The 57671-nt window shown below is 66.5% G+C and carries 49 protein-coding genes (2 of these 49 cut by a window edge); 42 read left to right on the top strand and 7 right to left on the bottom strand.

Annotated features, from left to right (window positions below; genetic code table 11):
- The 4 genes in view from M9978_RS11895 to treF are tightly spaced (at most 2 nt apart) and all read left to right on the top strand, a layout consistent with a single transcriptional unit that may run on beyond the window.
- Positions 1–628, top strand: the final stretch of a protein-coding gene (locus tag M9978_RS11895; protein ID WP_254293427.1) for a TonB-dependent receptor. Its footprint begins 1664 nt before the window's first position; 628 of the gene's 2292 nt are visible here — the last part of the coding sequence; its start codon lies off the left edge, out of view; its stop codon occupies positions 626–628.
- A gap of 2 nt (positions 629–630) precedes the next feature.
- Positions 631–1587, top strand: coding sequence for an alpha/beta hydrolase (locus M9978_RS11890; protein ID WP_254293425.1), 957 nt, complete (start codon positions 631–633; stop codon positions 1585–1587).
- The gene (locus M9978_RS11885) at positions 1584–3215 is read left to right on the top strand and encodes an AMP-binding protein (RefSeq protein ID WP_254293423.1); all 1632 of its coding nucleotides are present in this window, start codon (positions 1584–1586) and stop codon (positions 3213–3215) included. The genes M9978_RS11890 and M9978_RS11885 overlap by 4 nt, the downstream gene beginning before the upstream one ends.
- On the top strand, positions 3193–4701 hold the full coding sequence (treF, locus tag M9978_RS11880) for an alpha,alpha-trehalase TreF (RefSeq protein WP_254293421.1): 1509 nt from the start codon (positions 3193–3195) through the stop codon (positions 4699–4701). Before M9978_RS11885 ends, treF begins: the two co-directional genes overlap by 23 nt.
- On the opposite strand, the gene M9978_RS11875 is transcribed toward treF, so the two are convergent.
- Positions 4688–6202: an aldehyde dehydrogenase family protein gene (locus tag M9978_RS11875; protein ID WP_254293418.1), complete on the bottom strand. Its 1515-nt coding sequence runs from the start codon at positions 6200–6202 to the stop codon at positions 4688–4690. The two genes, treF and M9978_RS11875, sit on opposite strands and share 14 nt — an antisense overlap.
- A 167-nt stretch (positions 6203–6369) precedes the next feature.
- Between M9978_RS11875 and M9978_RS11870 the strand changes: the two genes are divergently transcribed.
- Genes M9978_RS11870 through M9978_RS11860 form a run of 3 tightly spaced genes read left to right on the top strand, consistent with a single transcriptional unit; the run spans position 6370 to position 9431 of the window.
- A complete protein-coding gene (locus M9978_RS11870) occupies positions 6370–7287 on the top strand; it encodes a LysR family transcriptional regulator (RefSeq protein WP_254293416.1) in 918 nt (305 codons plus the stop codon).
- Positions 7284–8489, top strand: coding sequence for an MFS transporter (locus M9978_RS11865; RefSeq protein WP_254293415.1), 1206 nt, complete (start codon positions 7284–7286; stop codon positions 8487–8489). Before M9978_RS11870 ends, M9978_RS11865 begins: the two co-directional genes overlap by 4 nt.
- An 18-nt stretch (positions 8490–8507) precedes the next feature.
- On the top strand, positions 8508–9431 hold the full coding sequence (locus tag M9978_RS11860) for a LysR substrate-binding domain-containing protein (RefSeq protein ID WP_254293413.1): 924 nt from the start codon (positions 8508–8510) through the stop codon (positions 9429–9431).
- 3 nt (positions 9432–9434) lie between these two features.
- On the opposite strand, the gene M9978_RS11855 is transcribed toward M9978_RS11860, so the two are convergent.
- Positions 9435–11093 (bottom strand): FAD-dependent monooxygenase, encoded by a 1659-nt coding sequence (locus tag M9978_RS11855; protein WP_254293410.1) that lies wholly within the window; start codon positions 11091–11093, stop codon positions 9435–9437.
- A 285-nt stretch (positions 11094–11378) separates the two neighbouring features.
- Here M9978_RS11855 and M9978_RS11850 point away from each other — a divergent pair, with 285 nt between their 5' ends.
- From M9978_RS11850 to M9978_RS11720, 27 genes are all read left to right on the top strand, one after another.
- Positions 11379–13565, top strand: coding sequence for a TonB-dependent receptor (locus tag M9978_RS11850; RefSeq protein ID WP_254293408.1), 2187 nt, complete (start codon positions 11379–11381; stop codon positions 13563–13565).
- A 122-nt stretch (positions 13566–13687) separates the two neighbouring features.
- A complete protein-coding gene (locus tag M9978_RS11845) occupies positions 13688–14740 on the top strand; it encodes an alpha/beta hydrolase (RefSeq protein ID WP_254293406.1) in 1053 nt (350 codons plus the stop codon).
- An 8-nt stretch (positions 14741–14748) separates the two neighbouring features.
- Positions 14749–15870, top strand: a complete 1122-nt coding sequence (locus tag M9978_RS11840) for a zinc-binding dehydrogenase (protein ID WP_254293404.1) — start codon at positions 14749–14751, stop codon at positions 15868–15870.
- A gap of 122 nt (positions 15871–15992) precedes the next feature.
- Entirely contained in the window at positions 15993–16580 is a 588-nt protein-coding gene (locus M9978_RS11835) for a VOC family protein (RefSeq protein WP_254293402.1), read from the top strand.
- A 13-nt stretch (positions 16581–16593) separates the two neighbouring features.
- Positions 16594–16980, top strand: coding sequence for a nuclear transport factor 2 family protein (locus tag M9978_RS11830; RefSeq protein ID WP_254293400.1), 387 nt, complete (start codon positions 16594–16596; stop codon positions 16978–16980).
- 25 nt (positions 16981–17005) lie between these two features.
- Positions 17006–17875 carry a fumarylacetoacetate hydrolase family protein gene (locus M9978_RS11825; protein WP_254293398.1) on the top strand — a complete coding sequence of 290 codons (870 nt, stop codon included), beginning with the start codon at positions 17006–17008 and terminating at the stop codon, positions 17873–17875.
- A gap of 16 nt (positions 17876–17891) precedes the next feature.
- Positions 17892–18821 (top strand): 3,5-dioxohexanoate:acetyl-CoA acetone transferase, encoded by a 930-nt coding sequence (gene kce / locus M9978_RS11820; protein WP_254293396.1) that lies wholly within the window; start codon positions 17892–17894, stop codon positions 18819–18821.
- 13 nt (positions 18822–18834) lie between these two features.
- Positions 18835–19566 (top strand): SDR family NAD(P)-dependent oxidoreductase, encoded by a 732-nt coding sequence (locus tag M9978_RS11815; RefSeq protein ID WP_254293394.1) that lies wholly within the window; start codon positions 18835–18837, stop codon positions 19564–19566.
- A gap of 107 nt (positions 19567–19673) precedes the next feature.
- A complete protein-coding gene (locus M9978_RS11810; protein WP_254293392.1) occupies positions 19674–20441 on the top strand; it encodes a TorD/DmsD family molecular chaperone in 768 nt (255 codons plus the stop codon).
- 45 nt (positions 20442–20486) lie between these two features.
- Positions 20487–23108 (top strand): molybdopterin-dependent oxidoreductase, encoded by a 2622-nt coding sequence (locus M9978_RS11805; protein ID WP_254293390.1) that lies wholly within the window; start codon positions 20487–20489, stop codon positions 23106–23108.
- The gene (locus M9978_RS11800) at positions 23105–23719 is read left to right on the top strand and encodes a 4Fe-4S dicluster domain-containing protein (protein ID WP_302053950.1); all 615 of its coding nucleotides are present in this window, start codon (positions 23105–23107) and stop codon (positions 23717–23719) included. The genes M9978_RS11805 and M9978_RS11800 overlap by 4 nt, the downstream gene beginning before the upstream one ends.
- The gene (locus tag M9978_RS11795; protein WP_254293388.1) at positions 23706–24968 is read left to right on the top strand and encodes an NAD(P)/FAD-dependent oxidoreductase; all 1263 of its coding nucleotides are present in this window, start codon (positions 23706–23708) and stop codon (positions 24966–24968) included. Before M9978_RS11800 ends, M9978_RS11795 begins: the two co-directional genes overlap by 14 nt.
- Before the next feature lie 32 nt (positions 24969–25000).
- Entirely contained in the window at positions 25001–26302 is a 1302-nt protein-coding gene (locus M9978_RS11790) for a spinster family MFS transporter (RefSeq protein WP_254293386.1), read from the top strand.
- A 217-nt stretch (positions 26303–26519) separates the two neighbouring features.
- Positions 26520–27563, top strand: a complete 1044-nt coding sequence (locus tag M9978_RS11785; RefSeq protein ID WP_254293385.1) for a rod shape-determining protein — start codon at positions 26520–26522, stop codon at positions 27561–27563.
- Between the two features lie 495 nt (positions 27564–28058).
- Positions 28059–29102 carry an ABC transporter substrate-binding protein gene (locus M9978_RS11780; protein ID WP_254293383.1) on the top strand — a complete coding sequence of 348 codons (1044 nt, stop codon included), beginning with the start codon at positions 28059–28061 and terminating at the stop codon, positions 29100–29102.
- A 60-nt stretch (positions 29103–29162) separates the two neighbouring features.
- On the top strand, positions 29163–31478 hold the full coding sequence (locus M9978_RS11775) for a TonB-dependent receptor (protein WP_254293381.1): 2316 nt from the start codon (positions 29163–29165) through the stop codon (positions 31476–31478).
- Between the two features lie 12 nt (positions 31479–31490).
- Positions 31491–32531: an ABC transporter substrate-binding protein gene (locus M9978_RS11770; RefSeq protein ID WP_254293379.1), complete on the top strand. Its 1041-nt coding sequence runs from the start codon at positions 31491–31493 to the stop codon at positions 32529–32531.
- Entirely contained in the window at positions 32528–33625 is a 1098-nt protein-coding gene (locus tag M9978_RS11765) for an ABC transporter substrate-binding protein (RefSeq protein WP_254293377.1), read from the top strand. Before M9978_RS11770 ends, M9978_RS11765 begins: the two co-directional genes overlap by 4 nt.
- Positions 33622–34809 (top strand): MFS transporter, encoded by a 1188-nt coding sequence (locus tag M9978_RS11760; RefSeq protein WP_254293375.1) that lies wholly within the window; start codon positions 33622–33624, stop codon positions 34807–34809. The genes M9978_RS11765 and M9978_RS11760 overlap by 4 nt, the downstream gene beginning before the upstream one ends.
- Positions 34806–35555, top strand: coding sequence for an ABC transporter permease (locus M9978_RS11755; RefSeq protein WP_254293374.1), 750 nt, complete (start codon positions 34806–34808; stop codon positions 35553–35555). The genes M9978_RS11760 and M9978_RS11755 overlap by 4 nt, the downstream gene beginning before the upstream one ends.
- Position 35556: 1 nt before the next feature.
- Entirely contained in the window at positions 35557–36333 is a 777-nt protein-coding gene (locus M9978_RS11750) for an ABC transporter permease (RefSeq protein WP_254293372.1), read from the top strand.
- 11 nt (positions 36334–36344) lie between these two features.
- Positions 36345–37205 (top strand): ABC transporter ATP-binding protein, encoded by an 861-nt coding sequence (locus M9978_RS11745; protein ID WP_254293370.1) that lies wholly within the window; start codon positions 36345–36347, stop codon positions 37203–37205.
- Positions 37202–37507 (top strand): nitroreductase family protein, encoded by a 306-nt coding sequence (locus M9978_RS11740; RefSeq protein WP_254293368.1) that lies wholly within the window; start codon positions 37202–37204, stop codon positions 37505–37507. Before M9978_RS11745 ends, M9978_RS11740 begins: the two co-directional genes overlap by 4 nt.
- Positions 37452–37811: a nitroreductase family protein gene (locus M9978_RS11735; RefSeq protein WP_254293366.1), complete on the top strand. Its 360-nt coding sequence runs from the start codon at positions 37452–37454 to the stop codon at positions 37809–37811. Before M9978_RS11740 ends, M9978_RS11735 begins: the two co-directional genes overlap by 56 nt.
- On the top strand, positions 37808–38707 hold the full coding sequence (locus M9978_RS11730; RefSeq protein WP_254293363.1) for an LLM class flavin-dependent oxidoreductase: 900 nt from the start codon (positions 37808–37810) through the stop codon (positions 38705–38707). Before M9978_RS11735 ends, M9978_RS11730 begins: the two co-directional genes overlap by 4 nt.
- A 12-nt stretch (positions 38708–38719) precedes the next feature.
- Positions 38720–39886 (top strand): LLM class flavin-dependent oxidoreductase, encoded by a 1167-nt coding sequence (locus M9978_RS11725; protein WP_254293361.1) that lies wholly within the window; start codon positions 38720–38722, stop codon positions 39884–39886.
- Between the two features lie 11 nt (positions 39887–39897).
- Positions 39898–40602: a class II aldolase/adducin family protein gene (locus tag M9978_RS11720; RefSeq protein WP_254293359.1), complete on the top strand. Its 705-nt coding sequence runs from the start codon at positions 39898–39900 to the stop codon at positions 40600–40602.
- Positions 40603–40716: 114 nt separating this feature from the next.
- On the opposite strand, the gene M9978_RS11715 is transcribed toward M9978_RS11720, so the two are convergent.
- The 3 genes from M9978_RS11715 to M9978_RS11705 form a co-directional block, all read right to left on the bottom strand.
- Positions 40717–42771 carry an alkaline phosphatase D family protein gene (locus M9978_RS11715; protein WP_254293357.1) on the bottom strand — a complete coding sequence of 685 codons (2055 nt, stop codon included), beginning with the start codon at positions 42769–42771 and terminating at the stop codon, positions 40717–40719.
- Between the two features lie 224 nt (positions 42772–42995).
- The gene (locus M9978_RS11710) at positions 42996–44120 is read right to left on the bottom strand and encodes an enolase C-terminal domain-like protein (protein WP_254293355.1); all 1125 of its coding nucleotides are present in this window, start codon (positions 44118–44120) and stop codon (positions 42996–42998) included.
- A gap of 51 nt (positions 44121–44171) precedes the next feature.
- Positions 44172–44921 (bottom strand): FadR/GntR family transcriptional regulator, encoded by a 750-nt coding sequence (locus M9978_RS11705; protein ID WP_254293353.1) that lies wholly within the window; start codon positions 44919–44921, stop codon positions 44172–44174.
- A gap of 151 nt (positions 44922–45072) precedes the next feature.
- On the opposite strand from M9978_RS11705, the gene M9978_RS11700 reads away from it, so the two are divergent.
- From M9978_RS11700 to uxaC, 6 genes are read left to right on the top strand one after another with little or no spacing between them, the layout of a single operon-like run.
- Complete coding sequence (locus M9978_RS11700) at positions 45073–46380, top strand: MFS transporter (protein ID WP_254293351.1); 1308 nt, start codon at positions 45073–45075, stop codon at positions 46378–46380.
- Positions 46380–47033, top strand: coding sequence for an RraA family protein (locus M9978_RS11695; protein ID WP_254293350.1), 654 nt, complete (start codon positions 46380–46382; stop codon positions 47031–47033). Before M9978_RS11700 ends, M9978_RS11695 begins: the two co-directional genes overlap by 1 nt.
- 7 nt (positions 47034–47040) lie before the next feature.
- Entirely contained in the window at positions 47041–47355 is a 315-nt protein-coding gene (locus M9978_RS11690; protein WP_254293348.1) for a UxaA family hydrolase, read from the top strand.
- On the top strand, positions 47348–48583 hold the full coding sequence (locus M9978_RS11685) for a UxaA family hydrolase (protein ID WP_254293346.1): 1236 nt from the start codon (positions 47348–47350) through the stop codon (positions 48581–48583). Before M9978_RS11690 ends, M9978_RS11685 begins: the two co-directional genes overlap by 8 nt.
- Complete coding sequence (locus tag M9978_RS11680) at positions 48573–49349, top strand: SDR family NAD(P)-dependent oxidoreductase (protein WP_254293344.1); 777 nt, start codon at positions 48573–48575, stop codon at positions 49347–49349. The genes M9978_RS11685 and M9978_RS11680 overlap by 11 nt, the downstream gene beginning before the upstream one ends.
- Before the next feature lie 2 nt (positions 49350–49351).
- Positions 49352–50770 (top strand): glucuronate isomerase, encoded by a 1419-nt coding sequence (gene uxaC, locus M9978_RS11675; RefSeq protein WP_254293342.1) that lies wholly within the window; start codon positions 49352–49354, stop codon positions 50768–50770.
- Between the two features lie 15 nt (positions 50771–50785).
- Here the strand turns inward: uxaC and M9978_RS11670 are convergent, their stop codons facing one another.
- Positions 50786–52129: a glycoside hydrolase family 28 protein gene (locus M9978_RS11670; RefSeq protein WP_254293340.1), complete on the bottom strand. Its 1344-nt coding sequence runs from the start codon at positions 52127–52129 to the stop codon at positions 50786–50788.
- 177 nt (positions 52130–52306) lie between these two features.
- On the opposite strand from M9978_RS11670, the gene M9978_RS11665 reads away from it, so the two are divergent.
- Both M9978_RS11665 and M9978_RS11660 read left to right on the top strand, forming a co-directional pair.
- Positions 52307–55210 carry a TonB-dependent receptor gene (locus M9978_RS11665; RefSeq protein WP_254293337.1) on the top strand — a complete coding sequence of 968 codons (2904 nt, stop codon included), beginning with the start codon at positions 52307–52309 and terminating at the stop codon, positions 55208–55210.
- A 73-nt stretch (positions 55211–55283) separates the two neighbouring features.
- Positions 55284–56693, top strand: coding sequence for an alpha-L-fucosidase (locus M9978_RS11660; RefSeq protein WP_254293336.1), 1410 nt, complete (start codon positions 55284–55286; stop codon positions 56691–56693).
- On the opposite strand, the gene M9978_RS11655 is transcribed toward M9978_RS11660, so the two are convergent.
- Positions 56690–57671, bottom strand: the 3' portion of a protein-coding gene (locus M9978_RS11655) for an alpha/beta hydrolase family protein (protein ID WP_254293334.1). Its footprint extends 272 nt past the window's final position; 982 of the gene's 1254 nt are visible here — the last part of the coding sequence; its start codon lies beyond the right edge, outside the window; it ends in the stop codon at positions 56690–56692. The genes M9978_RS11660 and M9978_RS11655 overlap by 4 nt on opposite strands.

The raw sequence follows: 57671 nt of genomic DNA, 5'->3' as shown, positions 1-57671 counted from the left end.
CGTTGCTGCTCGCGCCAACCTCGCGGTCTATCGCGGCATCTATGACAATATCCAGCGTACCACGGTCGAATCGATCACGGTGGCGGGGGCGCCGTTGTTGCTCAACGTCACGCGCAGCGCGGCCAAGGGCAAGATTCAGGGGCTGGAGTTCAACGGCTCGATCGTCCCGGTGCGCGGGCTGACGATCAACGGCAGCTATTCGTATATCGATGCGAAATACACCAAGGTGACCGACGCCAGCGCGGGCGCGATCCTCGCCGGCTCGCCGTTCCCCTTCACGCCCGAACATAAATTCTCGATCGGCGGCATCTATGAGGCGTCGCTGGGCGGCATCGGCGAGCTCGTGCTGTCGGCGAATTACGTCCGCCAGACGGAGGTTTCGACCGCACAGACCAACGCCTCCTTCTATCGCTTCCTGCCGGCCTATGGCGTGCTCAACGCCGGCATCGACTTGCGCAATGTCGGCGGATCGCCGCTCGATATCGGCCTGTTCGTGACCAATCTGACCGATGTCGCCAAGCCGGTCGGCGTGCTCGACGGCTATAATACCGCGATCGGCGTCGTTGGCCTGACCTATTCCGAGCCGCGCATGTTCGGCGTGCGGGTCGGCTACCGCTTCGGGAACTGACCGTGGCGGCGGGTGCCCCCGTACAACCGCCCTTCGCGCTGACCGTCAGCGCGGAGGCGCGGGCGGTCATGACGCCGATGCTGACGCAGGCCCCGGCGCCAGAGATGACGGCGACGCTGATGCGCAATCCGGTCACTCGCGCCGCGATCCGCGCCGCCGCGGCCAATCATCTCAAACCGCTCAACAAGGGGCGGGCGAAGCGCTTCGGCGTCGATGTCGCCAAGGGCAAGATCGCCGGTGTGCCGGTCAAGTTCGTGCGGCGGCGCGACGCCGATATTGGCGACCAGCGCTTGCTGATCAATTTCCACGGCGGCGGCTTCATGGTCGATGCGGGCTCGCTCACTGAGACGATCCCGATCGCCGGACTCACCGGCATTCCTGTCGTGACGGTGATGTACCGCATGGCGCCCGAGCATCCCTATCCGGCGGCGGTGGACGACGCGCTCGCGGTGTACAAGGAGGCGCTGTCGCAGCGCCCGGCCAGGTCGATCGCGATCTATGGCACGTCGGCGGGCGCCGTGCTGACGCTGCAATTGCTGGCGCGGATCAAGGCCGAGGGGCTGCCGATGCCGGCGGCTGGCGGTTTCTTCTCAGGCTCGGGCGATCTTGCCCGGCCCGGCGATTGCGAAGCCTTTCTGCCGTCGATCATGGGAACGCGCACCGCGCCCGAGACCCTGGCCGATTATTGTGGAGACACGGAGCGGACCGATCCGCTGCTCTCGCCAATCTTTGGCGACCTGACCGGCCTGCCGCCGATGCTGCTGATGACCAGCACGCGCGATCAGCTGCTCAGCCAGACCGTGCTCGCCGATCTCGCGCTGCGACAGGCCGGCGTCGACGTCGACCTGCGCGTCTATGAAGGGATGGCGCACGCCTTCTGGGCGTGGATCGAATGCCCCGAAACCGAAGTCGCGCTGGCGGCGCAAGCGGCGTTCTTCGAGCGCCACGTGCAAGCATGAGCGAGGGGCTGTCCCATGCCGTCGGTCCCGCCAAGCCGCCGGTCCCGCACGGGACGATCGGCGACTGGCTCGATGCCGCCGCCGAGCGCTTCGGCGCAAACGATGCGCTGGTCCTGCCGTGGCAGAACATCCGCTGGAGCTGGGCCGAGCTGCGCGAGCGCACCGATGCGCTGGCACGCGGACTCGACAGCCTGGGGCTGAGCGCGGGCGATCGAGTCGGCATCTGCGCGCCGAACTGCGCCGAATGGGTGCTGACCCAGCTCGCCACGGCGCGGCTCGGCATCATCCTCGTCTCGATCAACCCGGCCTATCGCACGCACGAGCTCGGCCATGCGCTGCGCCTGTCGGGTATTCGCGCTTTGGTCACCGCGTCGCGCTTCAAGACCTCCGACTATCTCGGCATGCTGGCCGAGCTGGCGCCGGCAACGGCGGCAAGCGCGCCCCGCATCTTCGACCCCGCACTGCCCGACCTGCGCCACGTCATCGAGATCGGCGGCACCGGCGAAGGCGCGCGGATCGCGTTCGATTCGCTGCTGCTGCCGGGCGATCCGATCCGCGTGGCGCTCGACGCGCATCAGCCGATCAACATCCAGTTCACCAGCGGCACCACCGGCGCGCCCAAGGGCGCCACGCTCAGCCACCGCAACCTGCTGCACAATGCCGCAGCCGCGGCGGCGGGGATGCAGCTCGGCCCGGACGACCGGCTGTGCATCCCCGTGCCGCTCTACCATTGCTTCGGCATGGTGCTCGGCGTGCTGGTGTGCCTGACCAGCGGCGCGGCGATGGTCTTTCCCGGGCAAAGCTTCGAAGCGGCGACCGTGCTCGGCTGTGTCGAGGACGAGCGCTGCACCGCGCTGCACGGCGTGCCGACGATGTTCCTCGCGATGCTCGACCATCCCGACTTCGCCAAGTTCGACCTGTCGACGCTGCGCACCGGCATCGCCGCTGGCGCGCCATGCCCGCCGGCGATGATGCGGCGGATGATCGACCAGATGAACCTGCACGACATCACCATCGGCTATGGCATGACCGAGACCAGCCCGCTCAGCACGCAGACGCGGCCCGGCGCGAATCTCGAGACACGCACCGACACGGTCGGACAGATGCTCCCGCATTTCGAAGGCCGGGTGATCGATGCGCAGGGCGCGCTTCTGCCGCTGGGGCAGCCCGGCGAATATTGCTCGCGCGGGCCGGGCGTGATGCTCGGCTATTGGAACCAGCCCGATGCCACCGCGGCGGCGATCCGCGACGGCTGGATGCACAGCGGTGACCTCGCGACGATCGACGAGCAGGCGCGCGTACGCATCGTCGGGCGGATCAAGGACATGATCATCCGCGGCGGCGAGAACATCTATCCGGCGGAGATCGAGGCGTTCCTGCTCGGCCATCCCGACATCGCCGATGTCGCGGTGTTCGGCATTCCCGATGAGCGGTTGGGCGAGCGCGTCTGCGCCTGGGTCCGCGCGCGGCAGCCCATCGAACCCGATGCGATCGTCGAATGGTGCCGTGGCAGAATCGCGCACCACAAGGTGCCGGCGCTGGTCCGCATCGTCGACGAACTCCCGATGACAGTTACCGGCAAGGTCCAGAAATTCGTGATGCGTGATGCCGAAAACCAGAGGCGCTGAAACCCCCGCCGAACTGTACGGCCCGCTGCTGGCGCGCGTGCAGGAGCGCGGCATCCTCGCGGACGGCAAGACTTTCGTCGATGCCGTGCCGCTGCGGCCGATCGCCGACATCATGGCGGACTTCGCGGCGCTCCACGGCGGCGACAGCGAACTGCTGCGTTTCGTCGTCAGCAATTTCAAGCTGCCGCCCTCGATCGAGCTCGCGGCGCCCAACATGCCGGCGCAGCCGCTGCGCGCGCATATCCGCGCGATGTGGGCGATCCTCGCGCGCGACCCGGAAACCGGCGCGGTCAACTCCTCGGCGCTGCCGGTCGGGCACCGCCATGTCGTGCCGGGCGGGCGGTTCCGCGAGATCTATTATTGGGACAGCTTCTTCACGATGCTGGGGCTGGTGCGCGATGGCGAGATCGCGCTCGCGACCGGCATCGTCGATGCAATGACCGACCTGATCGAGGATCATGGCCATATCCCTAACGGCACGCGGACCTATTATCTTGGCCGGTCGCAGCCGCCCTTGTTCCACATGATGGTCGCACTGCTCGACGACCCGGACCCGCAAGTCGCCGCGCGCCGGCTCGTGGCGATGAAGCGCGAACATGCGTGGTGGATGGATGGCGCCGGCGATCTGACGCCCGGCGCGCGCGTGAATCATGTCGCGATGCTGCCCGATGGCAGCGTGCTCAACCGCTACTGGGACCCGCGCGGTACTCCGCGCGACGAGAGCTGGCGCGAGGATGTCGAGACCGCGGTCGGCAGCGGTCGTCCGCCCGAGCAAGTCTATCAGGATTTGCGCGCGGGCGCGGAGAGCGGCTGGGATTTCTCCTCACGCTGGCTGGACGACGAATTTCTGTCCTCGATCCGCACCACCGCGATCGCGCCGGTCGATCTCAACGCATTCCTCTATGGCCTCGAAACCGCCATCGCGGCGAGCGGCGATGCCGACGCCGCCCGCTATGCCGAACACGCCCGCCTTCGCCGCGACGCGATGCACAAGCATCTGTGGAACGAGCGCGAGGGTTATTTCGCGGATTACGATCTCGAGCGCGGGAGCATCCGGCCGTCCGCCAGCGCCGCGGCGCTGGCGCCGTTGTTGGCAGGACTCGCTTCGCAACATCAGGCGGACGCGACCGCGCGCTTCACACAGGACAAGCTGCTCGCGCCGGGCGGGCTGCGCACCACGTTGGTCGACAGCGGCCAGCAATGGGATAGTCCCAATGGCTGGGCGCCGCTGCAATGGATCGCCATCGCCGGGCTGCGCCGCTACGGCCATGATGCGCTGGCCGGGGACATCGCAAGCCGATGGATCGCCACGGTCGATGCGACCTATGTCCGCACCGGCATGCTCTACGAGAAATACGATGTCGAGACGTCCGCGGTCGGCCATGGCGGCGAATATGCCCCGCAGATCGGGTTTGGCTGGACCAATGGCGTGACGGCGGACCTGATCGACGAACGCGACACCCGCCCGGGCGTCACTTCCAGTTGAAGAAGCCCAGCGGCCGTTCGTCCAGATTGATCGTCACCAGCTTGGAATGCGTATAGCTTTCGAGCGCCGCCTCGCGCCCGAATTCGCGCCCGAAGCCGCTGCCGTGGAATGGCCCGGCCGATGCGCCGCCGACGAAGTTGAAATAGCGGTTCACCCACACGATCCCGGCCTCGAGGTTGCGCGTCAGGCGGTGCGCCCGGCCAAGGTCGCGGGTCCACACGCCCGCCGCGAGCCCGAACTCGGTGTCGTTGGCCTGCTCGACCACGTCATGCTCGTCGGTCCAGCCATAGACGAGGCTGACCGGGCCGAAAATCTCCTCGCGCGCGATCGTCATCTGGTTGTGGACGCCGGTGAAGATCGCGGGCTTGAGATACATGCCCTGATCCAGTTCGCCACCGGTCGCACGGCCGCCGCTCAGGTGAAGCGTCGCGCCTTCCTTCGGTCCCAAATCGAGATAGCCGAGCACCTTGTCCATCTGCATCTTCGACGCCGAGGCGCCCATCTGCGTATGCACGTCGAGCGGGTTGCCGATGCGGACGCTGTTGAGCATCGCGCTGTAGATGTCGAGGAACTCTTCGCGGATTTTTTCGTGCGCGAAGATGCGCGAGCCGGCAACGCACACCTCGCCCTTGTTGAACACGGTCGATGCCGCGCAGCTCTCCGCCGCGGCTTCGAGATCGGCGTCCTCGCAGATCACCACCGCCGACTTGCCGCCGAGCTCGAGGCTCTGCGGGATGATGTTGACCGAGGCATATTTCATCAGCTCGCGCGCGGTGCGCTTGGAGCCGGTGAACGACACCTTGCGGACGCGATGGTCGGTGACCAGCGCCTCGCCGACATCCGGCCCCTGGCCGGTCAGCACATTGACCACGCCGCGCGGGATCAGGTCGGCCATCTCGCGGAAGAACTCCATCACCGACAGCGACACGATCTCCGACGGCTTGAGTACGATCGTGTTGCCGGTCGCCAGCGCCGGCGCGACCTTCAGCGCCATCATCAGCATCGGCACGTTCCACGGAATGATCTGCGCGCACACGCCGAGTGGCTGGCGGTGGATCAGCGAGACCGAATTGGTCCGGTCGATCGTCGTGCCGCCAAGGTCCCAGGCGATCCCGGCATGGACGCGGAACAGCTCGATCACGCCGGGGATGTCGTGCATGAACGCTTCCATCACCGGCTTGCCGTTATTGAGCGTCTCCAGCACCGCATAATCGGCCCGCCGCGCCTCGACCCGGCGCGCAATCTCGAGCAGCAGTTCCTGCCGCAATTCCGGCGGCGACTCCCGCCACGATCCGAACGCGCGATGCGCGGCAGTGACGGCGCGGTCGGCGTCGCGCGCGTCGCCCTTGGCGATATCGGCGAGCTTCTCGCCGGTCGCCGGGTTCATCAGCGCGATCGTCTCCCCGGTCGCTCCTTCGACCCACTCGCCGTCGATGAACTGGCCGAACTGCTGGTTGAAGTCCGGGCGCGTGAAGCGGGGCAGGGCGCTCATGTCGTTCATCTCGGACTCTCCTGAATTTACTTCGCCCGACCCTTCATCGCCGCCCCGCCCGCTGACAAATCACTTCGATTCATGCGCCGGATAAAAAACGATTATGGAGCGTGCCGTTGGACGCTGTGGCACAGGCGCCATAGGATGGCCGGTCACTGCCGGCGGGGATGCGGAACATGCGTTATCGTGCACTGGACACTAACCTGCTGGTGATGCTCGACCTGCTGCTGGAAACGCGCAGCATCACGCGCACGGCCGAAATTCTCGGGCTGACCCAGCCGGCGGTGAGCGCGGGGCTGGGGCGGCTGCGCGATCATTTCTCGGATGAATTGCTGGTGCAGGTCGGGCGGGTGAATGTGGCGACGCCGCTGGCCGAACGGTTGCGCGCGCCGCTGACCGATGTACTCGCGCGCACCGATGCGCTCATCACGCAGCGCGCGAGCTTCGATCCGGCGAAGGACATGCGTGCCTTCTCGTTCCTCGGCTCGGATTATGTCGCGACGACGTTCGGCGGCGAGATCCTGCGCGACGTCGCGATGGCGGGACCGCATCTCAGCGCGCATCTCGAAATGCTCGGCATGCAGACGATCGACGATTTCGAACGCGGCAAGATCGACGTCGTGATCCTGCCGCGCCAGCTCGCCTATGCCGACCACCCGACCGCCGAGCTGTTCGAGGAACGCTTCGTGTGCGCGATCTGGGACCAGCATCCCGAGATCGGCGACACCATTTCCGAAGCGCAATATCTTGCCGCCCGGCACGCCGTGCATCCCTCGGGTCAGGGCGGGCGGCGGCTGCCGATCCTCGACCAGTGGTTCCTGAAACAGTCGGCGATCGTGCGCGATGTCGCGATCCAGGTGCCGTCCTTCGCGCAGGTCCTGCCGGTGCTGCCGGGCACGCCCTATGTCGCCACCATCCAGCGCCGCCTCGCCGAGAAACTGGCGCGGCAGCTGCCGATCCGCATCCTGCCCGCGCCGTTCGACTTCCCGGTGCTTCCGATCGTGATGCAGTGGCACCGCTATCTCGATCAGGATGAAGGCGTGCGCTGGTTCCGGGCCAAGGTGATCGAGACCGTCGCCCGGCTCGGCTTGTGAGTGCAACCACAGCGCAAGGCCGCCTCGTCTGGCTGGCGCTGGCGATGGGCATTTTCGTCGGGGCGGCATCGATCCGCTGCCTCGACGCCGCATTGCCGGTGATCGCGGGCGAGTTCGGGCGAAGCATCGGCACGGCGGGCGCGGTGGTGACCGCCTATGCGCTGAGCTACAGCGCGCTTCAGCTCGTCGCGGGTCCGCTGGGCGACCGGCTCGGGCCTTATCGGGTGATCAGCTGGGCGGCGCTCGGCTCGGCGGTGTTCGCCGGCGGCTGCGCATTGGCGGCGACGTTCGAATGGCTCGTCGTGTTGCGCTTTCTCGCGGGCGGCGTGGCTGCGGCGATCGGACCGCTGACGCTGTTATGGGTGAGTCATGCCGCGCCGGATGGCGAGCGCGCGGTCGCGATCGCCAATCTGACCGCCGCGTCGATCCTCGGCACCACGGCGGGGCAGGTCGGCGGCGGGCTGTTGAGCGGTTTCGTCGGCTGGCGCGCCGTATTCGTGGTGATCGCCGTGGCGTTCGCGGTCGCGGGCGCCGTGCTGGTCCGGGCCGCCGGGCGTCATGCGCAGCTCCGCAATGTCGGCCGTCGCGAAGCGGATGACCGCGCCGCGCCGTCACCGATGCAGCTGCTCCGCCGGCGCGCCGTCTGGCTGGTCCTCAGCGCGGTCGGCGTCGAAGGCTTCGCGCTGTTTATGAGCTTCACCTATGCCGCGCCGCTGTTGCAGGCGCGGCATGGCGTCGGGAGCGCCGGTGCGGGACTGCTGATCGCGCTGTTCGGCGCGGGCGGCGTAGCGTTCGTCATGGGTGCGCGCGCGATCGTCTCCCGGTCGAGCGATGGCATTCGCGCCGCCGTAGCGGGCATGCTGGCGGCCGCGGGACTTGCCGCGCTGGCGCTGGGCGGGCCGCTGGCGCTCACGGCCGCCGCCTTGTTCATGCTCGGCTTCGGCTTCTTCATGCTCCACAACGTCATCCAGCTGCACGCCACGCAAATGGCGCCGGACGCACCCGGCACCGGCATCTCGCTGTTCGCCGCGATGTTCTTCCTCAGCCAGGCGGCGGGCGCCAGCATCGGCGGCTGGCTGGTCGACCGTGCGGGAACAACGCTGCCCTTCGCCGCGTCGGCAGTCATCATCGCAGGCCTTGGACTCGTCGCAGGTCGCGCATATAGCTATCAAGCATCGACTCGCTGGAAAGCAGCCAAATAGAGCATCGGGGGAGGGCGCATGAAGCTGAGCCACATTCGCGACATTCTCGCCGTCGCCGAAGCCGGCAGCCTGCGCGGGGCGAGCCGCAAACTCGGCATCACGCAGCCGACGATCACGCGCAGCATCCGCGATACCGAGAACGAACTCGGCCAGTCGCTGTTCATGCGCCAGCCGCACGGCGTCGTGCTGACCGAGGCCGGGCATATGTTCGTGCGCCGCGCCGTCGCGATTCAGTCCGAAGTTCGCCACATCTTCGAGGAGCTGGAACAGGCGAAGGGCCGCTTCGTCGGCCAGGTGTCGATCGCCGTCTCGGCTGCGGCGAGCATCTCGATCGTCCCGACCGTGCTTCAGAAATTCTACAAGCGATTTCCGCAGGCCCTGCTGCGCGTTAGCGAAAGCCTGTTGCAGCCGATCGAGAGCGACATCCTGTCGGGGGAGATCGATTTCTTCGTCGGCCCGCTCTACGAAAATCGTGCCGCCGCCGGGCTGACGGTCGAGAAGCTGTTCGACAACCGGCGCATCATCGTCGCCCGCCGTGGCCATCCGCTGGCGAGCGCCACCACGCTGGAGCAGTTGCAGGGCGCGGCCTGGGTGCGGCCGTCCTTTTCCGACCGCCGCGACGAAGCCGATTTCGAAGCGATTTTCGAACGCGCGGGGCTGCCACTGCCCAATATCGTGATGCATTCGCGGTCGGCGACAGTGACCGTCCTGGCGATCGCCAATACCGATATGCTGACGATCCTGCCGATCCAATGGCTCGACGAGTTCGCGCTGGGCGGACAATATATCGACATGATCCCGCTCGAACAGCCGCTCCACGCGGCGCCGGTTTGCATCGTGCGGCGCGGCGATCTCCCGCTGACTCCGCTGGCCGAAGGACTGTGCGATATGGTGCGCGGGGCGGGGCTCAATTATGGGATGCGGCTGTCCGCCGGACGATGAGCGTCAGGGCAGGGCGGCCTGACGCGGGGCCGCCTGTGGCGCTTCGGCCCGGCCCGAGGCGAGGCCGAGCAAGCCGGTGCCGGGCCATTGGTCGCCGCGCCAGGCGACGATCTGATCCGGCCGCACCAGCGCGCGCGTCGCGTCGTACAGCGAGCGAAGGCGCGGATCGTCGAGGACGACAATGTCGAGCGGCGTTCCGCTGCGCTCCGCCTCGCGCCGCGCTGCGTCGATATCGGCGCCGTCAGGGTCGCCCAGCACGAGCAGCGTGAAGCCTTGCCCGAACAGGTCGTAAAGCGATTGGCCGTCATCGAGCCAGGCATGCGGCGCGAGACAGCCCGGCGCCGCGCTCGGCTGATAGTCGCGCGAGATGCGCCAAGCCGCCTCGGTCCCGTCCTCCGCGATCACCGGCGACCCGCGATAGCGCAGGCCGAGCACCACGCCGAGCGCATAGAATTCGCGGACCTTGGTGCGCTGGATGAACGCCGCCACCTCCTGCCGGATCGCCTCGCCCTCGGGCGTGTCGTCCTCTATTCCCTCGCGGAACAACTGGTTGGGCAGGACGGCGTGATTGGCCTCGGCCTCGTCCATCACCATGTCGTGCACCGGTCGGCGTTCGGCCTCATAGCTGTCGAGCAACCGCGGCCCGCCCCAGTCCTGCGCGACCGCCGCCAGCTTCCAGCCGAGATCGACCGCGTCGGCGATGCCCATGTTCATCCCGAACCCGCCGAACGGCGGATGCAGGTGGCAGGCGTCGCCGGCCAGAAACACGCGGCCCTTGCGGTAGCGGTCGGCAAGCAGCCGGCTGGCGATCCACAGGTCCGAGCTCAGCACCTTGTAGGGCAGGTCGATACCGGTCGAGCGCCGGATCAGGTCGAGTGCGGCATCGTCGGTCAGAGTCACGCCGGGGGGCAGGCCGGTCGGGCCGAACGACCACAGATCGCCCTCGTCCATCGGGCTGATCACGCTCGGCGCCTCGGCGTTGAGCTGCCAGTACATGATCCCCGGGCCATGCGCATGCGCCTGCGCCAGCCCGGGCGCATGGACGATGACGTTGTAGTTGCGCGAGAGGCCGTAAGTGCCGACCATCGTCGCGCCGATCTGCTCGCGCACGACGCTGCGCGCGCCGTCAGCACCAACGAGATAGTCGCCGGCGATGACCTCTTCCTGCCCGCTGCTCCCCCGCAGTCGCACGCGAACCTCGCCGGCGTCCTGCGCAAAGTCGACGAACTCGGTGCCGTAGAGCATGCGAACATGCGGCAATGACAGCGCCTTCGCCCGTAGCACCGCCTCGAGCTTGTATTGCGGCACCCATTGCGCATGCTCGGAATAGCGCTCGTCACGCGCCGGCGCGCAGTTGAGCGCATCGCGGAAGCGGACGAGGCTGCGCCCTGAAAGGCGCGTCACGAAATGAATGTCGGCGGGATAATCGATCCCGAACGGCGACACCTTCGCCAGCTCGCCGGCGATCCCCCAGCGGCGCATCAGCTCGCGCGTGCGGACATGGGTGGTCTTGGCGCGCGGCGCATAGCCGCCGCGCTCGGTGCGCTCGACGACCAGGCATGGGACGCCCCGCGTGCCGAGCTCGATCGCGAGCGCCAGCCCCGTCGGGCCGGCGCCGACGATGATGACCTGCGGACGCGAATCTGGGCTGGCTGATTTCATGGGCACCTCTCCTGCGGTGTCGGTATCCCGCCGGATGCGGCGCGAGAGGATGGAATAATCGCGTAGTTGATGCCCCCGACCTATCGGCCGCGCCGTGCGGCTTGCCCGATCCGTCGGGGGCCGCCATGATCCGCAGCGAATGACAGCGTCGGCCGTCCCGCGATTGATAGATGGCAGGCATCGAGTCCGGCCAAATTCCATCGCGACGAATGATAGCGACCCGTTCAGTAGATGCGCCAAGCCGCCGCCCATGATGGCGGACGGCATGAGCATGGAGGGGTCACGATGACACAGCGAACCTTAGCAGCGGTACTGGCGACGCAGCTTCTGGCGTCGGCCGCATGGGCGCATGCCGGGCAGGAAACGCCGGCCGGCGCGGCAAGCGGCGATGCGGCGCAGACCAGTTCGGACGACATCGTGGTCACCGCGCAGAAGCGCTCCGAGCGGCTTCAGGACGTGCCGATCGCGGTGTCGGTCGCGACTACCGAGCAGCTCGAAAATTCGGGCATCAAGGACATGCAGTCGCTCAATGCGGTCGTCCCCGGCCTCAATATCGCGACCACGATCGGCACCTTCATCCCCTCGCTGCGCGGCATCGCGGCGGGCAGCAATGTCGTCGAGAACGCCGTCGCGCTCTATATCGACGGCGTCTATCTGCCCAACCAGCGCGACGGCCTGCGCGACTTGCCCGATGTCGAGCAGGTCACCGTGCTCAAGGGGCCGCAGGGCACGCTGTTCGGCCGTAACGCGACCGCTGGCGTCATCCAGATCACGACGCTGCAGCCCAGCGATACGCCGAAGCTGATGGGCAAGATCGGCTATGAAAGCTACGATACGGTCCGGGCCAGCGCTTATGTCAGCGGCGGACTGGGCGAGGGCGTCGCCGCCAGCCTCTCGGGCAGCTACACCACGCAGGGCCGCGGCTGGGGCAAGAGCCTGTCGGCCGGTTTCGACATCTATCGGCTGGAGCACGCCGCATCGCTGCGCGGCAAGCTGGTGTTCACGCCCGGCAGCCGGACCGAGATCACGCTGATCGGCGATTACGTCAATCGGCGCGATTCGGGCGCCAACTATCAGCCCTATCCGGGCACGACCTTCGCCTATCCCGGCTTTGGCCCGACCACCAGCCGGTACCAGAGCTATGCCGGCACGCCGGGCTGGAGCAGCTTCGAGGGCTGGGGCGCGAGCCTCGAGATCGACCATGACCTCGATTTCGCGAAGTTCGTGTCGATCAGCGCTTATCGCAAGGGCGATGGCGGCTTCCGCTTCGACTTCACCAATGTCGCCGCGCCGCTGATCATCAGCACCGGCGAAGTGCCCAACGAGAGCTATTCGCAGGAACTCCAGCTGATCTCGCCGAGTGGCGGCGCGTTCCAGTGGGTCGCCGGCGTGTTCTACTTCCACAACAGTCTGGCCTATCGCAATTTCGAACGCGCCTTCACGGGCATCTTCGCGCCGTTGCCGACCTCGAACCGGACGGTGGTCAGCAACACGGAGGAGGTTGCTGAATCCTTCGCGCCCTTCGCGCAGGTCGACATCAAGCTGGGCGATGCGACCACGCTGACGCTCGGCGGGCGTTGGACTTACGAAAAGCGCACGATCAGCGGTGGCGACACGATTACGCGCTACAACGGCACGACCCTGTTCGTTCCGGCGCAGGCCAACAACACGCTGACGATCAAGCGGCCGACCTGGCGCGCCGCGCTCAACCACCAATTCTCGCCCGACGTGTCGGCCTATGTCTCGTACAATCGCGGCATCAAGAGCGGCGGGTTCAACATCGCGACCGCGAGCACGCCGGCCTATCTGCCCGAGACGCTCGACGACTGGGAAGCCGGGCTCAAGACGCAGCTGTTCGACAACCGGCTGATCTTCAACGTCGGTGCTTTCTACTACAGCTACCAGAATCTGCAGGTGACGACCTTCATCGCCGGCCTGTCGCCGACCGTGACCAACGGCGCGCGCGCACGGCTCTACGGCATCGACGTCGACTTCAACGCGCGGGTATCAGACCAGCTGACGCTGCGCGGTGGCCTCGAATTGATGAAGGCGGAATTCTCCAGCTATCCCAACGCGTCGATCTCGACTCCACGGGCGACCGGCGGCGCGCTGATCGTGCCGGGGTCGGCGACGGGCAATCGCCTGCCGCTCTCGCAGGAGTTCGTCGGCACGATCGCCGCCGATTACAAGGTGCCGATCGGCGACGTGAACACGCTGTTCAACGTCACCGCGACCTATAATGGCGACTATTATCTCGAAGCGGACAATTATGTCCGGCAGCCGGCCTATGTCATGCTCAATGCGTCGGTGCGCATCTCAGACCCGTCGGACCATGTCAGCCTGACGCTTGCGGTGAACAACCTGCTCGACGAGAGCGTGATCGCGCGCAACATCACCAACGCCAATGCCTATCTTGTCAATTATGGCTTCGCCCCGCGCGTCTATTCGGCGACGCTCGGCTTCAAGTTCTGATCCCGGGCAAGGGTGTTGCCATGTCTGGAGCGAGCGGGGATGATCGAGTGCATGACGAGCCTCCCCGCATTTCACGACGCAACCTCATCGCCACCGCGGTGATCACGACGGCGCTGACCGACATGGCAACCCCTGCGAACGCTGAGCCCGGCAACCCGCTTCATGCGCGGCAGGGTGCGGCCAACGCCAAACCCGGCCCGCGCCATGTGCCGGCGCGGGCGATCCCCGTGCCATCGACGCTCGCCGAAGATCCCGAAATGGCGGCGAGTGTCGGCGGTCCCTATTCGCCGCTATGGAATCTCGATGCGGCGAATGCCGATGGCTGGCGCGCGATCGTGCGCGAACGCGATGCGCTTGCCGCGGCGGCGGCGGCCGGCATGCGCGAGAAGCTCGGTGTCGCGATGGCGCGGGCGCCGATCGGCGGGGTAAACGCCTATCGGCTGGCGTCGAAGCGCCTCGATCCCGCGCGGCAGGACAAGCTGATCTTCCACCTCCACGGCGGCGGCTATGTGCTGGGGAATGGCGAGGCAGGGACGTTCGAGGCGACGTTGATCGCGGCCTATACCGGCTATCCCGTACTTTCGCTCGATTATGGCATGGCGCCCGACCGCCCGTTCCCGGCGGGGATCGACGACACGATCAAGGCATGGAAAGCGCTGACTGCCGACCGCGATCCCCGGCGCATCGCGCTTCACGGCACTTCGGCAGGCGCCAATATCGGGCTCGCCGCGCTGCTCAAGATGAAGTCGCTCGACCTGCCTATGCCCGGCGCGCTCGGCCTCGGATCGCCGCCCGCCGACAAGGGGCGCCGGGGCGACAGCTGGCGGACCAATGAATGGGCCGACAATATCGTGGTGACTCCTGACAGCAGCTATCTCAATGCGGTCCATGAACTTTACGCGGGCAAGGAATCGCTCGACAATCCGCTGGTCTCGCCGCTGCTCGGAGACTTTACCGGCTTTCCCCCGGGCGTGATCTCCACCGGCACGCGCGACGTGTTCCTGTCCGACGCCGCGCATGTCCACCGCAAGCTGCGGCGGGCGGGCATTCCCGCCGAACTGCTGGTGTTCGAGGCGGTGTCGCATTCGTCCTTCCTGTTCGCGCCGACCTCGGGAGCGACCAAGGAAATGTACGGCGCGATGGCGGTGTTCTTCGACACGCATCTCGACAAATAAGGGGCACGATGACCATCGATACGGGACCGCTCACCAGCCTTCAGCTTCAGTCCGAGATGACCTCGGGGGGGACGCTGGAACTCTCGCTCGTCGAAGCGCCGGTGCCTGATCCAGGCGACGACGAACTGGTCGTGCGGATCGAGGCGGCGCCGGTCAATCCGACCGATATCGGCCTGATGTTCGCCGCGGCAGACCTCACCACGCTGACCGCGAACGGTGGAAAGACCGTCGCGACGGTGCCGCCTGCGGTGCTGCCGCGCTTCGCCGGGCGGCTCGACCGGCCCTTGGCGGTCGGAAGCGAAGGCGCAGGCACCGTGGTCCGCGCCGGTGCGAACGCACAAGCCTTGCTCGGACGGCGGGTGGCGATCTTCGGACCGGGCACCTATGCGCAATATCGCGTAACAAGGGCCGATGCCTGTCTGGTATTGCCCGATGGCGTGACTGCGGCACAGGGCGCGGCGGCGTTGATCAACCCGCTCACCGCGCTCGGCATGATCGAGACGATGCGGCTCGACGGCCATGGCGCGCTGATCCACACCGCCGCCGCGTCGAACCTCGGGCAGATGCTCAACCGCCTGTGCCTCGCCGAGGGCATCCCGCTCATCAACATCGTGCGCAGCGCGGCGCAGGCCGAGCTGTTGCTAGGGCAGGGGGCGGTCCACATCTGCAACAGCAGTGATGCCGACTTCGTAGCGCAGCTCGATGCTGCGGTCACGGCGACCGACGTGCGGCTGGCGTTCGACGCGATCGGCGGCGAGATGCCCGGACGGCTGCTCGCGGCGATGGAGGTAGCGGGCGTGCGGCGCATGGCGGACTATAGCCATTACGGCTCGACCGAACCCAAGCAGGTCTATGTCTATGGCGCGCTCGATCCCGGCCCGATCGTGACGCCGCGCGCGATGGGGATGGCGTGGAGCATCTCGGGCTGGCTGTTGTTCCAGCTGGTCCAGCGCGCCGGTCCCGACGTCTTCAAGCGGATGCGCCAGCGTGTCGCGGACGATCTGGGGACGATCTTCGCCAGCTCGTTCGACACGACGATCGGCCTCGCCGACGCCATTCGGCCCGACGTCATCCACGCCTATGCGCAGCGCGCGACGGGGCGGAAATTCCTGCTCGATCCGTGGCGGTGAACCGCGCGCGATAGGCCGCGGGCATCGGCTCTGGCCATAATCCATCGCGACAATCCACCCCCCTCCGGCGATGACATGCCCACACCGCGAAACGCGGACGGCATCGAATGATGGAGAGGTAGATGAGCAGGGACAGTGAACTGGCCAAGCGCGATGTGCGCCCCAGTGGCTTCGTTCATTTCGTGCTGAAGACGGGGCGGTTCGCCGAGCAGGTCGAATTCTACAAGACCTTTCTCAACGCCTGGGAAGTGTTCGGCGACGAGAGCGTGTCGTTCCTCACCTACGATCAGGAGCATCACCGCGTCGCGATTGCCGATTTCGGCGATCTCCCCGACCTCGACCGCGGCGCGGCGGGGTTCGAGCATATCGCCTATGCCTTCGCGTCGCTGGGCGATCTGCTGGCCAATTATCTGCGGCTCAAGGATGCCGGGATCGCGCCCTATTGGTGCATCAACCACGGCCCGACCACATCGCTCTACTATCGCGACCGCGACGGTAACCAGATCGAGACGCAGACCGACAATTTCGCCACGGTCGAGGAACTGACCGGCTATTTCCACACCGACGCCTATCGCGAGAATGTGCTGGGCGTGCAGTTCGACCCCGACAAGCTGGTCGAGCTGTTCCGCGACGGCGTCCCCGAAGTCGAATTGAAACAGCAGGGCGTCGCGCCGCGCGTGCCGGGCACCGAATATGTCTTCGGCACGTGAGGGGAGCGCGACCATGACCACCGAAACCGATCGGCAGACCATAATCGAGCATGAGCAACGGCGCTGCGCGGCGCTGACCTCGGGCGACATCGCGGCGCTCGGCGAGCTGGTCTCGGACGACCTCGTCCATGTCCATGGCAACGGCCATTTCGACGGCAAGGCCAATTATCTGAGCGGCGTCGAGACCAAATACATCTTCCATCGCATCGACCGCGGCGAACTCAACATCCGCGTCTATGGCGACATCGCGGTGGTGGTCGGTCCGCTTGACCAGATTGTCGAGGTGCGCGGCATCGACAAGCGCAACCAGATCAAGGCCGTGGCGACGCAGAGCTGGGTCCGCCGCGGCGATGGCTGGCAGCAGAATACCTGCGCGATGGCCTTCCTGTCGGTCAGCTGACCCGCAGCAATTTCGGAGAACGCACATGCCAATCGCTTCATTCCTGCATGACGGACACGCGCGCCTTGGCAAGGTGGCGGGCGACCGGATCATCGACCTTTCGGTCGCGGCGCCGGATTTGCCGGGCGACGTGATCGCGTTCCTCGAAGCGGGGGAGGCGGCACGCGAAGCGCTGCGCGCGGTCGGCGAGCCGGCTGACGCGGTGCTGCCGCTGGCTGATGTGAAGCTGCTTGCACCGGTGACGAACCCGCAGAAATTTCTCGGTATCGGCATGAATTATCGCGAGCATGCCGCCGAGGCGCAGCAGGCTGGGGTGGAGACGCCGCCCTACCAGCTGTGGTTCAACAAGCAGGTCTCGTGCATCGCCGGGCCGTATGACGAGATCGAGCTGCCCAGGGTCTCGGAGCAACTCGATTACGAGGCCGAGCTGGCGGTGGTGATCGGGCGCCGCTGCCGTCACGTCGCTGTCGAGGATGCGCGGTCGGTGATCGGCGGCTATATGGTCGTCAACGACGTCTCGGTGCGCGACTGGCAGCGGCGCACGCCCACCCATACGCTCGGCAAGTCGTTCGACACGCATGGGCCGATCGGGCCGTGGCTGGTGCTCGACGACGAGATCGAGGATCCCCACGCGCTCGAGCTGCGCATGTTCGTCAATGGCGAGCAGCGCCAGTTCGGGCGGACCGGGGAGATGATCCACAACATCTTCGAGCAGATCTCATATCTGTCGACGGTGATGACACTGATGCCGGGCGACATCCTCGCCACCGGAACGCCGAGCGGCGTCGGCGCCGCGTCCACCCCGCCGCGCTGGCTGAAGGCGGGGGACATCGCGCGGGTGGAAATCACCGGCATCGGTCACATCGAAAACCGCGTCGTCGCCGAACCGGCCTGACGCACGGAGCCAAACCATGCCCAAAAAGGTCATCATTTCCTGCGCCGTCACCGGATCGGCGCACACCCCGACGATGTCGGACGCGCTGCCGATCACGCCCGACGAGATCGCAGAGCAATCAATCGCAGCCGCGCAGGCAGGCGCAGCGATCATCCATCTTCATGCCCGTGTGCCCGAAACCGGCGAGCCGACCGGTGATCCCGAAATCTATGCCCGCTTCCTCCAGCGCATCCGTGGTGCGACCGATGCGGTGATCAACATCACCACTGGCGGCAGCGCCAATATGGCCGTGGCGGAGCGGCTGGCGGCGGCGGCGCGGTTCAAGCCCGAAATGTGCTCGCTCAACATGGGCAGCATCAACTTCGCCTTCTTCAATGCTGGCCGCCGGATCACGAGCTGGAAACATGGCTGGGAGGAATCCTATGTGAAGGAATCCGACGGCTACATCTTCCGCAATACTTTCCGTGACATCGCCTACATCCTTGAAACGATGCGCGAGCATGGCACCAAGTTCGAGCATGAATGCTATGACGTCGGTCACCTCTACAATCTGGCGCATTTCGTCGATCGCGGGCTGGTCGAGCCGCCTTTCTTCATCCAGCATATTTTCGGCATCCTCGGCGGGATCGGTGCCGATCTCGACAATCTGATGTTCATGAAACAGACCGCCGACCGGCTGTTCGGTGCGGACAGCTATCGCTGGTCGGTGCTCGCCGCAGGACGCCACCAGATGCCGTTCATCACGCAAGCTGCGTTGCTCGGCGGCAATGTCCGCGTCGGGCTGGAGGACAGCCTGTTCATCGAGCCGGGCAAGCTTGCCGTGTCGAATGCCGAGCAGGTCGCCAAGGCCGTGCGGATCATCGCGGAAATGGGGCTGGAGCCGGCGACGCCCGACGAGGCACGCGAAATCCTGGGGCTCAAGGGCGCGGCATTGGTCGCGATTTGACGGGGAGGCCAGGATGCGCAGGCTCGAAGGCAAGTCGGCACTGATCACCGGCGGATCGCGTGGCATCGGGCGGGCGATCGCCGAGGCTTACGCCCGCGAAGGCGCGCGGGTCGCGGTGAACTATGTCGCGGACGAGCGCGCTGCGCTGGCCGCAGCGGGTGGCGAGGGGGTGGCACTGCGTGCCGATGTCACCGATCCGGTCGAATTGCGCACTCTGTTCGCCGAGGCAGAGCGCGCGCTGGGCGGCCTCGATATCGTGGTCGCCAACGCGCATCCGGGTTTGGGGCACGGCCTACTCACCGAACTGACGGAAGCGACGATCGACCAGCAGCTCGCCGTGTTCAAAAGCTACATTCTCAGCTTGCAGGAGGCCGGGCGGCGGGTGCGCGATGGCGGGGTGATCATCGCGATCTCCTCGGCGGCGACGCGGCTCGCTCTGCCCACCACCGGACTCTACGCGTCGATCAAGCTGGCGATCGAGCAGCTGTGCCGCGCGCTTTCGCGTGAACTCGCACCGCGTGGCGTCCGGGTGGTGACGCTGTCGCCCGGCCTCGCCCGAACCGACCGCATCGCGGGCGTGACGCTGCCGCAGGGCGCGGCGGCGGGCGATGCAACGTCCCCCTTCGCGCGGCCTGCAGAGCCCGAGGAGGTCGCCGATGCGGCGCTGTTCCTGGCCTCGTCCGAAGCGCGCTGGGTCAACACCTCGACGCTCTATGTCAATGGCGGCAGCGTCTATGCGCAATAGCGATGCCCGCCACCTATCGAGGCACCCCGTTTGCCTTCTTGCGTGATGCCACCGGCAGTTCGAAGATGCAGTGGCGAATGAACCTCGGAGCACATGCTCCCAACGCGATGGCGGGAATGAATCTGGAACCGCACCGTCCCGAAGCCAAGCGTGGCCGCAATATGGATTGGGTCGTCCAGTTCGAGGGCCAGATGCTCGTCTGCGGCGTGCTCGCCAAGGCGCTGTATGGCGCGCCCGACCGCGAGTGGATGGACGGTCTGGTCGCGGCCGGTTTGTTCGACTCGGTCCCGTTCGGCAGCGACTTGCCGGAGATCGCGGCGGCGCTCGATTGCCTCGGCCGGTGGAGCAACTCGGTCGAAGGCGGACTTGGCGACGAGGCGTTTGCCGCGCTGACCGACGATTATACCCGGCTGTTCGTCGGCCCCGGGCGGTTGCTCGCGGCGCCGTGGGAGTCGGTCTATGCCAACAAGGACCGCGCGGTCTTCCAGAAGGAGACGGTCAGCGTCCGCAACTGGTATCTGCGGTTCGAACTCGGACTGACCAGCGAGTATAACGAGCCCGCAGACCATATCGGGCTGGAATTCGCGTTTCTGGCCGAACTCGCCCAGCGCACGATCGAGGCTTCGGACATTCGCGACGGGCGTGAGGTCAAGCGGCTGATCGATGCGCAGCGCGCCTTTCTTGGACAGCATCTGCTGCCCTGGGTGCCGCGCTGGGCCGGTGACGTGGTCGAGCATGCGCGCACCGATCTCTATCGCGGACTGGCATGGCTGGCGCGCGGCACGGTGATCGAGGCGGCGTCCTTCTTTTCGGTCGCCAGCGAGCAGCCGGTGCGGAGCGGCGCGTTCCAGCGGACGGCGCAGACGCAGCACTAACGAGAATATGCCGCCGATGTGATGGCGACGAGTGAGGAGAGAGAAATGAACGCCCCCGGCATGCCCCGCGCACGCAACCCGATCGAGCTGTGGGCGGCTGCGGTGCGTCAGGCCGGTGGGGTCGGCTTTGGCCTCAAGAAGGAACCGCGCGCGCGGCAGTTGCTGGGCTCCGGCGGCGGCAAGGGCAAGTGGATCGCCGCGGATTGCTGGCCCGACTGCGGCAGCAAGGGCTTCAACAAGGCCTATGTCGAGGACGGCGTGGTGGTGCGGATGGGCACCGACGACACGATCGAGGACAGCTGGAACAAGCCGCAGCTGCGCGCCTGCGCCCGCGGCCAGTCGCTGCGGCTGTGGCTGCTCGGCGCCGACCGGCTCAAATATCCGATGAAGCGCAAGCATTGGGAGCCGGGCGGCGGCAAGAAGGAACTGCGCGGCAAGGACGAATGGGTGCGCATCTCGTGGGACGAGGCGCTCGACATCCTTGCCGGTGAGCTCAAGCGCATCAAGCAAAGCTATGGCAACGAGGCGATCCTGGCACCGTGGGTCGGCGCGATCGCGGCGCGCGCGCTGGGCGCCTATGGTGGCTTCACCGATCAATGGGGTGCGCATTCGACCGGCACCTGGCTGCCGGCGCACCTTCACACCGGCTTTGGCTATCCGCACTGGAACGACCGCTTCGACATGGTCGAGACCAAGCTGTTCCTGCTGTGGGGCACCAACCCGGTGTGGAGCCAGGCCGGGCTGCCCGCCTATACCTATATGCAGGCCAAGCGGAACGGCGCGCGCTTCATCGCGATCGATCCCTTCTACAACCCGACTTACGAGATGCTGACCGACGAGTGGATGCCGATCCGGCCGGGGACCGACCATGCGCTGATCCTGGGCATGATCCATACCTTGCTGGTCGAGGACGATCCCGCGGCCAACAAGCTGATCGACTGGGATTTCCTGAACCGCTGCACCGTCGGCTTCGACGCCGAGCATCTGCCCGAGGGCGCGGACCCGCGGGACAATCTCAAGGACTATGTGCTCGGCCTCAACGACGGCCAGCCCCGCGACGCCGAATGGGCCGCGCAGATCTGCGGCGCCCCGCCCGAGCGCATCCGCTGGCTCGCGCGCCTGCTCGCCAAGGAGGAGCATGCCGCGATCTGCACCTCCGGCGGTGTCGCGCGGATCGACAATGCCGACACGCTGCCGCAGGCGTTTATCGCGCTGACCGCGATGACCGGCCATTTCGGCAAGCCGCACAGCCAGCTCGGCGTGCATCATCATTTCGGCACCAATGGCGGACCGCAGCTGGTGCAGGGCCAGAATTCGCGCTCCTACGCCAACTCGCATCTGCGCGCGCCGCCGATCCCCAACCCGGTGTGCGACGACATGATGGCGGGCGGGTTCCAGCACACCTCGCGCAAGGGCTGCATCAACATCAACGAGATCAACACCGCGGTGTTGAATGGCCACTACACCGGCGTCGATGGCGAGAAGGTCCCGATTGACCTGCGCATGATCTATCACGCGCACGGATCGCGCGTGAACCAGCTGCCCAACACCGTCGAGGGCATCCGTGCGCACCGCAAGGTCGAGTTCGTCGTCACCCAGAACATGTTCATGAACGCCGACGCGATCTATTCCGATCTCGTCCTGCCGGTGACCTCGCGCTGGGAGCGCGACGGCAATGTCTGCATCGGCTATCGCGAGCAGCTGCTGTGGCACTCGAAGGTGATGGAGCCCTATTTCGAGTGCCGCGACGATCTGTGGATCGGCGTCGAGCTCGCCAAGCGGCTGGGGATCGACCCGGCGATCGTCGAGCCCTGGTCGTGGAAGCAGGAGATCTTCAATCAGGTCGCCGATGCGCGGGTGATGAACGAGGATGGCAAGACGTTCGAACCGCTCGTCACGATCACCAAGGACGATCTGGCGGCGTTCGATGTCGAGGGCGTGCCGCAGCAGGGCCGCATCACCGTCGAGGAGTTTCGCGAGAAGGGCATCTACCACATCCCGCGCGAGCCGGGCGACAATCACGGCTTCGTCTATCTCAAGGAATTTCGCGAAGACCCCGACGCCAACCCGCTCGCTACGCGCAGCGGCAAGCTCGAAATCCACTGCCAGGCGATCGCCGATCTCGTGAACCGGCTGGGCTGGTCGCAGATCCGGCCGATCCCCGCCTATGTCCCGCCGATGGAGGGCTATGAGGCGACGTTCAGCGACTGGGAGCAACGGATCAAGGGCGACTATCCGCTGCAGGTCTACAACATCCACATGCCGCGCCGCGCGCACAACTTCTTCGACAACGCGACCGTCATGCGCGAGCTGTTTCCGCACGAATATATCATGAACCCGATCGATGCGGCGCCGCGCGGGATCGCCAATGGCGACACGGTGCTGATCCGCAGCCCATGGGGCAAGGTGCTGCGCACGGTGTGGGTGACGCCGCACATCATGCCGGGCGTGACGATCCTGGGGCAGGGCTCACGCGTCGATCTCGACGAGGAAACCGGGATCGACCGCGGCGGCTGCGCCAATGTCCTCAAGGGATCGAAGCCGACAGGCGGCGGGCATATCGGCTGGAACAGTCTGATCGTCGAAGTCGAGAAATGGACCGGCGCGCCGCTGCGCTCCGACGTCGAGACCGCGCACGTCATCCCGCTCAAGGACGCCTATGCATGACCAAACAGCTCGGCTTCTACCTCGATGCGGAAGCGTGCAACGGCTGCGCAGTGTGCCTCGTCGCGTGCAAGGACAAATATGACAATCCGGTCGGCGTCAATTTCCGCAAGGTGATCCATCACACCATGGGGTCGTGGGAGCAGGACGCCGCCAGCCCGGGCTTCATGGTGCCGCAGATCTCGGCCTATTCGCTGTCGATCGCGTGCAATCATTGCGTGACGCCGGTGTGCCTGGAGGCATGCCCGGTCGCGGCGATCAGCAAGCGCGACGATGGCCGCGTGCTGATCGATCCCGAAGTCTGTGTCGGCTGCCGGCTATGCCAATGCTGCCCCTATGACGCGCCGCAGTTCAACGAGGCGCTGGGCGTGATGACCATGTGCGACGGCTGCGTCGACCTCGAAGGGACGGGCGAGGAGCAGGCCTGCGTCGCTGCCTGCCCGCAACGCGCGCTCGAGTTCGGCGATATCGAGGAATTGCGCGCGAAGCATGGCGACGCGGTGCTGGGCGGGGTCGAGCCGCTCGCCGATCCGGCGATCACGCAGCCGTCGCTGCTGGTGACGCCGCACCGCCATTCGACGGTGCTGACAGGGCGTACCAATGCTGTCGAATGAGACGTTCGTCCTGATCGGCGGCGGCTATGCCTCCTCGCGCACGGCAGATTGCCTGCGCCAGGAAGGATTCGACGGCCGCATCGTGCTGGTCAGCGAAGAGCCGCATCTCCCCTACAGTCGTCCGCCTTTGTGCAAGAAGGGGCTGGTCAGCCAGCTCGACATTACCCGGCTGCCGTTGCGTCATGCCGCCTTCTACGAACGTAGCCGGATCGAGTTGATGCTCGGCAAGCATGTCACCGGCATCGATCGCGCCGCGCGCCGCGTGCGGATCGAGGGTGAGGCATCGCTCGACTATGACAAGCTGCTGATCGGCACTGGCGGCCGGCCGCGGCGGCTGCCGATTCCGGGCAACGAGCTCGCCGGCATCCATGTCATTCGGACCTATGAGGACATGGTCGCAATGCGCGCCGGGTTCGCGCCGGGCGCGCGGCTGGCGATCATCGGCGCGGGCTATATCGGGCTGGAGACCGCGGCATCGGCGGTCGGCGCGGGACTCGACGTCACGGTGATCGAGCTGTCGGCGCGGCTGATGAGCCGGGTCGCGGCGCCGGTGACGTCGGAATTCTTCGCACGCTACCATCTCGACCATGGCGTCAAGCTGATGCTGCACCGCTCGGCGCAGGGTTTCGAGGGCGTGGACGGGCGCGTGGCGGCGGTGCTGCTCGACGACGGCACGCGCGTCGCCGCGGATCTCGTGCTCGTCGCCGCGGGCAATATTCCGGAATTCTCGCTCGCGGCGGAGGCCGGGCTGACGTGCGAGGGCGGGATCGTCGTCGACGACCGCTGCCGCACGTCCGATCCGCTGATCTTCGCCGCGGGCGACTGCACGCGCCACCCGAGCGTCCGCTATGGCCGCCGCATCCAGCTCGAATCGGTCGACAATGCGCTCGAGCAGGCGCGCGTCGCCGCCGCCGGCATGTGCGGGCGCAAGGTTCGCCATGCGCATGTGCCGTGGTTCTGGTCGGACCAGTACAACCTCAAGCTGCAGATCGTCGGGCTTGCCGACGGGTTCGACGAGATCGTCGTGCGCGGCGACCCCGACAAGCCGGGCTATTCGATCTGGTACCTGCGTGAGAGCGAGGTGCTGTGCATGGAGACGGTCAACAACCCGCGCGAGTTCATGCAGGCCGGCCGCTGGATCGGCGCGCATGCCAAGGTCGATGCACGGATCCTGCGCGACGCCGGCCATGAGCTCGACGAAGCGGTGATCGGCAAGAACGAACTGCTCGAACCCGTCGCGCGCGGGTGACGCACGAACGCATCAGGATATCGGAGGCGAAATTGGCGAGTAAGGGTATCCCGGCATCCGGCGCGAGCGGCGCGGCACTGAGCGAGACGGCGCGGTTCAAGCTGTTGCTGGTGATCGCCGTGCTGGCGACCTTCTTCAACATCCTCGACCGCTCGATCCTCAGCATCCTCGCCGAGCCGATCAAGCAGGATCTCGGCCTGACCGACACCCAGCTCGGCTTTCTGACGGGCTTTGCCTTCGCCCTGTTCTACTCGTTCGCCGGACTCCCGATCGCGCGCTATGTCGATCGTCCGCACAGCGACCGGCCGCTGGTGATCGCTTCGTGCATGGCACTGTGGTCGGCGATGACGATGGTGTGCGGCATGGCGGCCAATTACGGCCAGCTGCTGGTCGCGCGCATGTTGGTCGCGGTCGGCGAATCCGGCGGCGGTCCGCCGATCCTCACACTGATGAACCATTATGTCACCCCGGCGAACCGTTCGCGCGCCTTCGGCATCTACAGCCTCGGCATTCCGCTGGGCACGCTCGCGGGACTGATGGTCGGCGGCTGGCTCGCCGATCTGGTCGGCTGGCGCATGACCTTCATCATCGTCGGCGCGCCGGGCCTGCTGCTGGCGCTGATCATCAAGCTGACGTTGCACGAGCCGCGCAAGACCGAGCCGGCGCCCGTGGCAACCGAAGCACATCCCTCGATCCTCGAGAATTGCCGCGTCATCTTCGGCTCGCCCGCGCTGCGCTGGCTGACCGCGGCGACCGCACTGATCGGTGTGTTCGTGACCGCTTTGCCCAACTGGACGGGCATCTATCTGATCCGGGTGGTCGAGCTGTCGCCGACCCAGGCGGGCCTGCTGCTCGGGCTGACGATGGGGGCGGGGGCGATCGGCACCTATTATGGCGGCGCGCTCGCCGACCGGTTCGCACGGGCCGGGCCGGGGCGGGCGCTGCTCGTGCCGTGCTACGGGTTGCTGATCGGCATCCCGGCGGCGGGCCTTGCCATCGCGAGCAGCGACTGGCGGGTGTTCGCGGCGCTCTACTGGATCTCGTTCGTTGGGGCGGCGTCCTATCTCGGCCCGTTCTTCTCGGTGGTGCAGCAGCTGGTCGGGCCGAAATACCGCGCGACGACGATCGTGATCATCATGATGCTGTTCAATCTGGTCGGGGTCGGGCTGGGGTCGTTCGCGGTCGGTGTGGCGTCGGACTATTTCGCACCGCTCTATGGGCGCGATAGCCTGCGCTGGATTCTCGTCGTCGGCCATCTGGCGGCGGTCGTTCCCGCATTTCTCTATTATCGGGCAGCGGCGTTGGCCGATCGAGGGATCGTCGATGGCGAGTGAAGGCGGACGATCTGAAGGGGCCTCAATCGCCTGAATCGGGCATCGCCCGCTAAGGCCGAATGCCGGCGGCGGCGAATCGCCCGAACGCTTGTGCCGCTCGGCCAGCCGCTAACCGCTTGACCGTTCCGAACCACTTGCCCACGCGCGGCGGCCCACCCCATCGCCTGTCGCCGCGCGCTGTTGCCTGCGGCTGACGATGCCCTTTTGATTGAACTCGATGCGATTTCCTCGCTTTTTCCCGAGCGTTTCCTCCGATCTCGCGATCGACCTCGGCACCGTCAACACCGTCGTCTACCTCAAGCATCGCGGAATCGTGCTCAACGAGCCTTCGGTGGTCGCGCTGGAAACGCGCAACGGCATTCCGACGGTGCGTGCGATCGGCGCCGAGGCAAAGCTGATGCTCGGCAAGACGCCGGACAATGTCACGACGATCCGTCCCATGCGCGACGGCGTGATCGCTGACATCAACGTCGCCGAGCAGATGATCAAATATTTTATCGGCAAGGCCCGCGGCGGATCGCGCCGGTTCGCGCGCGGTCCGGAAGTCGCCATCAGCATCCCGAGCAGCGCCACGCAGGTCGAACGGCGGGCGATTCAGCAGGCCACCTCGAATGCGGGTGCGGGCAAGGTCCTGCTGATCGAGGAATCGATGGCGGCGGCGATCGGCGCGGGATTGCGCGTCATCGATCCGCGCGGCGCCATGGTCGTGGACATTGGCGGCGGAACGACCGAGGTCGCGGTGTTGTCGCTGCGCGGGTTGGCTTATAGCGCGTCGGTGCGTGTCGGCGGTGACCGGATGGACGAGGCGATCGCCTCCGGAATCCGGCGCCGGCACAATCTGATGATCGGCGAAGCCACTGCGGAACGGATCAAGGTCGAGATCGGCACGGCGCGGCGGCCCGCCGACGGGATCGGACGCGTGATGAAAGTCAGGGGCCGTGACCTGGTCAAGGGCATGCCCGCCGAGGTCGAGGTCAGCCAGGGCGAGATCGCGCAGTTTCTCGCCGAACTGGTCGCGCAGATCGTGGAAGCAACGCTGAGCGCGCTCGAGAAGACCGAACCCGAACTTGCCGCTGACATTCATGACGAGGGCATCGTGATGACCGGCGGCGGCAGCCTGCTCGCCCATCTCGACGAGGTGCTATCGCAGGCGACCGGCCTGCCGGTGGTCGTGGCGGACGACGCGCTGATGTGTGTCGCGAACGGTGCCGGACGAGCGCTGGAAGACCCGGACTATCATGGCGTGATGTCGGACGCCTGAGCCTTGCCGATCCCCCGGGCCTGCCGGTGGTTCGCGCCGGATGGCCGCCTCCGGTTGCCGGGAAAGGTCGGATTTGCCGTCCCCAACCAAAGCTATTGACCTTAATCCCATCAAATCGATATGTATTGAGCACGGCGGTGGTCACGCCGTGCGGCGACTCACAGCCGACATCTCGACCCGCGGTTTTTGACGGAATGCAGATTGCGCCGCGTCACCAATTGCTAAAGCGCACGGCGTTGCCGATGGAGCCCGGCGGCCTCGTGTTTCCGAACAGGAAGGAACGACGATGAGCCAATGTATCCATCTCTCCCGCACGCCACCGCCGGCATTGCTGGCGCGCTGCTGACGCAACGCTGAATCCGATCATTTGACGGCGACCGTCGCGGGCTGACGTCCGCGGCCTGACGCTCTGCGCGCCATTCCGGCGTGCCGGTCCGTTGCGCGGCAAGCGCTTCGGCCGCGGCGGTCGCTCGTCCTCACGACAAGGACATATTCATGAGCAACATCACCGACCTCTGGTACACGCGCTGCCCGGTGCCGACTGGCCTCGGCATCGCAGTGCAGCTTGGCTGGTTTGCCGACGAGTTCGCCGTCGATGGGATCGGCCTCAAGTCGATCCAGGAAACCGCGGACCTCAATGCCCGCGAGAGCCACTTCGACCACAATCTCCCAAGCTCGTTCCGCCAGGGCGGCAGCATCCCGGCGATCTGGGCGCGCTCGCGAGGCCGGGACACCAAGGTGATCGGCCTGTCCTGGACCGACGAGTTTCAGGCGATCCTGTCGCTGCCGGGCTTCGGCATCCGCACCCCGCGCGACCTGAAGGGGCGGCGCATCGGCTTGCCGGTCAACCCGATCTCGATCGACTTCAATCGTGCGACCGCGCTCAAGGGCTTCGCCTCGGCGCTTGAACTCGAAGGCTTGTCGCTCGCCGATGTCGAGCGAGTCGATACCGTCAGCACCGACCCGGCACGCAGCGGGACCGAGGGCATCGCCACCGGCGAGCGCAACCGCGCGCGGACGCGGCACGGCTATCGCGCCGAAGTGCTGGCGCTGGTGCGCGGCGAGGTCGATGCGATCTACGTCAAGGGCGCGCTCGGCCTCGAAACCGCGCGGCTGACCGGCGCGCATATCGTCGCCTCGCTCGGCGATCATCCCGATGCCTGGGTGCGCGCCAACAATGGCACGCCGCGTCCGCTGACCGTCGATGCCGCGCTGATCGAGCAGCGGCCCGATCTGGTCGAGCGTTTCCTCGCCCGCGTGATCGCGGCGGGCGACTGGGCGGCGGCGCATCCCGACGAGACGGTCGCCTATATCGCGCGCGAGACCGGCTCGACGCCCGATTGGGTGCGCGAAGCCTATGGTGCGAACGCGCATGGCGCGCTGGCAACGTTTCTGAGCGACGACGCGATCGGCGCATTTGGCCGATTCAAGGACTTCCTGTTCCAGCACGGCTTCCTCGAGGCCGATTTCGATGCGCGCGGCTGGATCGATCCGCGCCCGCTGGCGGGGGTCGAGGCGCGCGAGCGCCAGGCCGCCTGATCTTTTCCACACGAACATGACCGCGCGGCACGTCGCCGCGCCGGGGGGACGTTTTTCGACATGACACGTTTGAAGACCAAGAAGACCGGATTGACGATCGCCATCTCGCTCGCGGCACTGGGCGCGGCGCTGCCGGCCTATGCCGAGGACGCTGACCCGCCCGTCGCCGAAAGCGACCCGGCGGACGCCGAGGGCACCGAGATCGTCGTCACCGCGGGCAAGCGCGAGCAGGACATTCAGGACGTGCCGAGCGCCGTCACTGCGCTGGGCGAGGATGTGTTCACGCTGCAGGGTGTCGGCCGCTCGGCCAATGAGGTGCTGGCGCTGGTGCCCAACGCCTCCGCCGGGACGCAGCAGCATGGCCGGCCGCGCTGGTGGATCCGCGGCGTCGGCGCCGGGCAGCAGCAGATCGACCTTGCCAACCCGGTCGGCTTCTATCTCGACGAAGTCTATATCAGCAACGCCAGCGCCACCGGCCTGCCGCTGTTCGATCTCGAACGCGTCGAGGTGCTGCGCGGCCCGCAGGGCACGTTGTGGGGCAAGAACACCACCGGCGGCGCGATCGCGGTCGTGACCAAAAAGCCGAGCTTCACGCCTGGCGACAACTCGAACTACGTCAAGCTCGACTATGGCAGCTATGACGACAAGATCGTCCAGGCCGGGGTCGGCGTCACGCTGGTGCCCGACGCGCTCGCCGCGCGCATCTCCGGCCATATCGAGAATCGTGACGGCCGCTTCACCAATTTGTTCAGCGGCGACAAGAACAATGCGATCGAGGACAGCGTGATCCGCGGCCAGCTGCTTGCGCGCAGCGGTAATTTCGAAGCGCTGCTCGGGGCGCACTACCGCAAGTACAAGACGTTCGGCGGGTATTGGACGGTCGGCAGCTATCGCGCCGACGGCGTCTATCGCAACGGCTATGCGCCGCCGGTCGATCGCGACGCGGTCAACACCAATGCCGACGAGAACAGCGACACCAGCCAATATGGCGGCTCGCTCAAGCTCGATTTCGACTTTGGCGCTGCGACGCTGACTTCGATCACCGGCTATGAGCGGTACGAGACGGAATCGTTCGGCGACAGCGACTACACCCCGCTGGAAATCGCGCGGAACCACACCGATGCGGCCAGCAAGCAGTGGAGCCAGGAGTTGCGGCTCGCCTCAAACGGCTCGGGCGCGTTCAAGTGGATCCTCGGCGCCTATTATTTCAACGAGAAAATCCGTTCCGACGCGGCGTCCGCGACGCTGCCCGACGGCGCCGTGCCGGCCCGCCCCGGCGACACCGCGCCCAACGCCTATAGCCGCACGCGCTATGACCATCAGGCCGAGAGCGGCGCCGCGTTCGCCAATCTCGGCTACGACCTCACCGATACGCTCAACCTCACTGTCGGCGCACGCTTCACGCGCGAGACCAAGACGCTCGACTTCCGCCGTATCGCCAATGCGACCGCGGCCGGGGCGACGTGGAGCGGCTACGCGCAATGGTGGGACAGCTATACCGGCAATATCGGCGGGGCGGGGACCTTCTCGGGCCAGCTGCGGCGGACCTGGGACAATTTCACCTATGACGTGACGCCCTCGTGGAAGATCGCGCCGGGTCACCTGCTTTATTTCAAATATGCGCATGGCGTGAAATCGGGCGGGTTCAACACCGCCGCGCAGTTGACCGCAGCGTTGCAGGTGGTCGAGCCGGAAGAGCTGGATTCGTTCGAGATCGGCTACAAATCGAGCTGGTTCGGCGGCGCGGTGACCTTCAATGCCACGGCCTTCCACTATCAGTACGACAATGTGCAGATCAACGTGGTCGGGCCGAACCCCGGCGCGGTCGGCGGCACGACGACGTCCTACCTCCAGAACGCGGCCGAGGCGCATGTCAACGGCGCCGAGTTCGAGCTGACCGCGCGGCCGGTCGAAGGGCTCCAGCTCAACGCCGCGCTCGGACTGCTCGATACCAGGTATGACACGCTTCAGGTCGTGAATGGCGGCGCTAATCTCGCCGGCGCCGAGTTCGTGCGGGCGCCGCACGTCACGCTCAATCTGGGCGCCTCCTATGAGTTCGATCTGGACGAAGCAGGCAAGATTCAGCTCGGCGCCGACGCGCGCTACCAGTCGCACCAATTCTACTACATCACGCCGCAGGACCGGGTGAACCGCTACCTGCTCAATCAGCCGGGCTACACGCTGGCGAGCGCGCGCATCGCCTACACCACGCCCGACGACCGCTTCACCTTCACGGTCTACGTCAACAATCTGCTCGACGCCACTTACCGCAACCATGCGCTGCCGCAGTTCAACGCGGCCAACGGCATCACCGGCGACACCATCCAATGGGGCGACCCGCGCACCTGGGGTGCCTCGCTCGTCGCGCGCTTCTGAAGGAGATCAGGCATGACCGCTTTTCCCAACGAGATCTGGTACACCCGCTGCCCGGTGCCGACGCCGCTCGGCATCGCGATCAATCAGGGCGTGATCGATCGCGACCTGGCCGAGCTCGGCATCACCGTGCGCTCGATCCAGGACACGACCGACCCGGACGTCCGAGCGAGTCATTACGACCACCATCTCGCGCACAGCTTCCGTCAGGGCGGCAGCGTGCCGGCGATCTGGGCGCGCGCGGCGGGGTCGGACACGCGTGTCATCGGTCTGAGCTGGGTCGACGAGAGCCAGCTGATCCTGACGTTGCCAGACTCGGATATCCGCACGCCCGCCGATCTGCGCGGCAAGCGGATCGCGCTGCCGCGCCGGGCGAGCCAGAAGATCGACATCTTCCGCGCCACCGCGTTGCGCGCGCTGCTCGCCGGGCTGTCGCTCGGCGGGGTCGGTGAGGACGAAGTCGAGTGGGTCGATGTCGACGCCACCGATCCCGACGGCTTCGAGCTGGTTGCTCGCGGCAATTGGGGTGGTCGCCCGCTCTATGCCGCCGAGTTCCACGCGCTGGTGCGCGGCGAGGTCGATGCGATCCACGTCAAGGGTTCGCTCGGGCATGAATATGCCCTGCTCGCCGGCGCGCATGTCGTCATCGACACCGGCTTCCACCTCGATCCCAGGATCCGCGTCAACAACGGCGCGCCGCGCCCGCTGACGGTCGATGCGGCGACGCTCGAGCGCTACCCGGCGGTCGCGCGCCGCCTGCTCGCGCATGTCGTCGAGGCGGGCGAATGGGCCGAGGCACGTCCCGACGAGACGCTCGCCTATATCGCGCGCGAAACTGGTTCGCCCGAACAGTTCGTGCGCGCAGCCTATGGCGGCGACACGTTGCACCAGCGGCTCAAGACCGATCTCGACGACGCATCGGCCGAGGCGCTGCAGGATTTCAGCGACTTCCTGTTCGAACGCGGCTTCCTGCCCGCGCGCGTCGATGTCGCCGCCTGGATCGACCGGCGGCCGTTCGAGACGCTGGATTATCTCGAGGCGCTGGACGCCGCATGAGCCGCAAGACCATCTTCATCGCGCTCGGCGCGGTGCTCGTGCTCGGGGCGTTGCTAGCGTACCAGTTCCGCAGTCCGGCGCAGCCCGCGGCCGGGCAGCTGCCGGCGACGCTGACCATCGCCAGCATCGCCTATCCGCACGAGGGCAAGCAGCGCTATCAGGGGCAGACCGCGATCATCCAGCAGCAGGGCTGGCTGGAGGCCGAGCTCGCCAAGCGCGGGGTGAAGCTGATATGGTTCCCGGTCTCGACCGCGGTCGGTGGCCCGGTGATCAATGAGGGGTTCGCGGGCAAGCGGATCGATTTCGCCAGCTATGGCGACTTCCCCGCGATCATCGCGGTTGCCGGCGGCGTCGACCTGCGGCTGGTGGTGCCGGTCGGGCGCGGGCAGAACGCCTATGTCGTCGTGCGCAACGGCGTCGCCGCGAACAGCATCAAGGACCTCAAGGGCAAGCGCATCGCGCTCCACCGCGGGCGGCCGTGGGAGCTGCCCTTCGCCAAGCTGGTCGAGGCGAACGGGCTCACGCTCAGCGATTTCCGCATCCTCAACATCAACCCCCCGGCGAGCCACGCCGCGCTCGCTTCGGGCGATGTCGATGCGGTGGTGCTGCTGTCCGACGCGCATCTGCTGGTCGAGAAGAAAGTCGGGCGGATCATCTGGTCGACCAAGCAGGCGCCGCAATCGTGGAAGATGCGCGCCGAGCTGTTCGGGCGCGGCGATTTCGTCGACCGGCATCCCGAGCTGACCCAGCTCGTCGCCGACGCCTATGTCCGCGCACAGCATTGGGCGTCCGATCCCGCGCGCCGTGACGAGGTGATCGACATCACCTCGCGCGCCGAATCCCCGCGCAGCGTGGTCGAGGCCGAGCTGAACGAACCGCGCGTCGCGTGGAAGGATCGTTATTCGCCGCTTTATGACGACTTCATGGTCGCGCATTATCGCGACGCCGCGGCCTATACGTTCGACCAGAAGCTGGTCCGCACCAAGGTCGATGTCGACAAGCTGCTCGACCGGCGGTTCGCGACCGAGGCCCTCAAAAGGCTGAACCTGCAACAGCATTGGCAGTCCGCCACGGCGGAGGCCGCTGCGCGATGACCCATGCGATCAGCGACCGGCGCTTCATGACGCAGTTCCTGCTGCTTTCGGTAGTGAGTGGCATCACCATCGGTCTTGGCAAGGTCGTCACGACGATGTTTGCGATCGATCTGGGCGCAACGCCGTTGCAGGTCGGCGTGATCGGTGCGGCGGAATCGATCGGCATGGTGCTGGTGACGGTGCCAGCGGGCTTCATCATCGCTCGCTATGGCGCGCGCGGTATCTATTTCGCCGCCAGTCTCGGCCCGATGCTGATCAACCTGGCGATGCCGCTGGCGACCGGCTGGGCCGCGTTGGCCGGCGGGCGCTGGCTGATCGGGCTTTGCATTCCGTTCCGCATCATCGCGATGAACAGCTCGTTCCTGGAGCGGCTGCGCGGCAATGGCGAGACGCGCGGCGGCTGGTATCGCGGGTCGCAACAGGCGGGCATGGCGATCCTTGGACCCGCAGCGGCGGGGCTACTGATCGTCCATGCCGGGGTGACGCCGGCCTTCTGGATCGTCGCGGCGCTGTTCGGCGTCATGGCGCTGTTCAGCCTGTCCTTCCTGCCCGCGCGCGATCCGGCTGCGGCGGAAAGCGCGAGCTTTCTAACGGAGATCGGCGCGCTGCTCGGCGACCGCGCCATCGCCGAGAGCTGCTTCGTCGAGTTTCTGAGCTCGGCCACCGGGGCGCTGTTTTCGACCTTCGTCCTGTTGCTGGCCGCCGCGCTCCCGCCGCTGACCAAGGAGGACGGGATCACCGTGCTGCTGGTTCAGGGCTTCAGTGCGGTCGCCTTCCTGTTCCTGAGCGGCACGTTGGTCGCACGGCTGGGACGCGGCGCGGCCTACGCCGTGGCGTTGAGCCTCGCCGGTGCCGCACTGTTGCTGGTCGGCCTCGCGCATGGGCTGGCAGGGCTCGCCGCGGGCGCGGTGCTGCTCAGCGCGGCTTCGGCGGTCGTCCACCTGATCAATGTGCGCATGCTGGCGAGCATTCCGGGCGGCAAGAGCAAGGCGGCCGGACTCTACAATCTCGCATCGATGACTGGCTCCTCGGCGGGCGCTCTGGGCGGCGGGCTGCTGACCAAGCTGGTGCCGCTGCAATCGGTGTTCCTGCTGTGGCTGCCGCTGCTGTTCGCCGCCGCCGGTTTCGCCTTCCTTCGCCACCGCACCGCTCGGCCGCTCGCGCCGCAGGAGGTCCTGCCATGATCCGTCGCTTCGCTCAGGGCATCGCGCCGCTGCTGGCATTGCTGCTCGCCTGGCAGCTTGCGTCGGCCAGCGGTGTCTTCCCGGCGCAGGTGCTGGTGCCGCCGAGCGAGGTCGCCGCGACGCTCGCCCGGCTGTGGCAGGACGGCGAGCTGGGCGATCACCTCGGCACCAGCCTGTTCCGGCTCGTCTTCGGGTTCCTGACGGGCGCCGCAATCGGGCTGGCGTTCGGTGCCGCGATGGCGCTGTCGAAGCTGTTCGAGACGCTGTTCGCGCCGGTGTTCCAGGCGGTGCGGCAGGTGCCGGTGCTCGCCTTCATCCCGATGCTGGTGCTGCTGCTCGGCATCGAGGAGCGGTTCAAGATCGTCGTCGTCGCGGTCGCGGTGTTCTTTCCGGTCGCGCTGGCGACGTTCGACGGGGTGAAGGGCATCCCGAAAGCCTGGTTCGAGGTCGCGCGGCTCTACCGCACGCCGCCGCTGCCGTTCATCACGCGCATTCTGTTGCCCGCTGCGGTGCCGCCGGTGCTGACCGGGCTACGGCTGGGCCTGACGCGCGGCTGGCTGGTGCTGGTCGCGTGCGAGCTGCTCGCGGCGGACAGCGGCATCGGCCAGATGATGGAGATGGGCCGCCAGATGTTCCGCATCGATGTGGTGCTGGCTGGCGTGTTCGTCAGCGGTCTGGTCGGCTTCGGGCTCGACCGCTCGGTCAAGCTCGTCGAGCGCCGCTTCGCCCGCTGGAAGGAGGCCTGACATGGCTCGCCTGAACACCCCCGCCGCGCGCATCTTGCTCGGTCTGGTCGTGCCGGTGCTGCTGCTGATCTGGTGGCAGGCACAATCGGCGCAGGGCGGCGCGCGCGCGCTCGCCTTCGTGCCATTGCAGGAAGTCGGTGCCACACTCGCCGCGCAGATCGTAAGCGGCTTCCTGCTCAATGACGTGCTGTCGACCCTGTCGCGTGCGCTGACCGGGTTGCTGCTCGGCGGCCTCGCGGGGACCGCGCTCGGCGTGGCGATGGCGATGTGGCGCCCGCTCGACCGCGTGGTCGGCCCGCTCTACCACGCGGTGCGGCAGGTGCCGCTGCTCGGCTGGCTGCCGCTGATCGGGCTGTGGGTCGGCAATGGCGACGCGACCAAATTGCTCGTCGTCAGCCTCGCCGCCTTCTACCCGACGGTGCTCAACAGCTATGAGGGCGTCGCCGCGGTCGAGCGCCGCTATGTCGAGGTCGGCAGTCTGTTCGGCTTCTCACCCGCGCAACGCTTCAGCCACGTCCTGCTGCCCGCCGCGCTGCCGCTGATCCTTACCGGTTTCACCCAGGCGCTCGCCTTCGCCTGGATCGCCACCATCGGCACCGAGATATTGCTCGGCGCGCCCGCCGGACTCGGCGCGACGATGGGCGTCGCGCAGGCGCAGCAGCGGATGGACGTGATTCTCGTCGCGATCCTCGCCGCCGCCCTGCTCGGCTTTTCGATCAACCACCTCTTCGCCCGCCTGCGCCGCCACCTGCTGCGCTGGCAGCCCGTGCTCGCTTGAAGGAGCTGTCCATGACCCTGCACACTCGCATCGATACGCCGCATGTCCCGATCGACACACCCGCGAACGGCGCGCTGACGATCGCCAACCTGTCCAAGGATTTCCGCATCGGGCGCGAGGCGCTGCCGGTGCTCGACCGGATCGATCTCGACATCCGCGCGGGCGAGTTCGTCAGCATCGTCGGCCCGTCGGGCTGCGGCAAGTCGACGCTGGTTCGGCTGATCGCCGGGCTCGACACCGATTATGCGGGCGAGATCCGGCTCGACGGCAAGCGCATCGCCGGCACCAGCCTCGACCGCGGGCTGATCTTTCAGGACCATCGTCTGTTTCCCTGGCTGACGCTGGAGGAGAATGTCGGGCTGGCGCTGCTCAACACCGATATCCCCAAGCCGCAGCGCGCGCGGATCGTGGCGGAGCATATCGCGCTGGTGAACCTGACGGGGTTCGAGCAGGCCTATCCGCACCAGCTGTCGGGCGGCATGGCGCAACGCGCCGCGATCGCGCGGGCGCTGGTGACCGAACCCAAGCTGCTGCTGCTCGACGAGCCATTGGGCGCGCTCGATGCGCTGACCCGGGTCCATGTCCAGCGCGAGCTTCAGCGCATTTGGCTCACTCAGCGCTCGACGATGGTGATGGTCACGCACGACGTCGAGGAAGCGGTGTTCCTCGGCGACCGCGTCATCGTGATGGACGCCAAGCCCGGCCGCATCCGCCGCATCGTCGATATCGATCTGCCGCATCCGCGCGACCGCAGCTCGCCGATCCTGCATCGCCTGCGCGACGAAATCCTCGCCGAGCTGACCGGCCCCCAAGTAGATTCTCAGGCGCCCGAGAACCTCGTCCATCTGCCGGTGCGCGAGGTGCGGGCATGAGTCGCGCGCCCGACCATCCCGTCGCGCCGCTGTTCGTCGACCGCTGGTCGCCGCGCAGCTTTTCGGGCGAGGCGATCCCCGACGCCGACTTGCTGACGGCGTTCGAAGCGGCGCGCTGGGCGCCGTCGGCGTCGAATGTCCAGCCGTGGCGATTCATCGTCGCGCGGAACGGCGATGCGGCGTGGCCGGTGTTTCTCGACCTGTTGATGCCGCGCAACCGGCTATGGGCGGCGCAAAGCCTCGGCGTTGATCGTGATCGCCTCGGCGACGCAGGTCGAGCGGCGCGGTGTGACCGGGCATAATCACAGCCACAGCTTCGACACCGGCGCGGCCTGGGCCAATTTCGCGCATCAGGCGCTGCTGCTCGGCTGGCACACGCACGGGATCGGCGGGTTCGACCGCGATGCGGCGCGCGTGGCGTTGGCGATCCCCGAAGATTTCGCGGTCGAGGCGGTGGTCGCGATCGGGCGGCAGGGCGATCTCGACACGCTGCACGCCGATTTCCACGCGCAGGAAGCGCCCAATACCCGCCGCCCGCTCGCCGACTTTGTGTTCACGGGCCGCTTCGGCGGCGACACAACCATCCAGCAAAGGAGTGCCGCATGACCCTTCGTTTCTATTGGCGGCTTGATCCCGCCGCCGAACCCGCGCGCGGCGAGGCATCGGCCCGCCCCGCCACAGGCTTTGTGCCGCGCGATGTCCGCACGGCGTCGCTCAACCGCTACGACTATTATGTGCAGGTCGCGCGCGCCGCCGCGACGACCGCGTTCGACGGGCTGTTTGTCGCTTACCGGCCGGAGAGCGACGACAGCCAGATCGTTGCCGCCGCCATCGCGCGGACCGCGCCGCGGCTGCTCCTGGTGCCCGAATTTCCCGCGACCGTGGGTTCGGCGGTCTATGCGGCCAAGGAAGCGGTGAGCTTCCAGCGCGCGACCCACAACCGGCTCGGCTGGGCGCTGACCGGCGATGGCGGCGAAGAGGATGCGGCGCGCACCGCCGAGTTTCTTCATGTCGCCCGCGGCGTCCACGGCACGCGGCCGTTCGACCATGATGGCGAGTATTTCTCGGTCAAGGGCGGCGGTTTTCAGGCGCCGCTCGCGAACGTACCGTTTCCGCCGGTCTATCTGAGCGGTGACGACGAGGAAGCGCTCGAACGGTCGGCGCGGCTGGCCGACGTCCATCTGCTGCCGCACGCACCGCTCGACGCGTTGCGCGGGCGGGCCGAGACGCTGGACCGGCTGGCGCTCGCCGCCGGCCGCACCGTCGAGCTCGGCGTCATCGCAACGATCACCGCGCGCGAGACCGCCGAGGAGGTCGCGGCCGGGCAGGGGATCGCCGGCAGTTATGACGCGGTCGCCAACCGTCTCGCCGATCTGCATGCGATTGGTGTCGGCCATGTCGTCCTCTCGGCGACGCCGTCGCTCGAGGAAGCCTATCGCATCGGCCAGTTCGTGCTGCCGCGCGTCCGCGCGCGCATCGCTGACCTGCGCGCCGCCGCCTGAAGGAGACTCATCATGTCGATCGATTTCTATTGGCGCCTGCCCACCCATGGCTGCCACGCCAGCATCCGCCGCGGCTCCTATGACCGGGGTGACTGGTCGCCGCTCCAGCCCGGCAATGTTGCGCCCGGCCTGACCGCGCAGGGCGAGGATGACGGCTATCGCTATATCGACCATCTCGCGGAGATCGCGAAGGCGGCGGAACTGTCAGGGTTCATCGGCGGGCTGATCCCGTCCTTTCCCAATACCGACGATCCCTGGGTGATCTCGCCGCTGCTCGCGCGCGAGACCAAGACGTTCCGCTTCATGATCGCGTTCCAGCCCGGCTTCCTCGATCCGGTCCATGCCGCGCGCATCTCGGCGAGCCTGCAGCGCGCGACCGGCGGGCGAACGGTGTTCAACGTGATCACGGGCGGCGGCGGACCGTCGCAGCTGTGGTGGGGCGACGATTTCGCCCATGACGACCGCTATGGCCGCACCACTGAGTTCCTCGACATCTTTCGTGGCGTGTGGGCGGGCAAGCCGTTCGACTATGACGGCCGCTTCTATCAGGTGGAGGGCGAGCAGCTCTCGGACCTGCTGAGCCGCGAGGAAGTCCCTGAAATCTGGTTCTCGGGCTCGTCCGAGGCCGCGCTGCAATCGGCGGCGAAGCACGCCGATTACTATCTCTCCTGGCTCGAACCCTATGACCAGCTCACCGACAAGTTCGCGCGGGTCAAGGAACGCACCGCGCAGCTTGGCGGCGAGCAGAAATGCGCGATCCGCGTCGATCTCGTCGCGCGCCCGACCGAAGAGGAAGCGTGGCGCGACATCCGCATCGGCTTCGAGAATGTCAGCGACGCGACGCGCGCGCAGTGGCGCGGTCAGCCCACCGATTCGGTCGGCGCCGCACGCCAGTCCGCGCTCAAGCCGACCGAGGCGAAGCGCTGGGATGACCTCATCGTCGGCAAGAATCTGTGGGGCGGGTTCAACCTGCTGCGCGGCGGCCCGGCGCTCGGCATCGTCGGCAGCTATGAGCAATGCGCCGAGCAGCTCGACGAGCTGATCCAGCGCGGCGCCGACGCCTTCATCCTCGCCGGCACCCCGCATCTCGAGGAAGCCTGGCGGATCGGCGAGGAAGTGCTGCCGCTGCTCGGCCGCACCGCCGCCACGACCCAGAACCTGCTCGAAGCCGCCGAATAAGGAGAACGGACATGACTCAACTCAACTCGACCATCACCGATTTCGCCGCCGCCGCCGTCCGCGATGCCGGCATCGCCTTTCGCGGCCTCGCCGCCACCGGCACGATCGCGCCCTCCGGAACGGTCAACTTCGTCGAGCGCGTGCCGGGCGAGGAGGCCGCGGTGTCGATCGGCTATCCCGGCCCGTTCGCGCCCGATGCCGAGCTCAAGCCGACCATCTATGCGCTCGACGGCGAGGTGCTGCAGGGGCCGCCCGGCGCAAATCTCGGCGGCGGGCGCTATTTGTCGATCTTCCGCGCGCATGCCGACATCACGACGGTGAGCCACGTCCATACCGTCTATCTCGGCGCCTGGTCGCAGAGCCACCGGTCGCTGCCGATCCGCTACGTGCCGGTCCAGCGCTGGACCCGTGCGCGCGAACTGCCAATCTATATCGACCGGCGCCAGGGCGAGGCGAACTTCATCCTCGAGGCGATCGCCAAAGACCATCACCTGCCCGCGATCCTCGAAGCCAATGGCGGCTCGACCGCCTGGGGCCGCAAGGGACTGCTCGCGCTCGCCAACACCATCGTGCTGATCGAGGAAGGCGCACGCTTCCAGGCGCTCGCCGAGACGCTGGGCGGGGCGAAGGACTACGGTCCCGGCGTGCTGGAGCAGCAGTGGAAGATGTCGGGCCTGCTGCAACAGGACGAAGTGCTGGCCGTGGCCGCCGAGTGAGAGTCTGCCGCTCGTCCCGACGTCGCATCGCGCGTCGGGATGAGCGGCACGCCCGCGCGAGATTCTGGCGAATATCGAAAATGGCTTGCCTTGCTGCCCTCGATCGAGCGGGATTCAGATCGACAGTTTTGCGTCCCCTTCGAGCATTGTCTGCTCGAGCTTCGGCGGCGTGCCCGGTCGCCACAGCTTTGCGCGGTGCGATACCCGGTAACGCAGCGGTCCGCCGTCCGGGGTCGTCGCACGCGCGATCGGACGGACGATGCACACGAATTCGGTGTCGATCGTTTTCGGTCCGGCAGTGACCACCGAATAGCCGTGCCCGGCCATGTCGACGAACGCCAGATGCGGTGCGACGCCGGGATTGGTCGCCGCGCGCGCCTTCTCGATGTCGCCGCTCGCCGCATATTCCAGCGCCGCGCGCACGCCGCGCTTGATGGTGAGGTTGATCGTGTGTTCGGGCGGGGCGCCTTCGGGCTTTCGCACGTAGAGCGGGCGCAGGGCTGAATCCTTGAAGAACTCGGCCGCTTCGCCAAGGCCCGGCGCGGAGATCGATCCGGTGATGAAGCTCAGGCCTACCGGATCGAAGCCTGCGGGCGGCAGCCTGGGCGTGGCGTATCCGGCCCAGAAGCTGTGGCGATCGCCCGAGACGGTGACGAAGCCCGGGATCTTGCGGTCACGGATCAGGTCGTAGATTTCGGCACGCTCGTTGAAGGTGCCGCTGAAATCGACGCCGCCGAAATTGCCATAGCCGGTGCCCGGCCATTTGTCCTTCACCAGCCCGGCGGGCAGGTTCTGCGGGTCGGTCCGCATGACGAGTGGACCGTTGGTCAGACCCCAGATCTTCCAGGTCGCGGTCGATTTCGTCAGCCGCTCCTTCAGCCATGCCTTCTGCTCGCGACCCAGCACGGTGCGGGCGGGCTCGTCCTTGCGGTAATTTGGGATGCGCTTGTCGCCGATCGCGATCGTGGCCGGCGGGTTGCCACCCGCATAGTCTTTCCCGCCGTCGATGATTTCCAGCCACTCGCCGGGAACGACGGGATAGCCGCCCGAATCGAGCGCCTGCGCCTCGGGCCGGTCGGTCGGGTCCGCCGCCTTGTAGCTGAAGAGGTCGGTCAGGATCAGATCGACGTTCCGGCCATAACGCAGCGCGCGATAGGCCGTCATGCTGCCCACCGCCGCGCGGTTGTTGGCTTCGGTGCCGAAGCCGTCTTCGTCGAAGCGCTCGATCGGCGCATTGGTCACCGCGGGCGGCGCGAATTGATCGAGTCCCGGGCCGGAGGCCTTGCGGACGCGCGACGGAATATATTCCCACCATGCCTGGTTGGCGTCGACGCGCAGCTGCTGGGCGGGCTCGACCTTGCCCCCGAACCGGGTGAAGCTTTGCCAGCCCTGCCACGAGAATTCGTGATTGTCGCCCATGCACACGAACGGGAAATGCGCGCGCGCGTCCTGAATGTCGGGGTCGTCGATATGCGCGCGATAGACGAAGCGATAGCCGGCCAGATTGGTCGGCACGTGGAAATTGCCGACCTTGCGCGCATCGGGCACGCGGCCGATGTCATAGATCGTTCGCGAAAAGCGCGTCTTCACCTCGTCGGGATATTGGACGACCTCGTAGATGAAGTCACCGAGATGGAGCACGAAGCCCAGCTTGCGGTCGGCCGGCGCGCGCTCGTCCTCCCAGATCATCCGGCGATAGGCGTTCTGCGCGCCTTCGTTGACGGTGTTGCACGACACGAAGGCGAAGCGGACGGGGCGCGGATCGGTGGCGCGGGGGGCGGTGATGGTGCGCCCGATCCGGCTGCCGGCCCCGGTCGCGTCGGTGAAGCGGTACCAATAGACCGTCGCCGGCGAGAGGCCGCCGACGAGCGCGCGGCAGGTCCAGTCGGCTGCGGCGAGCACCGGTGTGCGCGCCGTGGCGACGACGCGCCGGAATGCCGCATCCAGCGCCACCTCGACCGTCAGCGTCTGGCCGGAGCCCTGATCGAACGGCCGCCGGGTCCACAGCACGACGCTATGCTCGTCGGGATCCCCCGACGCGACGCCCTGGGGATAAAGCGCACGATCCTCTCGCCAGGCGACCCGCGACGGCGCCGCCGCCGACTGCCCCGCCCAGACGGCGCTGATTCCGAGTGAAGCGGCGTTCGTCAGAAACTGCCGTCGATCCATTTCACACTCCCAGCCTGCCCCCGCCGCTCGCTTGGTGACGCCAGGCTCAGGTCAAGATGGCCAAGCGCAAACGCCGGGGATGCCGACACTCCGGGAATGGACTGCACACCGGATTGCGCGCGAGGACAAGTGCCGATCGGTCGCCAGTGAAAGGAGCGGACCAGCGCATCCAGGGCCGCTTCAGGGTAGCGATGCGAAACCCCTGTTGCTCCGGCAGCGCCCGATCAGGCGTTGAAGGTCCGCTTCGACACGCAATTATTCTCGACCAGGTCCCAGTCGATATCGATGCCGAGACCGGGACCGTCCGGGGCGTGGATGTTGCCGTCTGAGTCCATGAAGTCGCGCAGGCTCTGCTTCATCGGGATCTGGAACGTGTCCTCGGGCACGAACAGCTCGAAATATTCCGAATTGCGCACGGCGCAGGCGACATGGATGTTGGCGATGTCCATCGGCCCCATCGTCGTCGTGTGCAGCTCGCAGTTCATGCCGTGCGCTTCGGCGAGGTGGCAGACCTTGAGCGTGCCCGTGATGCCGCCCTTCCACGACACGTCGGCGCGGACCATGTCGAGCGCGTCGGCCTTGATCGCCTGCGCCACGCCCCACGGCCCGCCGCGCGTCGTCTCGGTGCCGACGATCGGGATGTCGACCGCGGCGCTCAGCTTGGCATATTTGTCGAGCTCGTAATCGCGGAACGGCTCCTCGAACCAGTAATAGTCGAGTTCTTCCAGGTGCCGCGCGACCTTGATCGCCTCATGCAGCGAATATTCGGCGACAGGGTCGGTCATCAGGATCATGTCCGGCCCGACCGCCTCGCGCACCGCGGCGTGGATCTGCATGTCGAGGCTGCTCGGTCCGCATGGATGGACCTTGTATGCCTTGAACCCGCGTTCCTTGTAGTGGAGCGCCTCGCGCACATAATCGTCGATGCCCGGCAGCCACAGGCTGCTGGCATAGACCGGCAGGCTGGTGCGATAGCTGCCGAGATATTTGTGCAGCGGCAGCCCGGCGGTGCGCGCCGCGGCATCCCACAGCGCGACGTCGATCGGGCCGGGCAGGAACACTGGAAAGAAGGCGCCGTGGCGATCGATATTCCAGAAATCGTGCCAGATCGCCTCGCGGTCGTGGATGCTGCGCCCGAGAATGACCGGGGCGATCACGTCCGACAGATAGGCGTCGGTGACCGCACCCGAGCGCGCCGCCCAGAAGGTGGCGATGCCCTCGATCCCGTCCGAGGTCGTGATGCGGCCGACGCCATAGCTCCACGGCATTGGCGCGGCGCCCTCGCGATCCTCGTCGAACAGGCCCTTGGGCCGGTTGCAGATCCAGGTCTCGAATTTCTCGATGCGCATCCCGCTCCCCAAACTTGTCTTACAGGATTGTAGCGGGCGGCGAGGTGCCGATCAATCCATCGCGACCGGCTGGCTCGGCTTGGCGACGATCGGCGCGAGAATGACGGTGAGCGCGTCGTCGAAATGCTGCGCCATCGCGGAGGCGGCGGCCGCAGGATCGCCGGCGACCACGGCCTTGACGATCGCTTCGTGCAGCTCCTGCACGCGATCGAGTCCCTCGATCTGCGACCAGCGTTCCCGGCCCGTGCTCATGGCGACGAGGATCAACTGGCGTAGCGCATCGATCAGCAGCGAATAGAGCGGATTGCCGGTGGCTTCGGCCAGCGTGACATGGAGTTTGAGGTCGAGTTCGAGATAGCGGTCGCCATCGTCGATTTGCCGCGCCATCTCGACCGCGATTTTTTCGAGCTCGGCCGCTTGCGCGTCGGTGCGGTGCTGCGCGGCGAGCACGACCATCGCGATCTCAACACCGCGGCGGAGTTCGAGAATGTCCTTCTCGTTCGCCTGGCCGATCAGCACCGCGTTGCTGATCACGCGCGACATCATGCCGCCATCGACCGGGACGATCGTCGCGCGCTTGCCGACCGCCATCTCGACCAGGCCGGTTGCGGCGAGCGTGCGCATCGCCTCCCGCACCACGGGGCGGCTCACGCCCAGCATATTGCTGATCGTCGTCTCGCTGGGCAGGCGCGAGCCCGGACGAAGCTGCTCCGCCGCGACATGGTCGCGCAGATAGGCGATGACCTGATCGACCAGCCCGATCGACTTCAGCCCGCCATCATCCTCGTTCGCTGCCTCCAACCCATCCTCCGCCACGATGCGCGCGGCACATATCGCCTGTCGCCGCCCCAGATTGCAAATTGCGACTTGTCATACAACTTGAAAACGATCATCCTGTCTTACAGGATAAGGATGCAACGCGGCGAAGCCGCGAGCGAGAGGTGCTTTGGCGATGACCACCGAATCGAGTGCGCGGGACCCGGTCCCCGTGGCTGCGCCACCGCGCGGGCGATACCGCTGGGTAATCTGCGCGCTGCTCTTCGCCTCGACCACCATCTGCTACATCGACCGCCAGATCTTCGGGTTACTCAAACCGACGCTCGACGCCGAGTTCGGCTGGAGCGAGACCGATTATGGCGACATCATCGCCGCCTTCTCGCTGATGTACGCCTTCGGCTATCTGCTCGGCGGGCGGCTGATCGACCGGATCGGCGTGCGCAAGGGACTTTCGCTCGCGGTGTTCGGCTGGAGCCTCGCCGCCGCGGCGCATGGCCTCATGTCGACCGTCCTGGGGTTCAAGATCGCGCGCGGTATGCTCGGCATCACCGAGGGCGGCAACTTTCCCGCCTCGATCAAGGCGGTGCGCGAGTGGTTTCCGCCGCAGGAGCGCGCCTTCGCGACCGGCATCTTCAACGCGGGCAGCAATATCGGCGCGATCGTGACGCCGATCAGCCTGCCGTTCGTCGTGGCCTTTTTCGGCTGGCGCGCCGCTTTTCTGATCGCGGGCAGCCTGGGGCTGATCTGGCTGGTGCTGTGGCTGCGCTTCTACGAGCTGCCCGAACGGCAGCGGCGGCTGTCGGCGGAAGAACTCGGCTTTATCAAAGCCGGCGAAGACCCCGCGCCGCAGCCGCATGTGCCGTGGCTCTCGCTGCTCAAATATCGCGGCACCTGGGCCTATGTCGTCGGCATGCTGATGACCAGTCCGGTGTGGTGGTTCTACCTCAACTGGGTGCCCGGTTTCCTGCACGACCGCTTCGGCATCGACATGATGGGATCGATCGCGCCGCTGGTGGTGATCTATCTGGTCGCGGACGTCGGCAGCATCGCCGGGGGCTGGATTTCCTCGCGGCTGATTCGCGGCGGGATGCGCCCGGTGCCGGCGCGGCTGGCGACGATGTTCCTGATGGCGCTGTGCCCGATCCCCGTGGCGTTCATCGCCGGCGTGTCGGGCCTGTGGCCGGCGGTGTTCATGATCGCGCTCGCCGCGGCGGGGCATCAGGGCATGTCGGCCAACCTCTACACACTGGCATCGGACACGGTGCCTTCGCGCGGCGTCAGTTCGGTGATCGGCATGGGCGGCTTTGCGGCGGGCATCGTCGGCATGTTCGTCGCGATGGCGGTCGGCCGCATCCTCGACGCGACCGGCGGCAATTATTCGGTGCTCTTCATCGGCGCCGCACTCGCTTACCCGCTGGCGGTTCTGGTCATGGCGCTGATCGTGCGCCGTCCAGCCGCCGCTCCTTCGACACTGGAAGCATGATGGACGACAAGACGGTTTTCGACCTGTTCCGCACGGAACTCTACACGCCGGTGGTCGGCGATATCCTCGACACGCTGGGGCTGGTGCATCAGTTCCTGCCGCAGCCGATCCAGCCGATGCTGACCGAGATGAAGCTGATCGGCCGCGCCATGCCGGTGCTGATGATCGACGTCTATGGCCCACAGGCGCAGCCCTTCGGCAAGCTGACCGAGGCGCTCGACCAGCTCGAATCCGGCGACATCTACCTCGCCAGCGGCGGCGCGATGCGCTGCGCCTATTGGGGCGAGATATTGACCGCGACCGCGCGCTCGCGCGGCGCCAATGGCGCGGTGGTCAACGGCTATCACCGCGACACGGCACAGGTGCTCGAACAGGACTGGCCGGTGTTCAGCCGCGGCCGCTTCGCGCAGGATTCGGGGGTGCGCACCAAGGTGATCGACTATCGCTGTCCGATCGAGGTGGGACCGGTGACGGTGCAGCCGGGCGATCTGGTGTTCGGCGATCTCGACGGCGTGGTCGTCATTCCGCGCGCGGTCGAGGCCGAAGTGGTCGAACGCGCGTTGGAAAAGGCACGCGGCGAGAAGTTGGTGCGGCAGGAGATCGAGGCCGGCATGTCGAGCACTGCCGCCTTCGCCAAATACGGGATATTGTGAGGCGGCGATGACCAGCGCGTTCCGTATCCACCCTGACGACAATGTCGCGACGCTGCTCGGCGATGGCGAAGGGGCGGTGACGATCGTCGCGGGGAACGAGATTGAGCTGCGCGAGCCGGTGGCGCTCGGCCACAAGGTCGCGCTGGCCGACATCGCGGCCGGCGCGCCGGTGGTGAAGTTCGGCATCCCGATCGGCCTCGCCAGCGTCGCCATTCGCGCGGGCGACTGGGTCCATCTGCACAATTGCACGAGCCGCTTCGACGAGCGCTCCGGCAGCTTCGATCTCGAAACCGGCGCGGCCAAGGACATGAGCTATGACTGAGGTGCCAAACACTGCACTCGGCGCGCGCGAATGGCAGGGCTGGCTGCGGCCGGACGGGCGCAAGGGCGTGCGCAACCTCGTCCTCGTCATCTACACCGTGCAATGCGCCGCGCACGTCGCGCACGCCATCGCGGCGGGTGAGGATGACGTGCAGGTCATCGGCTTTCCCGGCTGCTACGACAATCAGTACGCGATCCGGCTGGTGCTCAGCCTCGCGCGGCATCCCAATGTCGGCGCGGTGCTGTCAGTCGGCTTGGGCTGCGAATATACCCAGCCGGCGAAGATCGCCGAGGCTGTGGAGAAGAGCGGCCGGCCGGCCGATGCCTTCTTCATCCAGGATGTCGGCGGGACGCGCTCTTCGACCGAGAAGGGCAAGGACATCGTTCGGTCCTTACGCGAGCGGATCATGCGCGAGACGTCGCGCGTGGCGATGGGGTTTGGCGACCTGACGCTGGGCGCCGAATGCGGCGGGTCCGACGGCACCAGCGGGCTGGTCGGCAATCCGGTGGTCGGGCGGTTGTTCGACTATGTGGTCGATGCCGGCGGCTCGGCGATCTGCGAAGAGGTTGTCGAGATGATCGGTCTCAAGGACATCATCCTTGCACGTGCCGCCGATGATCGCGCGCGCGGCGAGCTGGAAGCCGCCTATGCCAAGGCCGAGCATTATTGCCGGGAGGTCCGGCAATATTCGGTGTCACCCGGCAATTTCGCGGGCGGTCTCACGACGATCGAAGAGAAGAGCATGGGCGCATTCGCCAAGAGCGGATCGCGGCCCATTCAGGGCGTGATCAAGGTCGGCGAGAGCCCGCCCTGGCCTGGCATGTGGGTCATGGACTCGGTGCCCGATCCGCACTTCATGCAGTTCGGCTATACCAACCCCAATGATACCGAAGGGATCATGGACCTGATCTCGGGTGGCAGCCAGATCGTGCTGTTCATTACCGGGCGCGGCAGCGTGATCGGATCGCCGGTCGCGCCGCTGATCAAGGTGACGGGCAACAGCCGCACCTATGCGCGGATGCATGAGGACATGGATTTCGACGCGGGCCGCGTGCTGGCCGGCGAATTGTCATTGGACGCGGCCGCCGGCGAGCTTGCGGCGATGGTCGCCGATGTCGCCTCGGGGCAGGCGAGCAAGCCCGAAGCGCTCGGGCACAGGGAGTATTTCGTGATGTACAAGCACCAGGACACGCCGGATCTCGATCGGGGGTGCCGCAGTGCAGCCTGATCCGTTTCGCCCAGACCCCTTCAGACTCGATGGCGAAGTCGCGCTGATCACCGGCGGCGGCACGGGCCTTGGCCTCGGCATGGCGCGCGCGTTGCACGCCGCCGGCGCGCAGGTCGTGCTCGTCGGCCGCCGCGAGGAGATGGTGCGCGGCGCGGCCGAGGAACTGGGCGAGGGCGCGCATTGGGAAGCGGTGGACGTCACCGACTTCGCGGCGTTGCCGGCGCTGGTCGAGCGCGTGATTGCGAAGACCGGCAAGGTTTCGATCCTGCTCAACAATGCCGGGATCAATTTCAAGAAGCTGGCGGTCGACACGCCAGTCGAGGACTTTTCGATGATGCTCGACACGCATGTGCTGGCCGCGCATGCGCTCACGCAGGCGGTGCTGCCCGGCATGCTCGCCGCCGGGCATGGCAGCATCCTGTTCACTGCGTCGATGACCTCGCTGATCGGGATGCCGGGCGTCGTCGCCTATTCCGCCGCCAAATCGGCCTATGTCGGGATGGTGCGCGCGCTGTCGTGCGAAGTCGCGGGGCAGGGCGTGCGGGTCAACGCGATCGCGCCCGGCTGGATCGAATCGCCGATGCTGCGCCGCGCGCTCGACGGCGATCCCGCGCGGTCTGACCGCATCCTTCAGCGCACGCCGATGGGCCGCTTCGGCGAGCCCGAGGATATCGGACTCGCCGCCGTCTATCTCTGCTCCCCCGCCGCGCGCTTCGTGACCGGCGTCCTGCTGCCGGTCGATGGCGGCGCCTCGCAAGGCTTCTGACGATGACCACCCCTTACCGCCTTCACGAAGACCGGCTGTTGCCGACCGATCCCGGCGTTCGGGCCATCGCACGCGAGCTCTACCACTCGGTGCGTGACCTGCCGATCGTCAGCCCGCACGGCCATACCGATCCCAGCTGGTTCGCGACCAACGAGCCGTTCAGCGACCCCGCCTCGCTGTTCATCATCCCGGATCACTATATCTTCCGCATGCTCTATTCGCAGGGCGTGCCGCTCGAGGAACTGGGCGTGCCGCGTATCGATGGCGGCTGGACCCAATCCGATCCGCGCAAAATCTGGCGGCGCTTCGCCAAGAACTTCCACCTGCTGCGCGGCACGCCGAGCTGGATGTGGCTGGGCCACGCGCTGCACGAGATCATGGGCATTCCGCAGAAGCTGAGCGTGGCGACGGCGGACGTGATCTATGACCAGATCGACGCCAAGCTGAAGCAGGATGACTTCCGCCCGCGCGCGCTGTTCGAGCGGTTCAGGATCGAGGTGCTGGCGACGACCGAAGACCCGCTCGACGATTTGCGCCATCACCGCGCGATCAAGACGAGCGGCTGGGGCGGGCGCGTGCTGACCGCTTTCCGACCCGACAATGTCACCGATCCCGAACATCCCCGCTTCGCCCGCGACCTGCCCGAGCTGGGCCGGATCACCGGCGAAGATGTCGGCACCTGGGACGGCTATCTCGCCGCGCTGCGGGCTAGGCGGCGCTATTTCATCGAGCATGGCGGCTGCACTTCGACCGATCACGGCCATCCGACCGCGCACACCGAGAATCTGCCGCAGGAAGAAGCAGCGGCGCTATATGCGCGCGTCTCTACCGGGCAGGGCGATGCGCACGACGCCGAGCGTTTCCGCGGCCAGATGCTGACCGAAATGGCCCGGATGAGCGTCGATGACGGCCTTGTCATGCAGATCCATCCCGGCGCGCTGCGCAGCCAGAACCCGGCGGTCACCGGCATTTTCGGCGAGGCCAAGGGCGACGATTGGCCCTCGCGCACCGAATATGTGAAGTCATTGAAACCGCTGCTCAACGCGTTCGGCAACAATCGCGACCTGACGATCATCCTCTTCACGCTCGATGAGAGTACTTATGCGCGAGAGATTGCCCCCTTGGCGGGCCATTACCCGGCGCTTCGCATCGGGCCGGCCTGGTGGTTCCATGACAGCCCGGAAGGGATGCGGCGCTTTCGCGAGCAGGTGACCGAGACCGGCGGCTTCTACAACACCGTCGGCTTCAACGACGACACGCGCGCCTTCCTGTCGATCCCGTCGCGGCACGACATGAGCCGGCGCGTCGATTGCTCGTTCCTGGCGCGGCTGGTCGCCGAGCACCGCATCGACATGGATGAGGCGCAGGCGGTGGCGGCGGACCTCGCCTATAATCTGGTTCGGTCCGCCTACCGGCTCTGACGCGCGGCGCCGGGTTCAGCTGATGATCTGACCCGGCACGCCGTTGACGCGGACATTCTCGAAACGGATGTCCTTGGTGTCGCGTGCGATCAGCTTCTGGCGGTCGCCGGTGTCGGTCAGCCGCACGTCGATATCCTTGAGCAGGAAGTTCGAGATCGCGCTGGTCGCATTGCCGGAGATGTTGCCGAAGCGGCGTGTGGTGCCCTTCACATCCTCGATCACCACGTCGCGGATGATCGCGCCGGGCATGCGCGGCTCGACCTTGGTGCCGTGCACCAGCCGGGCGTTGACGATCAGCCCGACCGCGGCGTCGCTCTCGCTCCAATTGGGCTTGCCATAGCCGTGGAATACCTCGCCATTGTGCCAGCGCGGGCCATAGGGCGTCGGCGCTTCGGCGAGGCGGATGCCCTTGACGCGAAGCTTCTCATAGACCTGGCCCGGCGTATCCGGGCGCACCTTGAAACGGATGGTCGGGATGTCGCCGACATTGGTGATGCGCTCGACTCGCACATCGCGCACGACCGTCGCGTTGCTGCCATAGGTGACGCAGCCGAGGCCATGAACGAACACGCAATCATGGATATGGATGCGCTCGACCGGCGGCGCCTCGGCATAGGCGGCGGCGCCCGGTCCCTGCGTGCCCTTCAGCGCGATACAGTCGTCATCGACCGAGAAGCGGCAACGGCGCACGACGATGTCCTGACAGCTATCGATGTCGATCGCGTCCGAACTCGGCGCGCGGATTTCGTGCGGCACCTCGAAACTGCAATCCTCGACCACCGAATTGCGGCAGCGGTACATATGCAGGTTCCAGAATGCCGCGTCCTTGAAGGTCACGCCGCTGACCAGCACGTCGTTGCAGTCCTGGATGAAGGCGATCTGCGGGAAACCGTAAACGACCTTGGTCTTGCCGACATACTCTTCCGGCATGTCGAAGAAGCGCCGCCAGAACGGATCGCCATGCCCATCGAGCGTGCCCGGCCCGACGATGCGCAGCCCATGATTGCCGACCGAGGTCACCAGCGCCATGCGCACCGCTTCGGGATAGGCTTCGCAGAAGCGGCGTAGCACCAGCGGATAGTCGTCGAGATTGGACGAGCCCTTCAGCACGGCGTTCCGTTGAAGCTCCAGCCCGACGCCCGGCTTCAGCACGATCGATCCGCTGACGAAGACACCCGCGGGCACGGTAATCATGCCGCCGCCCGCCCGCGCGCAGGCGTCGATCGCCTTCTGGATCGCGCGGGTGTTGACGGTGCGCCCGTCTCCGACCGCGCCATGGCTGCGGATGTCGACGAGTCGCTTGCGGGCAAGGGCAGGCGCCGCGGAAACGGTTAGGAGTGCCAGCGCTGGCGCTCCCATGATCAAGCCACGCCTTGAGCTCATTTAACATCCTCTTCTAAAACGATTTTTTAGCGCTGTCTAACGCATGCAAAAACCGCTTGCGTTATCAGTCATCATACAACTATATCTGTCTTACAGGTTTGGTCAAGCGCGCGAGACAGCGGTGAGGACCAGCTAATCAGGGGAGGTCCGGGAATGGCCAGCAATTTTCGTAATCGCGCATTGAACCCTTCGCTCGTGGCATTGGCCGCCGGCTTGTGCTGGGCCGCGCCCGCTGTAGCCCAGGACGCGCCCGCATCCGCCGATGACGCGACCGAGCAGGAGATCGTGGTTTCCGGCTTCCGCGGATCGCTTGAGAAATCGCTTCAGACCAAGCGCAACGAAACCGGCGTGGTCGATTCGATCTCGGCCGAGGATGTCGGCAAGTTCCCGGACTCGAACCTCGCTGAATCGATGCAGCGCCTGCCGGGCGTCGCGCTGGCGCGTGGCGACGGCGGCGAGGGCAAGACCATTTCGGTCCGCGGCCTTGGTGCGCAGTTCACGCGCGTTCGCCTCAACGGCATGCAGGGGTCGAGCTCGACCAACTCGTCCGACATCCGCGCCGGCTTCAACTCGTCGCGTTCGTTCGACTTCAGCGTGTTCGCGTCGGAGCTGTTCAGCGAACTGACCGTGCGCAAGACCTACTCGGCCGACACCGACGAAGGCTCGCTCGGCGCGACGGTTGATCTCACCACGCCGCGCCCGCTGGGCTATGCAGATGACTTCACCTTCGCCGCCAGCGCGCAGGGCACCTATGACGATCTGCGCGAGAAGTTCAGCCCGCGCGTAACCGGCCTCGTCTCGAAGAAGTTCCTCGACGGCACGCTCGGCATCGCCGCATCGATCGCCTATACCAAGCGCCACACGCGCGAAGAGGCGTGGTCGGCGGTCGAAGTATATCGCGGCACGCAACAGGGCGGCTTCTGCTCACCGGTCGGCTACGCGCCGCAGAACCCGGTAAACACCGCCGCGATCGGCACTGACGCTGCGAACTGCGCGACCGGGCTGCCGCGCCTGCCGAACAGCGCGACCAACGTTGCCAATTACGAAACGGCGCGCAACGCGTTCATCTATCGCAGCCCGCGCTGGCTGCGTTCGGACCAGGACTATTCGCGGCTTGGCGCGACGGTGACGATCGAGGCTGAACCGGCCGAGGGCACGCACTTCTCGCTCGACGGCCTGTACAGCTGGTACGACGTGACTCGCCGCGATTACAGCTTCGCCGCCAACTCGTTCGCACGCGGGCTCAACAATCACGGCCAGCCGATCACGACGGTCACCGACATCGCGGTCGATCCGCTGGGCAGCACACTGTACGCGAAGTTCAACAATATCGACATTTCGAACGATATCGCGCTGCGCAAATACACGACCACCTTCCGTCAGATCAACGCGACCTTCTCGCAGGAGCTGGGGAAGCTGACATTCGACGCCTATGTCGGCCTGTCGAACTCGACGATGCACAACCCGGTCTCGACGCAGATCAGTTTCTTCGCCAACGACGTCCAGAACTTCTCCTATGATTTCCGTGGCGGCGGCAGCATCCCGACGATCAACTGGGGCTTCGATACCACCAACGCGGCCAATTATCTGTTCGCGCCGAACGTCACGGCGGGCAGCGTCACCATCTTCCGCAACCTGTTGAACAAGGGCGACAACAAGGAAGACACCGAGAATCTGACGGCCGAGTTCAACGCGACCTATGCGCTGGCCGAGGGGTTCAAGGTGCGGACCGGCGTGCAGTATCGCGAGGGCAATTTCGAACGCTATTCGCGCAGCCGCGCGGGCAATCTGACGACGGGCGACGTGCCCGCCGGCACCTCGCTCGCCTCGGTGATGACCCTGATCGACGGGTTTGGATCGTCGATGCCGGGCAATGTCGGTGGCAGCTGGCTGGCGCCAGACTATGACAAGCTCGACGCGCTGATCAACTTCAGCAATGACGCCACCGGCACCTATGCGCTCGCGCCGATCCCGGTGCGCGACACGCTGAGCGAAAAGGTGACCGGCGCTTACGGCATGGTCGATTTCGATGCCGATATCGGCGTGCGCCTGCGCGGCAATATCGGTGTGCGCTATGTCCACACCAACCAGAGCGGCCGCGGCACCGTTGTCGGCGTCACGCGCACGCTGGAGCGCGAATATGACGACTGGCTGCCCTCGGCGACGGTCGCGATCGACCTGACCGACAAGCTGATCCTGCGCTTCGCCGCGGCGAAGGTGATGGCACGGCCGGAACTGACCCAGATCCTGCCGGCCGGCGTCAGCATCGCGCTCAACACGCGCACCATCTCGGGTCCGAACTTCTACCTCGACCCGATCCGCGCCAAGACGGTCGATGCCAGCCTCGAATATTATTTCGGGCGGCGTGGGCTGATCGCGGTCGGCGGCTTCTACAAGGATATCGACACCTACATCCAGTCGCTGACCGAAACCAAGACGTTCGCCGCGACCGGGCTGCCGCTGTCGCTGATCGAGGGGTCGGGTAACACCGCGGCGACCGAATTCACCGTCAGCAGCCGGCAGAACACGCCGGGCGGCCCGCTCAAGGGCGTCGAGGTCAATGTGCAGACCGGCTTCGACTTCCTGGGCGACACCTTCCGCAACTTCGGCATGCTGGCGAACTATACCTTCGTCGACTCGCAGATCACCTATTGCCGCACCTCGGGCGCGGCCTGCACCGGCACCAACACGCTGGTGCGCGATCTGGTGAACCTGTCCAAGCATGCGCTCAGCGGCACGCTCTATTACGAGGACGACAAGTTCAGCATCCGTGGCACCGCGACCTATCGCGACAAGTATCTGCTGACCGTGCCGACCTCGCGCATCGGCACCGACGCGGCGGGCAACACCGTCAACGATGTGCAGGGCGCGAACTCGACCGTGTTCGTCGATATGGCGGCCTCCTACCAGATCACGCCGCAGGTGCAGATCCGGCTCGAGGCGCAGAACATCACCAACGAGTCGCTCAAATTCTATTATGACTCGGTGCGCCAGGACCCCTATTACACCTCGTTCACGGGGCGGAAGGTCAGCCTGGGCGTCGGCTTCAAGTTCTGACGCCCCGCATGAAGTGAATTGCGAAAGCCCGGTCTGGTGACAGGCCGGGCTTTCCTGTTTTTGGAGTAAGGCGATGACAGGTTCGATCGACCGCCGCACGTTCCTGGGCGCGGCGGGCGTGGCGCCCATGCTCGCGCCCGCCGCAGTCGCGCAGGAGGCCGACGGCGGCAGCGCCGCGACCGTGAAGGTCGTGCTGCCCTATCAGGAGGAAAGCCGCGGTCGCCGCATGAAGTGGTGGCATGAGGCGAAGTTCGGGATGTTCATCCATTACGGCCTCTACTCGATCATCGGCCACCAGGAATGGGTGATGGAATCGGAAGGCATTCCGATCCCGGATTACGAGAAATTAGCGGGCAAGTTCATGCCCAGGCCCGGTGCGGCGCGCGAATGGGCGCGGCTGGCGAAGCGCGCCGGGCAGAAATACATGGTGCTGACCACCAAGCATCATGAAGGCTTCTGCCTGTGGGACACTGCGACGACCGACTATAATTCGGCGAAGCAGGGTGCGAAGCGCGACATCGTGCGCGAATTCGTCGAGGCGGCGCGCGCGGAGGGTCTGCGCGTCGGCCTCTATTTCTCGCTGATGGACTGGCATCATCCCGATGGCGCGCGGTGCAAGGACGATGCGGCGGCGCGCGAGCGTTTCGTTGCCTACACGCACGCGCAGATCCGCGAATTGCTGACCAACTACGGCAAGATCGACATCCTCTGGTACGATGTCGACTGGCCGCTGACCCCGGCGCAATGGCGCGCGGACGCAATGAACAAGATGGTGTTCGCGCTCCAGCCCGACATCATCGTCAACAACCGCAACGGGCTCGACGGCGATTTCGGGACGCCCGAGCATCGCATCACCGCCGAGGCCCGCGCGTGGGAATCGTGCAACACGATGAACTATGGCTGGGGCTGGCAACGCAGCGATCAGGAGTGGAAACCCGCCAAGCGGCTGGTCAACGATCTGACGCTATGCGTGCAGCAGGGTGGCAACTATCTGCTCAATATCGGGCCGGAGCCGGACGGATCGGTGCCACGCGGTTCTATCGATACGCTCGAGCAGGTCGGCGCCTGGCTGCGCACCAATGGCGCATCGATCTACGACGCCGACGGACGCGCGGCGGGGGCGTTCGGCAATTACACCAACTTCACCAAGGCGAAGGACAAACTCTACGTCCACGTCTATTTCTGGCCTTCGAAAAGCCCTGCGGCAGGGGTGCTGCCTTCACTCCGGCCCGAAACGGTGGTGGCTGTCGGCGGGGTGCGGACGAAGGTGCTGGCGGCGCGGTTGCTCAAGACCGGGCAGCCGGTGAAGTTCACGCAGGACGCGATTGCGCTGCGGCTGACCGGTCTGCCCGACATGCCGCCCGACGATCCGACCACGGTGATCGAGCTGACCTGCGAGGGCACGCCTTATGTGCGCCATCATCTGATCCGGCCGGAATGGCCGCGTTACGGGGTAAATGTCGGTGGCGCGCGCAGCAGCTAGGGTTTGAGCCACTTGTCGGCGAAGGCTATGAACTGCGCCCAGTCCGACGCGGTCAGCGCGTGCGGCCCGGTACGGATGTGATAGCCGATGCGCGACTGGATCGACTGGTCGCGCGGCGGCATGCCGGTCGCATCGAGTCCGCCCGCGCCGAGCAGGCGATAGACCGGATCGGCGCCCTTCGCCGCGAGAAACTCGCCGCGCGGATCGGCCCACCAGTCCTCGCTGGCGCTGGCGACATAGACGGGTCGCGGCGCAACCAGCGCGATCAACTCGTGCGCATCGACCGGCAGATCCGCCTCGCGCTCGGCATAGGTCTTGAAGCGCGGCGCGAACCAGTAGTTGTTCATGACGCGGATCGTTTCGCCGAAATTGCGCCGGTAGAGCGCGGCGCCGCCTTCGCCCGAATTGTTGGCGATCACCAGTGCGAACCGCTCGTCGCGCGCGCCGGCCCACAACGCCGCCTTGCCGTAGCGCGAATGGCCGAACACGATCACGCGCTCGCGGTCCACGGCGGTATCGGTCGCGAGATAATCATAGACCCGGCTGAGTCCCCATGCCCAGGTCGCGACCGCGCCCCAATGCTGCGGATCGGATGCGGCGGTGCCGAAGGCCGGATGAATGCTCTCGGCGACCCTGCCGTCGCCATCGGGGTAGAGGTCGCCGGTGAAAAACGTCGCAACGCCATAGCCGGCCTTCAGGATCGTTTCGACCGGCCACTCGGCCTTGTCGATGCCCCGCGATTGCTGCGTGGCGCTGCCCTTGCGGATGCCCGGTGCTGGCGTGACCCAGCCCGGCGTGATGTGGATCGCAGGATCGGGGTGGATCGCCTGGTTGCCGTGGAAATTGGGGCCAACGAAGACGGGTACGCGCCCGCGTGCGTTCGCCGGGAGGTAGAGCAGCACTCGCATCTGCGGCCCGTCTTCGCGCCCGGTGAGGAGGATGGTGACCTGCCGCCGAGTTGCGAGGCCATTCAGCGCG

This window comes from Sphingomonas tagetis (assembly GCF_024211275.1).
In the GTDB taxonomy this organism is placed as follows: domain Bacteria; phylum Pseudomonadota; class Alphaproteobacteria; order Sphingomonadales; family Sphingomonadaceae; genus Sphingomonas; species Sphingomonas tagetis.
This window is presented reverse-complemented; position numbering and strand designations above follow the sequence as displayed.

Bases quoted from the DNA above. Each gene is read 5' to 3' on its own strand.
- kce (WP_254293396.1), top strand. From the start codon at position 17,892: ATGCCCAAAAAGGTCATCATTTCCTGCGCCGTCACCGGATCGGCGCAC.
- M9978_RS11710 (WP_254293355.1), bottom strand. From the start codon at position 44,120: ATGCGCATCGAGAAATTCGAGACCTGGATCTGCAACCGGCCCAAGGGC.
- M9978_RS11870 (WP_254293416.1), top strand. From the start codon at position 6,370: ATGCGTTATCGTGCACTGGACACTAACCTGCTGGTGATGCTCGACCTG.
- M9978_RS11775 (WP_254293381.1), top strand. From the start codon at position 29,163: ATGACACGTTTGAAGACCAAGAAGACCGGATTGACGATCGCCATCTCG.
- M9978_RS11740 (WP_254293368.1), top strand. From the start codon at position 37,202: ATGAGTCGCGCGCCCGACCATCCCGTCGCGCCGCTGTTCGTCGACCGC.
- M9978_RS11725 (WP_254293361.1), top strand. From the start codon at position 38,720: ATGTCGATCGATTTCTATTGGCGCCTGCCCACCCATGGCTGCCACGCC.
- M9978_RS11810 (WP_254293392.1), top strand. From the start codon at position 19,674: ATGGCGGGAATGAATCTGGAACCGCACCGTCCCGAAGCCAAGCGTGGC.
- M9978_RS11695 (WP_254293350.1), top strand. From the start codon at position 46,380: ATGGACGACAAGACGGTTTTCGACCTGTTCCGCACGGAACTCTACACG.
- M9978_RS11875 (WP_254293418.1), bottom strand. From the start codon at position 6,202: ATGAACGACATGAGCGCCCTGCCCCGCTTCACGCGCCCGGACTTCAAC.
- M9978_RS11860 (WP_254293413.1), top strand. From the start codon at position 8,508: ATGAAGCTGAGCCACATTCGCGACATTCTCGCCGTCGCCGAAGCCGGC.
- M9978_RS11825 (WP_254293398.1), top strand. From the start codon at position 17,006: ATGCCAATCGCTTCATTCCTGCATGACGGACACGCGCGCCTTGGCAAG.
- M9978_RS11805 (WP_254293390.1), top strand. From the start codon at position 20,487: ATGAACGCCCCCGGCATGCCCCGCGCACGCAACCCGATCGAGCTGTGG.
- M9978_RS11885 (WP_254293423.1), top strand. From the start codon at position 1,584: ATGAGCGAGGGGCTGTCCCATGCCGTCGGTCCCGCCAAGCCGCCGGTC.
- M9978_RS11730 (WP_254293363.1), top strand. From the start codon at position 37,808: ATGACCCTTCGTTTCTATTGGCGGCTTGATCCCGCCGCCGAACCCGCG.
- uxaC (WP_254293342.1), top strand. From the start codon at position 49,352: ATGACCACCCCTTACCGCCTTCACGAAGACCGGCTGTTGCCGACCGAT.
- M9978_RS11660 (WP_254293336.1), top strand. From the start codon at position 55,284: ATGACAGGTTCGATCGACCGCCGCACGTTCCTGGGCGCGGCGGGCGTG.
- M9978_RS11780 (WP_254293383.1), top strand. From the start codon at position 28,059: ATGAGCAACATCACCGACCTCTGGTACACGCGCTGCCCGGTGCCGACT.
- M9978_RS11665 (WP_254293337.1), top strand. From the start codon at position 52,307: ATGGCCAGCAATTTTCGTAATCGCGCATTGAACCCTTCGCTCGTGGCA.
- M9978_RS11855 (WP_254293410.1), bottom strand. From the start codon at position 11,093: ATGAAATCAGCCAGCCCAGATTCGCGTCCGCAGGTCATCATCGTCGGC.
- M9978_RS11720 (WP_254293359.1), top strand. From the start codon at position 39,898: ATGACTCAACTCAACTCGACCATCACCGATTTCGCCGCCGCCGCCGTC.
- M9978_RS11750 (WP_254293372.1), top strand. From the start codon at position 35,557: ATGGCTCGCCTGAACACCCCCGCCGCGCGCATCTTGCTCGGTCTGGTC.
- M9978_RS11835 (WP_254293402.1), top strand. From the start codon at position 15,993: ATGAGCAGGGACAGTGAACTGGCCAAGCGCGATGTGCGCCCCAGTGGC.
- M9978_RS11840 (WP_254293404.1), top strand. From the start codon at position 14,749: ATGACCATCGATACGGGACCGCTCACCAGCCTTCAGCTTCAGTCCGAG.
- M9978_RS11765 (WP_254293377.1), top strand. From the start codon at position 32,528: ATGAGCCGCAAGACCATCTTCATCGCGCTCGGCGCGGTGCTCGTGCTC.
- M9978_RS11845 (WP_254293406.1), top strand. From the start codon at position 13,688: ATGGCAACCCCTGCGAACGCTGAGCCCGGCAACCCGCTTCATGCGCGG.
- M9978_RS11850 (WP_254293408.1), top strand. From the start codon at position 11,379: ATGACACAGCGAACCTTAGCAGCGGTACTGGCGACGCAGCTTCTGGCG.
- M9978_RS11815 (WP_254293394.1), top strand. From the start codon at position 18,835: ATGCGCAGGCTCGAAGGCAAGTCGGCACTGATCACCGGCGGATCGCGT.
- M9978_RS11700 (WP_254293351.1), top strand. From the start codon at position 45,073: ATGACCACCGAATCGAGTGCGCGGGACCCGGTCCCCGTGGCTGCGCCA.
- M9978_RS11800 (WP_302053950.1), top strand. From the start codon at position 23,105: ATGACCAAACAGCTCGGCTTCTACCTCGATGCGGAAGCGTGCAACGGC.
- M9978_RS11745 (WP_254293370.1), top strand. From the start codon at position 36,345: ATGACCCTGCACACTCGCATCGATACGCCGCATGTCCCGATCGACACA.
- M9978_RS11685 (WP_254293346.1), top strand. From the start codon at position 47,348: ATGACTGAGGTGCCAAACACTGCACTCGGCGCGCGCGAATGGCAGGGC.
- M9978_RS11690 (WP_254293348.1), top strand. From the start codon at position 47,041: ATGACCAGCGCGTTCCGTATCCACCCTGACGACAATGTCGCGACGCTG.
- M9978_RS11785 (WP_254293385.1), top strand. From the start codon at position 26,520: ATGCGATTTCCTCGCTTTTTCCCGAGCGTTTCCTCCGATCTCGCGATC.
- M9978_RS11670 (WP_254293340.1), bottom strand. From the start codon at position 52,129: ATGGGAGCGCCAGCGCTGGCACTCCTAACCGTTTCCGCGGCGCCTGCC.
- M9978_RS11795 (WP_254293388.1), top strand. From the start codon at position 23,706: ATGCTGTCGAATGAGACGTTCGTCCTGATCGGCGGCGGCTATGCCTCC.
- M9978_RS11755 (WP_254293374.1), top strand. From the start codon at position 34,806: ATGATCCGTCGCTTCGCTCAGGGCATCGCGCCGCTGCTGGCATTGCTG.
- M9978_RS11830 (WP_254293400.1), top strand. From the start codon at position 16,594: ATGACCACCGAAACCGATCGGCAGACCATAATCGAGCATGAGCAACGG.
- M9978_RS11760 (WP_254293375.1), top strand. From the start codon at position 33,622: ATGACCCATGCGATCAGCGACCGGCGCTTCATGACGCAGTTCCTGCTG.
- M9978_RS11715 (WP_254293357.1), bottom strand. From the start codon at position 42,771: ATGGATCGACGGCAGTTTCTGACGAACGCCGCTTCACTCGGAATCAGC.
- M9978_RS11770 (WP_254293379.1), top strand. From the start codon at position 31,491: ATGACCGCTTTTCCCAACGAGATCTGGTACACCCGCTGCCCGGTGCCG.
- treF (WP_254293421.1), top strand. From the start codon at position 3,193: ATGCCGAAAACCAGAGGCGCTGAAACCCCCGCCGAACTGTACGGCCCG.